57 protein-coding genes and 1 tRNA gene (1 of these 58 running past the window's edge) are annotated in these 57671 nt (G+C 54.6%); 42 read left to right on the plus strand and 16 right to left on the minus strand.

All coding sequences use genetic code 11. The annotated features are described in order from the left end of the window. Window positions 1–287: 287 nt before the first annotated feature. The 9 genes from EVJ30_RS08525 to EVJ30_RS08565 form a co-directional block, all read right to left on the minus strand. Window positions 288–833 carry a DUF998 domain-containing protein gene (locus EVJ30_RS08525; protein ID WP_131468758.1) on the minus strand — a complete coding sequence of 182 codons (546 nt, stop codon included), beginning with the start codon at window positions 831–833 and terminating at the stop codon, window positions 288–290. A 1-nt stretch (window position 834) separates the two neighbouring features. Further along, complete coding sequence (locus EVJ30_RS08530) at window positions 835–1332, minus strand: DUF1572 family protein (RefSeq protein WP_131468760.1); 498 nt, start codon at window positions 1330–1332, stop codon at window positions 835–837. Between the two features lie 281 nt (window positions 1333–1613). Further along, on the minus strand, window positions 1614–2279 hold the full coding sequence (locus tag EVJ30_RS08535) for a DUF2225 domain-containing protein (RefSeq protein ID WP_131468762.1): 666 nt from the start codon (window positions 2277–2279) through the stop codon (window positions 1614–1616). 8 nt (window positions 2280–2287) lie between these two features. Continuing rightward, entirely contained in the window at window positions 2288–2731 is a 444-nt protein-coding gene (locus EVJ30_RS08540) for a YaaR family protein (RefSeq protein WP_016508634.1), read from the minus strand. A gap of 22 nt (window positions 2732–2753) precedes the next feature. Continuing rightward, entirely contained in the window at window positions 2754–3578 is an 825-nt protein-coding gene (locus EVJ30_RS08545; RefSeq protein WP_131468764.1) for a flagellin N-terminal helical domain-containing protein, read from the minus strand. Beyond that, window positions 3562–3942 carry a flagellar protein FliS gene (locus EVJ30_RS08550; RefSeq protein WP_131468766.1) on the minus strand — a complete coding sequence of 127 codons (381 nt, stop codon included), beginning with the start codon at window positions 3940–3942 and terminating at the stop codon, window positions 3562–3564. Before EVJ30_RS08550 ends, EVJ30_RS08545 begins: the two co-directional genes overlap by 17 nt. Next, window positions 3939–4229 (minus strand): EscU/YscU/HrcU family type III secretion system export apparatus switch protein, encoded by a 291-nt coding sequence (locus tag EVJ30_RS08555; RefSeq protein WP_071397988.1) that lies wholly within the window; start codon window positions 4227–4229, stop codon window positions 3939–3941. The genes EVJ30_RS08550 and EVJ30_RS08555 overlap by 4 nt, the downstream gene beginning before the upstream one ends. Window positions 4230–4238: 9 nt before the next feature. Further along, window positions 4239–5954, minus strand: coding sequence for a hypothetical protein (locus EVJ30_RS08560; protein ID WP_236636065.1), 1716 nt, complete (start codon window positions 5952–5954; stop codon window positions 4239–4241). Window positions 5955–6046: 92 nt separating this feature from the next. After that, on the minus strand, window positions 6047–6553 hold the full coding sequence (locus tag EVJ30_RS08565; RefSeq protein ID WP_236633350.1) for a competence protein ComK: 507 nt from the start codon (window positions 6551–6553) through the stop codon (window positions 6047–6049). Between the two features lie 260 nt (window positions 6554–6813). Here EVJ30_RS08565 and cspD point away from each other — a divergent pair, with 260 nt between their 5' ends. The 12 genes from cspD to EVJ30_RS08620 all read left to right on the plus strand — a co-directional run bounded on the left by cspD (window position 6814) and on the right by EVJ30_RS08620 (window position 19246). Then, window positions 6814–7011 (plus strand): cold-shock protein CspD, encoded by a 198-nt coding sequence (gene cspD / locus EVJ30_RS08570; RefSeq protein WP_035386012.1) that lies wholly within the window; start codon window positions 6814–6816, stop codon window positions 7009–7011. Window positions 7012–7336: 325 nt separating this feature from the next. After that, window positions 7337–7897, plus strand: a complete 561-nt coding sequence (gene hpf, locus EVJ30_RS08575) for a ribosome hibernation-promoting factor, HPF/YfiA family (protein WP_016508657.1) — start codon at window positions 7337–7339, stop codon at window positions 7895–7897. 141 nt (window positions 7898–8038) lie between these two features. Next, a complete protein-coding gene (secA, locus tag EVJ30_RS08580) occupies window positions 8039–10561 on the plus strand; it encodes a preprotein translocase subunit SecA (RefSeq protein WP_131455794.1) in 2523 nt (840 codons plus the stop codon). 53 nt (window positions 10562–10614) lie between these two features. Continuing rightward, window positions 10615–11715 carry a peptide chain release factor 2 gene (gene prfB, locus EVJ30_RS08585; protein WP_131468770.1) on the plus strand — a complete coding sequence of 367 codons (1101 nt, stop codon included), beginning with the start codon at window positions 10615–10617 and terminating at the stop codon, window positions 11713–11715. A 61-nt stretch (window positions 11716–11776) separates the two neighbouring features. Continuing rightward, complete coding sequence (locus EVJ30_RS08590; RefSeq protein WP_071397984.1) at window positions 11777–12634, plus strand: YitT family protein; 858 nt, start codon at window positions 11777–11779, stop codon at window positions 12632–12634. 107 nt (window positions 12635–12741) lie between these two features. After that, complete coding sequence (gene cccB / locus EVJ30_RS08595; protein ID WP_131468772.1) at window positions 12742–13077, plus strand: cytochrome c551; 336 nt, start codon at window positions 12742–12744, stop codon at window positions 13075–13077. 22 nt (window positions 13078–13099) lie between these two features. Continuing rightward, a complete protein-coding gene (locus EVJ30_RS15160) occupies window positions 13100–13255 on the plus strand; it encodes a hypothetical protein (RefSeq protein ID WP_161568831.1) in 156 nt (51 codons plus the stop codon). A gap of 337 nt (window positions 13256–13592) precedes the next feature. Further along, on the plus strand, window positions 13593–14279 hold the full coding sequence (gene ftsE / locus EVJ30_RS08600) for a cell division ATP-binding protein FtsE (RefSeq protein WP_131455800.1): 687 nt from the start codon (window positions 13593–13595) through the stop codon (window positions 14277–14279). Beyond that, the gene (ftsX, locus tag EVJ30_RS08605; RefSeq protein WP_131455802.1) at window positions 14269–15171 is read left to right on the plus strand and encodes a permease-like cell division protein FtsX; all 903 of its coding nucleotides are present in this window, start codon (window positions 14269–14271) and stop codon (window positions 15169–15171) included. The genes ftsE and ftsX overlap by 11 nt, the downstream gene beginning before the upstream one ends. A 25-nt stretch (window positions 15172–15196) precedes the next feature. After that, on the plus strand, window positions 15197–16567 hold the full coding sequence (locus EVJ30_RS08610; RefSeq protein ID WP_131468774.1) for a murein hydrolase activator EnvC family protein: 1371 nt from the start codon (window positions 15197–15199) through the stop codon (window positions 16565–16567). A gap of 98 nt (window positions 16568–16665) precedes the next feature. Next, on the plus strand, window positions 16666–18069 hold the full coding sequence (locus EVJ30_RS08615) for a S41 family peptidase (RefSeq protein ID WP_131455806.1): 1404 nt from the start codon (window positions 16666–16668) through the stop codon (window positions 18067–18069). A gap of 40 nt (window positions 18070–18109) precedes the next feature. Continuing rightward, window positions 18110–19246, plus strand: coding sequence for a PDZ domain-containing protein (locus EVJ30_RS08620; RefSeq protein ID WP_131468776.1), 1137 nt, complete (start codon window positions 18110–18112; stop codon window positions 19244–19246). A gap of 37 nt (window positions 19247–19283) precedes the next feature. Here EVJ30_RS08620 and glpK read toward each other — a convergent pair whose 3' ends face one another. The 3 genes from glpK to EVJ30_RS08635 form a co-directional block, all read right to left on the minus strand. After that, the gene (gene glpK, locus EVJ30_RS08625) at window positions 19284–20801 is read right to left on the minus strand and encodes a glycerol kinase GlpK (protein WP_131468778.1); all 1518 of its coding nucleotides are present in this window, start codon (window positions 20799–20801) and stop codon (window positions 19284–19286) included. Between the two features lie 30 nt (window positions 20802–20831). Further along, entirely contained in the window at window positions 20832–21539 is a 708-nt protein-coding gene (locus tag EVJ30_RS08630) for an MIP/aquaporin family protein (RefSeq protein WP_131468780.1), read from the minus strand. A gap of 98 nt (window positions 21540–21637) precedes the next feature. Further along, on the minus strand, window positions 21638–22495 hold the full coding sequence (locus EVJ30_RS08635) for a sulfite exporter TauE/SafE family protein (protein WP_131468782.1): 858 nt from the start codon (window positions 22493–22495) through the stop codon (window positions 21638–21640). A gap of 143 nt (window positions 22496–22638) precedes the next feature. Here EVJ30_RS08635 and uvrB point away from each other — a divergent pair, with 143 nt between their 5' ends. The 3 genes from uvrB to EVJ30_RS08650 all read left to right on the plus strand — a co-directional run bounded on the left by uvrB (window position 22639) and on the right by EVJ30_RS08650 (window position 28732). Continuing rightward, window positions 22639–24615: an excinuclease ABC subunit UvrB gene (gene uvrB / locus EVJ30_RS08640; RefSeq protein WP_304984902.1), complete on the plus strand. Its 1977-nt coding sequence runs from the start codon at window positions 22639–22641 to the stop codon at window positions 24613–24615. Next, on the plus strand, window positions 24616–27489 hold the full coding sequence (uvrA, locus tag EVJ30_RS08645) for an excinuclease ABC subunit UvrA (protein ID WP_131468784.1): 2874 nt from the start codon (window positions 24616–24618) through the stop codon (window positions 27487–27489). Between the two features lie 64 nt (window positions 27490–27553). Further along, complete coding sequence (locus tag EVJ30_RS08650; protein WP_131455819.1) at window positions 27554–28732, plus strand: DUF4097 family beta strand repeat-containing protein; 1179 nt, start codon at window positions 27554–27556, stop codon at window positions 28730–28732. Window positions 28733–28825: 93 nt separating this feature from the next. Here the strand turns inward: EVJ30_RS08650 and EVJ30_RS08655 are convergent, their stop codons facing one another. Further along, entirely contained in the window at window positions 28826–29182 is a 357-nt protein-coding gene (locus EVJ30_RS08655; protein WP_131468786.1) for a hypothetical protein, read from the minus strand. Between the two features lie 154 nt (window positions 29183–29336). On the opposite strand from EVJ30_RS08655, the gene hprK reads away from it, so the two are divergent. The 12 genes from hprK (at window position 29337) to EVJ30_RS08715 (ending at window position 39425) form a co-directional block, all read left to right on the plus strand. Next, window positions 29337–30275, plus strand: coding sequence for an HPr(Ser) kinase/phosphatase (gene hprK, locus EVJ30_RS08660; protein WP_070328687.1), 939 nt, complete (start codon window positions 29337–29339; stop codon window positions 30273–30275). Beyond that, window positions 30272–31093: a prolipoprotein diacylglyceryl transferase gene (lgt, locus tag EVJ30_RS08665; RefSeq protein ID WP_131455825.1), complete on the plus strand. Its 822-nt coding sequence runs from the start codon at window positions 30272–30274 to the stop codon at window positions 31091–31093. Before hprK ends, lgt begins: the two co-directional genes overlap by 4 nt. After that, window positions 31093–31743, plus strand: coding sequence for a pyrophosphatase PpaX (ppaX, locus tag EVJ30_RS08670; RefSeq protein WP_131455827.1), 651 nt, complete (start codon window positions 31093–31095; stop codon window positions 31741–31743). Before lgt ends, ppaX begins: the two co-directional genes overlap by 1 nt. Further along, the gene (locus EVJ30_RS08675; RefSeq protein ID WP_131455829.1) at window positions 31736–32218 is read left to right on the plus strand and encodes an acyltransferase; all 483 of its coding nucleotides are present in this window, start codon (window positions 31736–31738) and stop codon (window positions 32216–32218) included. Before ppaX ends, EVJ30_RS08675 begins: the two co-directional genes overlap by 8 nt. 296 nt (window positions 32219–32514) lie before the next feature. Continuing rightward, window positions 32515–33987: a tetratricopeptide repeat protein gene (locus tag EVJ30_RS08680; RefSeq protein ID WP_236636066.1), complete on the plus strand. Its 1473-nt coding sequence runs from the start codon at window positions 32515–32517 to the stop codon at window positions 33985–33987. Between the two features lie 68 nt (window positions 33988–34055). Then, window positions 34056–35009, plus strand: coding sequence for a thioredoxin-disulfide reductase (gene trxB, locus EVJ30_RS08685; RefSeq protein WP_070328693.1), 954 nt, complete (start codon window positions 34056–34058; stop codon window positions 35007–35009). 124 nt (window positions 35010–35133) lie between these two features. Further along, on the plus strand, window positions 35134–36006 hold the full coding sequence (gene rapZ / locus EVJ30_RS08690; RefSeq protein ID WP_131455831.1) for an RNase adapter RapZ: 873 nt from the start codon (window positions 35134–35136) through the stop codon (window positions 36004–36006). Between the two features lies 1 nt (window position 36007). Then, window positions 36008–37003 carry a gluconeogenesis factor YvcK family protein gene (locus EVJ30_RS08695; RefSeq protein ID WP_131455833.1) on the plus strand — a complete coding sequence of 332 codons (996 nt, stop codon included), beginning with the start codon at window positions 36008–36010 and terminating at the stop codon, window positions 37001–37003. A 25-nt stretch (window positions 37004–37028) separates the two neighbouring features. Then, on the plus strand, window positions 37029–37982 hold the full coding sequence (gene whiA / locus EVJ30_RS08700) for a DNA-binding protein WhiA (RefSeq protein ID WP_131468788.1): 954 nt from the start codon (window positions 37029–37031) through the stop codon (window positions 37980–37982). Window positions 37983–38068: 86 nt separating this feature from the next. Then, on the plus strand, window positions 38069–38305 hold the full coding sequence (locus EVJ30_RS08705; RefSeq protein ID WP_016508644.1) for a hypothetical protein: 237 nt from the start codon (window positions 38069–38071) through the stop codon (window positions 38303–38305). 93 nt (window positions 38306–38398) lie between these two features. Beyond that, a complete protein-coding gene (locus EVJ30_RS08710; protein ID WP_233589578.1) occupies window positions 38399–38923 on the plus strand; it encodes a DUF2179 domain-containing protein in 525 nt (174 codons plus the stop codon). Between the two features lie 61 nt (window positions 38924–38984). Continuing rightward, on the plus strand, window positions 38985–39425 hold the full coding sequence (locus tag EVJ30_RS08715) for a hypothetical protein (RefSeq protein WP_131468790.1): 441 nt from the start codon (window positions 38985–38987) through the stop codon (window positions 39423–39425). 38 nt (window positions 39426–39463) lie between these two features. Here the strand turns inward: EVJ30_RS08715 and clpP are convergent, their stop codons facing one another. The 3 genes from clpP to EVJ30_RS08730 form a co-directional block, all read right to left on the minus strand. Continuing rightward, on the minus strand, window positions 39464–40078 hold the full coding sequence (clpP, locus tag EVJ30_RS08720; RefSeq protein ID WP_255417547.1) for an ATP-dependent Clp endopeptidase proteolytic subunit ClpP: 615 nt from the start codon (window positions 40076–40078) through the stop codon (window positions 39464–39466). Window positions 40079–40164: 86 nt separating this feature from the next. After that, window positions 40165–42060 (minus strand): 3'-5' exonuclease, encoded by a 1896-nt coding sequence (locus EVJ30_RS08725; RefSeq protein ID WP_131468792.1) that lies wholly within the window; start codon window positions 42058–42060, stop codon window positions 40165–40167. 129 nt (window positions 42061–42189) lie between these two features. Further along, window positions 42190–42262, minus strand: a tRNA-Arg gene (locus EVJ30_RS08730). 124 nt (window positions 42263–42386) lie between these two features. Here EVJ30_RS08730 and EVJ30_RS08735 point away from each other — a divergent pair. The 15 genes from EVJ30_RS08735 to rnr all read left to right on the plus strand — a co-directional run. Further along, a complete protein-coding gene (locus EVJ30_RS08735) occupies window positions 42387–43526 on the plus strand; it encodes an RNA polymerase factor sigma-54 (RefSeq protein ID WP_131468794.1) in 1140 nt (379 codons plus the stop codon). Between the two features lies 1 nt (window position 43527). Beyond that, window positions 43528–43785: a glutaredoxin family protein gene (locus EVJ30_RS08740; protein WP_131455847.1), complete on the plus strand. Its 258-nt coding sequence runs from the start codon at window positions 43528–43530 to the stop codon at window positions 43783–43785. Window positions 43786–43897: 112 nt separating this feature from the next. Continuing rightward, window positions 43898–44923 (plus strand): sugar-binding transcriptional regulator, encoded by a 1026-nt coding sequence (locus EVJ30_RS08745; protein ID WP_201738329.1) that lies wholly within the window; start codon window positions 43898–43900, stop codon window positions 44921–44923. 60 nt (window positions 44924–44983) lie between these two features. After that, window positions 44984–45991 carry a type I glyceraldehyde-3-phosphate dehydrogenase gene (gene gap / locus EVJ30_RS08750; protein ID WP_131455851.1) on the plus strand — a complete coding sequence of 336 codons (1008 nt, stop codon included), beginning with the start codon at window positions 44984–44986 and terminating at the stop codon, window positions 45989–45991. 98 nt (window positions 45992–46089) lie between these two features. Further along, complete coding sequence (locus tag EVJ30_RS08755; protein WP_070328702.1) at window positions 46090–47274, plus strand: phosphoglycerate kinase; 1185 nt, start codon at window positions 46090–46092, stop codon at window positions 47272–47274. Between the two features lie 18 nt (window positions 47275–47292). Beyond that, on the plus strand, window positions 47293–48045 hold the full coding sequence (gene tpiA, locus EVJ30_RS08760; protein ID WP_070328703.1) for a triose-phosphate isomerase: 753 nt from the start codon (window positions 47293–47295) through the stop codon (window positions 48043–48045). Next, entirely contained in the window at window positions 48046–49584 is a 1539-nt protein-coding gene (gene gpmI / locus EVJ30_RS08765; protein ID WP_070328704.1) for a 2,3-bisphosphoglycerate-independent phosphoglycerate mutase, read from the plus strand. Between the two features lie 33 nt (window positions 49585–49617). Further along, window positions 49618–50910, plus strand: a complete 1293-nt coding sequence (gene eno, locus EVJ30_RS08770; protein ID WP_131455853.1) for a phosphopyruvate hydratase — start codon at window positions 49618–49620, stop codon at window positions 50908–50910. Between the two features lie 424 nt (window positions 50911–51334). Further along, the gene (galU, locus tag EVJ30_RS08775) at window positions 51335–52216 is read left to right on the plus strand and encodes a UTP--glucose-1-phosphate uridylyltransferase GalU (protein WP_131468796.1); all 882 of its coding nucleotides are present in this window, start codon (window positions 51335–51337) and stop codon (window positions 52214–52216) included. 21 nt (window positions 52217–52237) lie between these two features. Further along, complete coding sequence (locus EVJ30_RS08780) at window positions 52238–53446, plus strand: glycosyltransferase family 4 protein (RefSeq protein ID WP_236636069.1); 1209 nt, start codon at window positions 52238–52240, stop codon at window positions 53444–53446. Continuing rightward, entirely contained in the window at window positions 53443–54780 is a 1338-nt protein-coding gene (locus EVJ30_RS08785; RefSeq protein WP_201739071.1) for a glycosyltransferase, read from the plus strand. The genes EVJ30_RS08780 and EVJ30_RS08785 overlap by 4 nt, the downstream gene beginning before the upstream one ends. Window positions 54781–54835: 55 nt before the next feature. Then, entirely contained in the window at window positions 54836–55723 is an 888-nt protein-coding gene (locus EVJ30_RS08790) for a YitT family protein (protein ID WP_236636067.1), read from the plus strand. Between the two features lie 73 nt (window positions 55724–55796). Next, the gene (secG, locus tag EVJ30_RS08795; protein WP_012726902.1) at window positions 55797–56021 is read left to right on the plus strand and encodes a preprotein translocase subunit SecG; all 225 of its coding nucleotides are present in this window, start codon (window positions 55797–55799) and stop codon (window positions 56019–56021) included. A 102-nt stretch (window positions 56022–56123) separates the two neighbouring features. Further along, the gene (locus EVJ30_RS08800) at window positions 56124–56864 is read left to right on the plus strand and encodes an alpha/beta hydrolase (RefSeq protein ID WP_070328793.1); all 741 of its coding nucleotides are present in this window, start codon (window positions 56124–56126) and stop codon (window positions 56862–56864) included. A gap of 16 nt (window positions 56865–56880) precedes the next feature. Continuing rightward, window positions 56881–57671 carry the 5' end (the start) of a ribonuclease R gene (gene rnr, locus EVJ30_RS08805; RefSeq protein ID WP_131455861.1) on the plus strand. The gene runs 1624 nt beyond the window's last position, so 791 of the gene's 2415 nt are visible here — the first part of the coding sequence; the start codon lies at window positions 56881–56883; the stop codon falls past the right edge of the window.

Genomic DNA, 57671 nt, shown 5'->3' on the forward strand with positions numbered 1-57671 from the left:
CATATCGGATGAGGGAAAAGAAACGGGCCGGCATCCAGCCGACCCGTGTCGATAGTTTCCAAGAGTAACGTGTAAAAAAGGGATTTTTAATCCGTTATTAAGAAGGAATTTTAAACCGCTGTTGACACCTATGCGAAGGAAGATTGTCTTCCTGATGATGACGGTCACTATGTTGGGTTTTTCACACTATTGAAAACCCGCTACAAACGTCGATAGCGACTGCTTGCAGCGAGCGGATTCCTTCTTTTTGGGTTGTTCACCAAACCCGAGCGACGTGAAGCGTAGCCTCATCTCCGGACGTCCGGTTTCATATAAAAGAATAACCACCAAAACGCACTGATGAACATGGTCCGCTGCAGTAGCCCCATATAGTCCGGTGCCAGCCACATGCAAAGTGGGATGATGACGGCGATGGCGGCCAACAGAAAGCCGGCGACGCGTTGCCGACCGTGACTCATGAATCCGTGCCCCGCCGCGAGGAGCGTGAACGTAAAACCGGTCGCATTCGCGAAGACGGAATGCATCTGGTCATGAAACAGATCGACCGGGACGCCGTCCATCAACGGCGCGTGATGAAAGATACCGGTCAACAACAAGCTGGTCCCAAACAACGCCCCGAACACTTGGTGATAGCGGACGCGCGTGGTGAGCGTGACGAGCACCGTCATGACCCCGAGAGCGATGAAGGTGACGTTCATGACCCAAGCATGCGGAGAGGCTTGGGCACCGAGGTGGCTCGTCGTATTGCTGACGAGCGAGTAGCCGTCAAAACTGAACAACGGGAGTACGGTCGATACGACGAGAAAAGCGAGAAAGACGAGTCGCGCCGCCATGTCAGCGCTGATGCGGCAACGGAATTGTCAACACGCTCCAACTCTCTCCGGCGAATATTTTCGCTAAGTAGACGATCTGGCCGACATGATAACTGTAATGCGACACTTGCTTCTCGATCGCCCAGATGACGCTCTTCTCCTCGCCGCGAATGTAGACGGTCTTACCGATGTCGTCCGGCGTCAAGCTCGCCAAGACGTCGTCTAACAGTTGCCAACGCTCGTCCCACGTCGCCATCAGTTCGGTGCGGGACAACTGTTGATCCTTGAACTCGGCGTCGCGGTTCCGGTCCGGTTTCTCCCCGTCCGTCGTCAAGAAGTCGGTCCAACGTGATAACATATTATTCGAGATATGTTGCACGATGACGGCGAGCGAGAGCGTGTCCGGTGCGAGCACGCGATGCAGGTCGTCATCACTTACTTGATTGAGCGCGCTTTCTGCGAGCTGTTTCTGTTCTTGAAAGATGCTTCGTACTTCGGTTAGGTAACGTTGTTCAAACATGTAACTTCCTCCTTTTCATTCATATAAACAATACCCCGAAAAATCTTCGGTGAAAACAATAGTAAAATAACGAAATGCGATTTATAATGGAGTAGAACCGTGCAAGACGCCACCGCGTGATCGGTTCTTGGGTGCCCTGTTTAGGTTTTGTCGCGAGTCAGATCGCGCATATCTCCTTTCGGTTTAGGGGTTCATCCGTTAAGAGGGTCGATCGCGTTTGTCCGTGAGTGGATGAGCGCGGTTTTTTTGTATGCGAAAAGGGAAAGCCGAGGCTTTCCCTTTTAGGCGTGCTCGGCCCGGAAGTCTTCCCAATGATCTTTCGCTTGCGTCCGGATCCGTTCTGACACTTCCTTACTGCCGAGTAAGATCCCGTACCAGCGCCGGGCGTCCTCATACAACCCGAGGGCGGCCGACAAGTCGGCGATCCGCAGCATGAGCTGATCGTACGGCAGGCCGGTCCGGACTTGGTCGGTATACACTTCCTGCACCTCGTTGTACTTGTCGAGCGTCCGTTGCATCCATTCCTTCTCGGCCGCCCCGTTCCCGATCAAGCGGTTCATCCAGACGAGACGCATCCCGAGCATGGCAATGACCGACGGCTTCTGTCCGCTCAGCTGTGCTGTCATGACGGCGAACTTGTACAGTTGGATGACGTGCTCGGGCGTGCGGTCACCTTGGAGCGTCTCCGGGTTGATCCGGGACAAATAGTTCGTCTCGAGCGCCTCGCGGTTGTTTTTCCGGACTTTATCGAACGAGTCGTGGAAGACGAGGTGGCAATGGCTGCAGACGGCTGGCTCATACAAGTACGGGTTCTCGCCGTCATACGTCGTATAGCCGTCCTTCGCGACTTCTTGCGGCCGGATATGGCGCGACAAGATGCGTGGTGTCACACTTTCCTTCAAACAGTACGGGCATTTCACTTTCTTCGAAAACAAATGTTCAGCCATACGTCACCTCACACGTACACGTTGACGAGCAATCCGCGAATCTCACCGACTTGGTCGAGGAGCGACAGACGTGACGCTTCCCCCGAGATGACCTGGTCCGTCAGTGCGAGCAGTTTCTGGTCGACCTGCTCGACGATCTTATAGATCTTGGCTCGGCCCCGGCGGTTGAACCCGCGTTTGTCTTCGAGGCTGAGCGCCGCGTCAACGGCGTCTTTCATAAAGTCTTTGATCAAGCGTTTATATTCGGTGAGCGACTCGACCGTCTGGCTCTCGGCGAGGAGCTCACCTTGATCGTGAATGGCCGCGATCTGGCGCTGGAAGCGCTCGTATTCGCGGTCCTCCCGTTTTTGTCCAATCACGTTCTGGAACGAGACGCCGGGTTCCGCGTCAGGCCGCTTGGCTTTGCCCGCGCCGTGAAGCGACTGGGTCTCCATAATTCGACGAATGTCCATCAGGCCTCGTCCTTTCTGTAAGTTAGTTCAATAATTGTAACACGCCTTGCGGCAACGCGTTCGACTGGGCGATCATCGCCATGCCGGACTGGTTCAAGATGTTGAGGCGGGCGAAGTCCATCATCTCGCGGGCCATGTCGGCGTCGCGGATGCGTGACTCGGACGCGGTCAAGTTCTCTGAACCGATCGTGACGACGCTGATGTTCGCTTCCAACCGGTTTTGAATGGCCCCGAGCTTCGAGCGTTCGAGCGAGACGTCGTTGATCGCTTTATCGAACTTGGCGATGGCGTCGTCAGCACCGATTTGCATCGTGACGTCGATCCCGTCAATCCCGAGCGCTTCCGCGCGCATATCGGCGACGTTCAAGACGACGCCTTCACCGCTGCCGGCCCCGAGTTGGAAGAAGAGTGTCTCGTTCCCCTCGATATAGTCACCGTTCATGATCTTCTTCGAGTTGAACTCGGTCGTCTCGGCGATCCGGGATACTTCTTCTGTCAAGGCACTGATCTCTTCTTGGATCGCTTTCGTATCGTCCGGGCTCAACGTCCCGTTCGCAGCTTGGACCGACAGTTCGCGCATGCGCTGCAGGAGCGAGTGTGTCTCGTTCATGCCGCCTTCGAGCGTCTGCGTGAGCGAGATGCCGTCGAGTGTGTTGCGCTCGGCCATCGACAATGAGTCGAGGCGCATCCGCATCTTCTCAGAGATGGCGAGGCCGGTCGCATCGTCCGACGCCTTGTTGATACGGACGCCGCTCGAGAGGCGGTCCATCGTCTTCTTCATCGTCGTCTGGTTGAGCGACAGCGACGTATAGGCTTTCAAGGCTTGAATGTTATTGGTAATTTTCATAACGGTTTCCTCCTACGTGTGCGGGTTGAAGACGCGCGTTCGTGATGGCCTCGTCCCAAGTCGTCTCTAAGTCGGTCGCGAGCGAATGGAGCTCTTCGATTTTACCTAAGTCTTGTTCGATCAGCGCCTCGAGGCTACCTTTCGCCATATACAAATACACTTCCTCTAGCTGGGCCGAGATGATGCCGCCGCCGTCATGAAGTCCTTGGTACAGTTTGGCGAGCAGTTCGCGCGCTTGGCGCAGATGACGGTTGCGCTCGGCGATCGTCGCGGTCAGCGCGGTCTCGTAATGGTAGGTGAGCGCGTGGAGCATCGCTTGCGTCAACTCCTCCGGGCTCATTTCATATAATCGGTTCGAATTCATGATTGTTCTCCTTTGATCGAGTCAAGTTCTTCTATTAAAAGCAACACTTCGGCCATGACGTCATATAGTTCCGGCGGGATGGCATCCCCGAGGTCAAGGTCGAGCAGGTGGCCGAGGAGCGAATGGTCGTGCTCGATGGCCACACCGCGCGAGCGTGCCTCTTCCAAAATCTTGTCGGCGACGGCACCTGTGCCGCGGGCGACGATGATCGGGGCCCGGTCGGTCGTCTCGTCATAACGGACGACGGCGGCCGTCTTACGTTTCGTCAAATCCATGCGTTGATACATAAGGGCCTCCTAGATTCTAAAGTCATAGCCGGTCGTCTGTGTGCGCTCTGGTTCGACTTCGACTTTCTCGGCTTTCGTCAGCGGGCGGAACTGGGTCGTCACGCTCCGGTAGCCGATCGCTTCGAGCGTCGTCTCGATCTTGCCGAGCAGCGGTCGCGCGATCCGTTCGACCGTCGGGTCATCATGCTCGAGCGTGAGCCGGAGGTTGCGGTCGAGCGCTTCGACTTTCACGCCGATCTCGCCTAAGCGAGGCGTCTCGAGCCGGATGTAGAGGACACTGTTCTCCCAATCGACGACGTCGCCTGCTTCCCGGTTTTGGATGTGGACGTGGATGCCGGTGTCGATCTCCTGGACTTTCGCCGGCAGGGCGAGCAGGAGCTGATGGAGCTGCCCGCCGTCGAGCCGGTTGATCGTCTGTTGGACTTGGAAGAACGAGGCGAGGCGCGCAGCTTCCGGTGACGCCGCCTCCGATCGGACCGATAGTGCCGATGCCTGAACGGCTTGCGACGTTTGTGCTTGCGCCTGTTGCGACGCGGTCTGGACGCGCTGCGCCGTCTCTTGGACGTGGCGGCCTGACAGGTTGGCTTCAAGCCGGAGCGGTGTCACCTGGACCTCACCGGCACGTGTGGCGCCATGCGGGATGTATTCGACGCGGACCTGGTTCGGCACGTAGCGGAACTCGTTCAACGCGGTGCGCACGTCTTTGATGAGGGCGGCACTCTCGGCAGGCTTCGTCGATAACAGTGACAAGGCGACGTCGAGCTTCGCCGTCATCGCGACGAGTGCTTTCTCTTGCCGAGCGTCGGTATGTAACAAGGCGTCCGTCTTTTGGATGAGCTGCGTCAGACGCGTCCCGACCGTCTCGAGGGCGGGGCGGGCCAAATGCGGCTTCGATTCGACGAGCGCCGCGACTTGTCCGAGCTGTTTCGTCACGGTCGCCTGTTCTGCGCGGAACGTGTTCGTCACGGCAGCGAGATGCGTCGTCACTTCCTTGACCACGACTTGACGTCCGCCTACGGGTGGCAAGGCTTCCCTCGGTTCGGGGCGGGCGGGTGGTGCGGCCGGGAGTTCTTTGATCAGCCGGTCGACCGTCTCCGGTGTCGGTGTGACCCGTTCTGTGGCCGGACGCGACAAGTTGACGAGTTCGACGTAACGCTCTTTTTGCGGGTACGGTGCGTCCGGTGCCGGTACCTTCAGTTGACGTTTCGCTTCATCTAATGAAGCGACCGCGATGTCACGGGCGACGTCCGGTTTGACGACGGGGGCGTCCATCGTGCGCAAGAACAAGACGGCATCGCGCATGTCACCTTTGAAGACGGTCTCGAGCAAGCGGACCGTGTCCTCGTTCATAGGCAGGCGTCCCGATTGGATCAAGCGGCTGACGGCGCTCCGTACCTCGGGCGGGAGCGATGCGAGCAGCGCTTGGATTTTCGTATCGACTTTCGTCTCGGGTTTCGTCCCTGGCGCCGGTGCGTCCGCCGTCTCCGTTTCCGGTTTGACGACGACGGTCCCGAGCAACACCCCGTCCTCTTCGACGAGCGTCAGTTGGAACGGGTTCGTCTTCGGTAGCCCGTCCTTGAACGTGACCTCGACTTGTTCGCCGCCGACCTTGACGATGGCCGTGTCAGGACCGGTCTGCTTGACGATTTCAGCTTTATAGACGCGGTTCATCTGGACACCCGCGTTCGCGGCTACGGTTGTAGCGAGTTGCGCTTGGATTTGCATAGTTGTCACCTCGACCAATATATCGACCTCTTTTTCAAAAAGTGAAGCAAAATCCCCATAAAAAAACCTCCCGTCAAACGACGGAAGGCAGGTCAAGATTCGAGCGCAGGGCTCATGTTCAGTTGTTGGAACCGGGCGACCAATTCGCCGGTCGCTTTGATCTGGTTTTTTAAGACGTACGCGGTCGCGTTCGTCTGGATGCGGTGACCGTCTTTCGTGACGATCACGCCGTTCGGGGCACCCTCGACAGTCACGATGTCCCGAATGTGGGACCAGGCGTACCATTCGCAATCTTCACGTTTCGGTGATTTCGTCGGGAAGAAGACGAGTCCCGTCGTCGGTTCGATGACGACCGGCACTTTGCCTTTGACCCCGGCGACGCGTTTGGCGACGAAGATCCGTTCCTCGATCGAGCTGTTGTACTGGCGGCAAGAGAGCTGCAGCAACTGGTACGGCCGGAGCGGGGTCGAGATCTCGCTGCCGTCCTCGAGAATGATCCGCGATTGCTTCATCATGTCAAAGCAAGGCAGGATCGCCACGGTTCGCTTCGTGATGCGATATTTTTCCTCGGAATAGTAGGGGCGCATACGCTGCACCATCCTCCTCGTATTAGATTTTCAGGATCGGCCGATATTCAAAAAAGCACAAACCTAAATCATCTCTTCCATGATATATCACAAAAAATGTAAATTCAATAAGCCAATATGAAAAGTAGGGAAATATAATTCCAATGTAAGCCAAAAGACGATTCATTTACAAAATAGCAGAAAATGGTTGTATAGTGACCGAGAAGGTGGTAATATAGCTACTAGAGGGAAAGCCTCTGTATTCTTCAATGGTGAAAGGAATGGATTTGCACATGGTAGGTAAAGTAAAATGGTTTAACTCAGAAAAAGGTTTTGGTTTCATCGAGGTAGAAGGCGGCAAAGACGTTTTCGTACACTTCTCAGCAATCCAAACTGACGGCTACAAAGCTCTTGACGAAGGTCAAGAAGTTGAGTTTGAAATCGTAGATGGCGAACGCGGCCCACAAGCGGCTAACGTTGTAAAATTATAATTTCAAACCGTGAACCGGCTTCCTCGTGAAGTCGGTTTTTTGTTTTGTCTACATAGTATTTTTCTCTTAAGAAAACGAGTTTAAAAACGGCGATAACGGGTAACTTCTTTTTATACAACCGATTCGATTGCAGGCGTGAGCATCGGAACAAAATTGTCATTATTTTCTGATGATAACGTTTTCAAATAAACTGAATTCGGGGTATACTATATATGAGCCACCCGCTTCCGCTTTCTTTTTAAGATCTTTTTAAGAAATGAGGCAGGAGATTCGGTCCAAAATGACGAATCATTGGTTCAAGCGGTTATTTTAAGGAGGAGTTCAGATGATTTATAACATTCGCGGCGAAAACATTGAAGTCACACCAGCCATCAAAGACTATGTCGAGAAAAAGCTGGAGAAGTTGACTCGGTATTTCACAACTCCTACGGATGCACAGACGGCTTACGTCAACTTGAAAGTGTACAACGAAAAGCAAAAAGTAGAAGTGACGATCCCGATGACGAACTTATTGCTTCGCGCTGAGGAAACCAACCTCGATATGTACGCGGCAATCGACCTCGTCGTCGACAAATTGGAACGTCAAATCCGTAAACACAAAACAAAGCTCAACCGTAAAGGACGCGCCAAAGAAGGCGGGATCGGCGAGTATTTCAAATCACTCGAAGGTTCTGAAGACATTCCTGCGTACGATGAGGACGAGGCAGAACTCGAACTCGTGCGGACGAAGCGGTTCACGCTCAAGCCGATGGACACGGAAGAAGCGATCCTTCAAATGGACATGCTCGGTCACAGTTTCTTCGTCTTCTCAGACGCGGAGACCGGGAACACGAACGTCGTCTATCGTCGGAAAGACGGTAAATACGGCTTGATCGAACCTGAATAATCTAACTTTGAATTCACACGGCCCTCCGACTTGGAGGGCCGTTTCGTTTTGCCTTTCCTTGAAAGCGTGGGTCACTTCGGTTAAACTGTACATTAGGGAAAAAACATGCATTTTTGACTGAGTGCAGAGGAGATAAAACGTATGGCGAACTTTTTGAAAGATTTATTTGCTCCACAGAAACGAGTATTGAAAAAAGCAGAAAAAGCGGCCGACTTAGTCGAGTCATTCGCTGAGCCGACGAAGGCGTTGTCTGACGAAGCACTTCAGGCGAAGTCTGTCGAATTCCGTGAGCGTCTGGATAAAGGGGAAACGCTTGACGATATCCTTCCGGAAGCGTTCGCGGTCTGTCGCGAGGCGTCAGAACGCGTGCTCGGCATGCGTCACTACCGCGTCCAGCTCATCGGGGGCTATGTGCTCCATAACGGCGACATCGCCGAGATGAAGACCGGTGAAGGGAAGACGCTCGTCGCGACGCTCCCGGTTTACTTGAACGCCCTGACTGGCCGTGGCGTACACGTCGTGACGGTCAACGAATATTTGGCGAAACGTGATAAAGAACTCATGGAACCGCTCTACTTCGCGCTCGGCCTCTCGGTCGGACTGAACGTCTCGAACATGGACCGCGTCGAGAAGCAGGCGGCGTACAACTGTGACATCACGTACTCGACGAACAACGAACTCGGGTTCGACTACTTGCGTGACAACATGGTCCTTTATAAGGAAGACCGTGTTCAGCGTGAGCTCTACTACACGATCGTCGATGAAGTCGACTCGATCCTCGTCGATGAGGCGCGGACCCCGCTCATCATCTCAGGGTCGGCCCAAAAATCAACCGAATTGTACACACGTGCCGACGCGTTCGTCCGGACGCTCAAGCTCGAAGACGACTACACGGTCGACGTGAAGACGAAATCGGTGTTACTCACGGACAAAGGGGTCGACCTCGCCGAGAAGTTCTTCGGCATCGACAACTTGTTCGCGATCGAGCACGTCTCGGTCAACCACCACGTCGGGCTCGCATTGCGTGCGAACGCCGTCATGCATCATGACGTCGACTATATGATCCGCGACGGCCAAGTCATGATCATCGACCAGTTCACAGGTCGGGTCATGGACGGACGCCGCTACTCGGAAGGTCTGCACCAGGCGATCGAGGCGAAAGAAGGCGTCGAGATTCAACGGGAATCGATGACGCTCGCGACGATCACGTACCAAAACTACTTCCGGATGTATGAGAAGCTGGCCGGGATGACCGGTACGGCGAAGACGGAGGAAGAAGAGTTCCGTAACATCTACAACATGCAAGTCGTCACGATCCCGACGAACAAGCCGATCGTCCGTGAAGACGGTTCTGACCTCATCTTCAAGTCGATGGAAGGCAAGTTCAAAGCCGTCGTCGAAGAGATCGCTTCGGCGCACGCGACCGGACAACCGGTCCTCGTCGGTACGGTCGCCGTCGAGACGTCTGAGTATTTGAGTAAGCTGCTCACGAAGAAGAAGATCAAACACGAAGTCTTGAACGCGAAAAACCACGCCCGTGAAGCCGAAATCGTCGAGAACGCCGGACAAAAAGGTTCGGTCACGATCGCGACGAACATGGCTGGACGCGGAACCGACATCAAGCTCGGCGAAGGTGTCATCGGGCTCGGCGGTCTTTACATCGTCGGTACCGAGCGCCACGAGTCGCGCCGGATCGACAACCAGCTCCGCGGTCGGGCCGGTCGTCAAGGCGACCCGGGTAAATCGCAGTTCTACTTGTCACTCGAAGATGAGCTCATGCGCCGCTTCGGGACTGACAGCCTCCAGAGCATGATGGAGCGCCTCGGCATGGACGACACGCAACCGATCGAGAGCCGCATGGTCTCGAAAGCGGTCGAGTCGGCTCAAAAACGTGTCGAAGGCAATAACTATGATGCCCGTAAACAGTTGCTCGGTTACGACAACGTCATGGCCGACCAACGGAAAGTCATGTATAAAGACCGGGCCAGCATCCTCGAGAACGAATCGGTCACCGATATCGTCCGCTCGATGATCCGTGAGACGGTCGAGATGGGCGTCGCGCAATACACGCCGCTCGAACTCGTGCCGGAAGAATGGAACATCGACGAGCTGGCGCACTGGGCCAACCAGACGCTCGCCCTCGAGAATGCGGTCGCCGGGAAAGACTTCTACGGCAAAGAACGCGAGGAGATCACTGAGCTGTTGCTTGAGCGGACGAACGCCCAGTACGAGGCGAAACGTCAACTTGCACCGCCGGAACGGTTCAACGAGTTCGAGAAGATCATCGTGCTCCGTGCCGTCGATTCGCACTGGATGGCGCACATCGACCATATGGACCAACTTCGTCAAGGGATCCACTTGCGTGCTTACGGACAGAACGACCCGCTCCGTGAGTATCAGGCGGAAGGCGTCAGCATGTTTGACGCGATGAACGCGGCCATCTCGGAAGAAGTGACCGGCTTCGTGCTCCGTGCCGAGGTCGGCGACAACCTCCGACGCGAGAAAGTCGTCGAGGAGGAAGTGGCGGTGTCTGGCAAGGACGACGCACCGGTGAAGAAAAAACCGGTCCGCCGTTCAGAAGACCAACGCCTCGGGCGCAACGACCCGTGCTGGTGTGGTTCAGGCAAGAAGTTTAAAAACTGTCACGGCAAACAACAAGCTTAATTTTAAAGAGGCGAGCCTGCTCGCCTCTTTCCTACGGAAAGGTGAATCTCACTATGGAAATTTCAGATATTCGGAACGAACTCGAGGCGATGGCAAAACGCCTCGAAAATTACAGACAATCGCTTAACTTATCAGAGAAACAGGCGCGCATCGCCGAGCTCGAGAACGAGATGACGTACCCGGACTTCTGGGACAGCCAAGAGAAGGCACAAAAAGTCATCGACGAGTCGAACGCGCTCAAAGCGATGGTCGACAAGTATCAAGAGCTCGCGGACGGTCACGAGGACGGCGAAGTTACGCTCGAACTCATCAAGGAAGAACCGGACGCCGAGATGCAAGGTGATCTTTCAGAGATGGTCATGGCGCTCAAGGCCGACTTCGACGCGTTCGAACTCGAGATCCTCTTGAACGGAACGTATGACACGAACAACGCCATCCTCGAGCTGCACCCGGGTGCGGGCGGTACCGAGTCGCAAGACTGGGCCTCGATGCTCCTCCGCATGTATCAGCGTTTCGCGGACAAACAAGGTTGGAAAGTCGAGACGGTCGACTACCTCGCGGGCGAGGAGGCCGGCGTCAAGTCGGTCACGCTCCGCATCGTCGGGCATAACGCCTACGGCTACTTGAAAGCGGAGAAAGGGATCCACCGCTTGGTCCGGATCTCGCCATTCGACTCGTCAGGCCGCCGCCACACGTCGTTCGTCTCGTGCGATGTCATGCCGGAATTCGATGACGATATCGAAATCGATATCAGAACCGAAGACCTCCGCATCGACACGTACCGCGCCTCGGGCGCCGGCGGTCAGCACATCAACACGACCGACTCGGCCGTCCGGATCACGCACGTGCCGACGGGTGTCGTCGTCGCATGTCAGGCCGAGCGTTCGCAGATCAAGAACCGTGAAGCGGCGATGAAGATGCTCAAGGCGAAACTGTACCAGCGCGAACTCGATGAGCAGCAACGCAAGCTCGACGAGATCCGCGGTGAGAAGACAGACATCGGCTGGGGTAGCCAGATCCGTTCATACGTCTTCCACCCGTATGCGATGGTCAAAGACCACCGCACGAGTTATGAAGTCGGGAACACGAGCGGCGTCATGGATGGAGACATCATGGGCTTCATCGACGCGTACCTCCGTAAGACAAATATGTGATGCATGTGGCTCAAAGACGTCCGTCTTTGGGCCACGTTGTATGTAGAGGAGAATTTCTTTAATGAAGCAAATCGTCAAAGACTATATTTACTTATTGACCGGTTCCGTGTTCGTCGCCTCGGCGTTCAGTCTGTTCCTGTTCCCGAACAACATCGCCTCGGGCGGCGTCAGCGGGATCTCGATCATCACGTACGAGCTGTTCGGCATCTCGCCGGGGGCGTTCCAACTCGTCTCGAACGTGTTGCTCCTCCTCGTCGGCTGGATGATCCTCGGGCTCGGCTTCGGCGTCAAATCGCTCGTCGGCTCGATCTTCTTACCAGGTGTGATCTTGTTTTATGAAGCGATCGGTGCGGGCGCGGCGGTCGACGATACGCTGCTCGCGGCCGTGTTCGGCGGCGTCGGTGTCGGGATCGGCCTCGGACTCATTTTCCGCGGCCGGGCCTCGACCGGCGGGATGGACTTACTCGCCCAGATCCTACATAAGTTCACCCACATCCCGCTCTATCTCTGTATCGCCATCCTCGACGGGACCGTCGTGGTCGTCGCGGCCGTCACGTTCTCGTTCACGACGGGACTGTACGCGCTGATCGCCTTGTACATCACGATCAAGATGATCGACTTCGTCCAGCTCGGCTTCACGCAAGACAAGATGGCGTATGTCATCTCGGACAAGCGTGACGTCATCACGCGCGCCGTCTTCGACGAGCTCGACCGGGGCGCGACCGAGATCCAGGCGATCGGCGCCTATTCGCGTCTCGACCGGCCGATGCTCCTCGTCGTCGTCCGTCAGAACGAGGTGAGCCGGTTGAGAGACCTGATCCGCCGCATCGACCCCGACGCGTTCCTCATCTTCAGCGAGGCGCACGAGGTGATGGGCCAAGGTTTCACCTCAGATAAACGGTATAGCAACGTCCCGTGAGATGTGGAATCTTTGTGTACTTTTCGTGAGATTAGGTTAAAGGCCTTGTCAAAACGGTTATAATGGATAATGTAGGCAATTTCTACAACTTAGGAGGGGAACCCTATATGAAGAAGTGGATGATGGCCATCGGCCTCGGCGCCATGCTCACGCTCGGTGCGTGCGGCGGCGGCGATGAAGAAGAAACGACAAGCAATGGGGATACGGGCTCGAACACGGCTTCGGTCGACGCGGAAGCGGTATACGCCCAAAACTGTGCAGCCTGTCACGGCGCGAACTTGGAAGGCATGAGCGGTCCGGCATTGACGGACGTCGGTGCACGCCTCTCAGCTGAAGATATCGAGAACATTATTCGAAACGGACAAGGCACGATGCCTGCGAACGTAATCGAGGACGACGAAGAGATCACAGCGGTCGCGGCTTGGCTCGCCGACAAGAAATAAGGATCAAGACCACGGGATAACCGTGGTTTTTTGCATTCCGTGGTTTGGATTGGTCGCCGTTCATCGGTGCGTTCGTCCTGTTGCTGTCGGCGCCATGACGACGAACGTTGGCATGTGGTATTTTGCGATGTTGTTCGACGCGTTGAAAAAACGTCCGACCGATAAACGGAACGATTGAACATAGGCACTCGCCCCGGCGAGTGCCTATTTGAATGTGCGTTTCACCAAATGTGACTGCAACGTGAAACGGACGTTCAATCCAACAATTTCCCACCGAACTCAATCGAACTGAAACAATCCTGTAATGGTTATTTAAAATTCTGGTTGTTATAATTGTAGGCGCTCCTACTACTGAATCTGATGAATCTTGACCTGTTAAGAAACTTGGACGGTGCCTTGACAGAATCACTAGTTATCGTGTAGAACTGAGGCTAGGCGAAAATATTCACTTACTAAACAACTATACACTCGTCATAGATGCATGAAAAATTTATAAAAAGGGTAGGGAATACGTTATGATCTCGATGCAAAAAGTTAGTAAAGTATATCCAAACGGTGTCGTCGCAGTCGACGACCTCGATTTGAAGATCGAAGACGGCGAATTTTTATACGTCGTCGGACCATCCGGCGCCGGGAAATCGACGTTCATGAAAATGATTTATCGGGAGGAGAAGCCGTCGAACGGTCAACTGTTGATCGATGGGATCGACGTCGGGAAATTAAAAAACCGTCACGTCCCGAAACTACGCCGCCAGCTCGGCGTCATCTTCCAAGATTATAAGCTGCTCCCTTCATTGACGGTGTATGAGAACGTCGCGTTCGCCCTCGAAGTCGTTCAGGCCGACACAGGTACGATGCGTAAGCAAGTCATGGACGTCTTAAACTTAGTCGGACTTAAACATAAGGCACGTAACTATCCGGACGAACTGTCGGGTGGCGAACAGCAACGTGTCTCGATCGCCCGCGCCATCGTCAACAAGCCGAAGCTCATCATCGCCGACGAGCCGACCGGTAACTTAGATCCGGATACGGCATGGGGCATCATGGAAGTATTCCAAGAGATCCATCGCCGCGGGGCGACGATCGTCATGGCGACACATAACCGTGACATCGTCGATAAGATCCGTCATCGCGTCATCGCGATCGAAAATGGCAAAGTCGTCCGCGATGAAGAGAAAGGAGCATATGGCTATGATATTTAAAAGTGGGCTACGCCATTTACGCGAAGGGTTCAAAGGGACGCTTCGCAACGGTTGGATGTCGTTTGCGGCCATCAGTGCCGTCACCATCACCTTGTTACTCGTCGGCGTCTTCGCCCTCGTCATGTTCAATGTCAACGAGATCTCAGAGAACGTCGAGAACGACGTCGAGATCCAAGTGTTCGTCACACGGACAGCGGAGGAAGCGAACGTCGAGAAGCTAGGCGAGAACTTAGAACAGATCCCGGGCGTCGCCTCGGTGACGTTCAGCTCGAAAGAGGAGGAACTCGAAAACTTCCGCAACCAGCTCGGGGAAGACGCCAACGCGTACGGAACGGTCGAGAAAGACAACCCGCTCCATGACCGCTACATCGTCAAAGCATCAGACCCGCTTAACACGGAGACGGTCGCCGACGCGGTCCAGTCACTCGAAAACGTCGATAAGGTCACGTACGGTCAGGACTATATCGATAAGATGTTCGCCTTCTTCAACGGAATCCGCATCGGTGGACTCGTGTTGATCGTCGGACTCACGCTCATGGCGATGTTCCTCATCTCGAACACGATCAAGATGACGATCTTCTCACGCCGTCGCGAAATCGAGATCATGCGTCTCGTCGGAGCGAAAAACAGCTTTATCCGCTGGCCATTCTTCATCGAGGGACTTCTGCTCGGTGTGCTCGGCGCGCTCATCCCGATCGCGGTCATTTATTTCGGCTATGACGTCGCATATGGTGCTTTACAACCATCGCTAGATCAACTGAATAGTGATATATTTAAATTGATCGATCCATCGGTACTCACGACGCAAGTCTCGCTCGTCTTGCTTGCGCTCGGTGCGTTCATCGGGATCTGGGGATCGACGACATCGCTCGGTCGATTCTTAAAAGTCTAGTTTAAATATGAGGAGGAATTGGCGGATGAAACGTTCGCTTGCGCTTGGATTAAGTTTGACGCTACTCGCCGCGCCGGTCATGGCGACGGAGAAAGAGACGTTGAAAGAACGACAAGATCGTCTATCCAATCAATTGGAGCAGTCTAAAAAAGCGCAAGTCGAGACGGACGCCGAGCTCGAAGTCACCGAGGCACAGCGCGACGCGGTCTCAACCGAGGTTCGTGCCGTCAATGAACGCCTCGAGGGCTTAAGTGAACAGATCGCCGTCCAGCAAGTCGAAGCGGACGCGGCGCGCTCAGAGCTCGAGGCGACCCGCCAACAACTCGCTGCCCAAGGGCAGTATCTTGAAGGCCAGAAGGCGCTCCTTAGTGAGCGTCTTCGTGTGCTTCAAATACACGAGGACCGGTCTTATCTCCAAGTCGTGTTCGAATCCCGCTCGTTCGGGGATTTCGTGACGCGGCTCATGACCGCACAGACGATCGCGGAGCAAGACCGGGACCTCATACATAGCTATATGCATGAAGTCGAGCGCCTCGAGACGCTCGAGGCGACGCAACGGACACAGCTGTCGTTCGTCAAACAAAAAGAGCGCGAGCTCGTCGTCACGAAACAAGCGCTCGATCAAGCGGCCGCAGAGAAACATGTGCTTCTCTCGGAACTAAACGAGCAGGTCGAACTGCTCGAGCTCGAACGGATGACCCGTGGCGAAGAACAGGCGCTCATGAACGAACAGCGCCGCATCATCGCCAGTCAGCTCGACGCGATCGCGACGGCTGAACGGGAACAAGCGGAAGCCGAGGCTCGCGCGAAACAAGAGGCCGAGGCAAAAGCCGCCGCAGAAGCGCGAGCACGGGCCGAAGCAGCGGCACGAGCCGAAGCCACCGAACGAGCCGAAGCCACCGAACGAGCCGAAGCGAATCAAGAAACCGTGACACCACAGGCACCGCCAGCAGCGGAACCGAAAACCGTCACGGCTCCGGTCAGTACGTTCTTGCGCCCGGTGTCGGGTTACGTGTCGAGCCGATTCGGACCGCGGGAGAACCCGCTGACCGGGGCGCCGGAATCGCACCGCGGCATCGATATCGTCAACGCGACCGGCACACCGATCGTCTCGGCCGCCCCAGGTATCGTCATCAAGGCGGCTGAAGCGACCGGTTACGGCAACGTCGTCTTCGTCTCGCACGTCGTGAGCGGGCAAGTCTGGACGACCGTCTACGGTCATTTAGATTCGATCACGGTAGCGGCCGGCCAGTCGATCGGGGCGGGCCAGACGGTCGGTACGCTCGGCAACACGGGCTGGTCGACGGGACCGCATCTCCACTTCGAGCTCCACCGTGGGGAGTGGGCACCCGGGCAACCAAATGCGGTCGACCCGGGTCCTTATATCGGCTACTGACAGACGGACGCGTCCCAAATATGTGGAACGCGTCCGTTTTTCTGAAGTTTTTGCTATACTGGATGAAAGACCGACAAAAAGAAATGAGGGACTTACCCGTGAAAAACACAACCGCAGGACTACTCGCCGGCGCGACGTTCGTGGCAGGGGCCGGTGCAGGCCTGGCGACGATGGCGTTCACCGATACGAGGTTACCGATCCAACCGAAAGCAGAAGGTTGGGACAAGGTCGAACAAGTCCGCAGCTTGATCGAGACGCACTCGCTAAAGGACATCTCGGAAGAAGACTTGTTGACCGGTGCCCTTGACGGTATGACGGCAGCGCTCGATGACCCGTACTCGGACTTCCTCGACGCGGAAGAAACGTCACAGTTCACCGACTCGATCGAGTCGAGCTTTGAAGGAATCGGCGCGACTTTGGAGAAGAAAGGAGAAGACATCTTGATTGTCGCTCCAATCAAAGGCGCACCAGCCGAGGCGGCAGGTCTTCGCCCAGGGGATATCATCACCGCGGTCGACGGCGAATCGATCGAAGGGATGGCCGTCGAAGAGGCGGTCCAGCTCATCCGTGGCGAAAAAGGAACTGTTGTCACGCTGACGATCCGTCGCGGCGGGCAAGAGGCCGACTACGAGATCACACGGGATACGATCCCGATCGAGACGGTTTACTCGGAAGTGAAAGAGCAGGACGGCAAAAAGATTGGCTATCTCGAAGTGACCCAGTTCTCAGAGCCGACGGCCGATGAGTTTTTAGAGCAGCTCGAGACGCTCGAAGCAGAGAATATCGATAGCTTGATCATCGACGTCCGCGGTAACCCGGGTGGTCTCTTGCCGGCCGTCATCGCGATGACCGAAGGGTTCGTCCCGACGGACAAGCCGGTCGTTCAGATCGAGAACGCCGACGGCGAACGTCAATCCCAAAACGGACGCGCCCGTGAGGCGAAGCCGTACAATTTGTTCGTCTTGACGAACGAAGGCTCGGCCTCGGCGTCCGAGATTTTGGCCGGTGCGCTCAAAGAAGGCGCCGGTGCGACGATTATCGGCAATGCGACGTTCGGGAAAGGCGTCGTCCAGACGGCGTTCGACTTGGAAGACGGCAGCAACTTGAAGCTGACGACGAGCAAATGGCTCACACCGGACGGCAACTGGATCAACGAGACGGGTATCGAGCCTGACGTTGAGGTCGATCAACCGGATTACTTCGGGGTCAACCGCATCCTCGCGGAAGAGGATGCGCTCGAAGTCGGGGACTACGGCGAGACGGTGTCGAACCTGCATACGGTGTTGACCGGGATCGGTTACGCGCCGGGCGGTCAGCCGGGTTACTTTGGTGACACGATGGCACAGGCGGTCTCGGACTTCCAAGCCGACAACAACTTGGCGGAGGACGGGGTCGTCAATGAAGCGACAGCGTCCGCGCTCGAGTCACGGTTGCTTGAAGTCATCCAAGACGAGGCGAACGATGCCCAGTTGAACCGGGCACTTGAAGAAGCCGCAAAATAAGGATTAGGGAAAGGATTGGACAAGTGTGGACGTTCTACGAATGAGTTTTACCGCTTTGTTGACCTTGTTAGGTAGTCCGCTGCTCTGGGCGACGTTCGTCTCCCTCGCTTACATATCTATGACGCGCATTAAACGAGAGCGAAGCATGTTCCGGTCGCGCCGACGCTCGCCAAAGTCAGATTGGCGCCACTTTGTGTGGCCGAGTCTGTTGCTCGCGGTCCTCGGAACGGTAGCGACCGTCTTGCTCGAGACGACGGTCAACTTCGAGTGGGTCATCACGTTCACCGTCCTCTACGCCCTGATCGTCTTGACGATGCATCCGCGCTTCATGAGTCCGGCGTTTCCGTTCCTGATCATGCTCGTGGTCATCAGTCTGCGTGACGTTGTCTCGCTCGCGGGGCTCACGGATTGGGTCGACCGGCTCGCCGACGTCGAGTGGCCGGTGTATGCGCTCGTGTTCGGCATCGTCACGCTCGCCGAAGCGATCCTCCTTCGTTGGAACGGAACCAAAGAGACGTCACCGACGCTCATCTTGTCGAAGCGCGGCCAGTTCATCGGTGGACACGTCGTCAAGCGGATTTGGTTCTTTCCGCTCATCGTCTTTTTACCGCCGTCGTTCGGGCTCGACTTCTCGGTGCCGGTCATCTTGCCGATCCCGATCGGGGTCAGCCTGCTATCGACCGGGGCACTGCCGGGAACGCTGCTCGGCCGCTTGAGCCTGTATCGCGGTTTGCTCGCAGTGGTCGCGCTCGGCCTGTTTGCCGGGTCGTACGTCCTCGACGTCCCGTACGTCGCTTATGTGTTGATCGGTCTGTTCGTCTTGTACGAGTTCGCCTTGCAGCTCATCAAACGCGAGAATCGCGGCACGACACCGGTCTTCCTGAACGGGAACCGCGGGGCGGTCATCATCGATACGCTTCCGGGTTCGCCGGGGGAGACGATGCAGCTCGTTCCAGGTGAGTCGATCTACAAAGTGAACGGTACGGTCATCACCGGAGGGAGCAGCTTTTATGAGGCGCTTCAACTCCATAAGCCGTACATCAAGCTCGAAGTGCTCAACTTGAACGGGGATATCCGCTTCGTGCAACGGGCGATGTATGAGGCCGACCCGCACGAGCTCGGGATCTTGTTCGTCGGGGAACCGATGAGCCCGCGCTTGCGCTTACGGAAATTATAAAAGGGAGCATCCGTCGCGGATGCTCCCTTGCTTGTGTTTAGACTTCAAGTTTTGATGGTTTGAAGCCCATTGTCGCTTCGACGGCGTGTTGCCAGCCTTTGTAGAGCTCTTCACGATGCGTTTCATCCATGTTCGGTTCGAACTGATGGTCGAGTTTCCATTGCTGCTTGATCTCGTTCTGGTCTTTCCAGAACCCGACGGCGAGTCCGGCGAGGTAGGCGGCGCCGAGCGCCGTCGTCTCACTCACTTCCGGACGTTCGACCGGTACGTTCAAGATGTCCGCTTGGAACTGCATGAGGAAGTCGTTGTTGACCGCACCACCGTCGACGCGGAGCGTCTTCAATGCGATGCCGGAATCTTGCTCCATCGCCGTCAAGACGTCGCGTGTCTGATAGGCGAGCGATTCGAGCGTCGCCCGGACGAAGTGTTCTTTTTCCGTACCGCGGGTGAGCCCGAAGATGGCGCCGCGGACGTCCGAGTCCCAATACGGGGCACCGAGTCCGACGAAGGCCGGGACGACGTAGACCCCGTCGGTCGTGTCGACACGGTTCGCATACTGTTCCGTATCTTTCGCCGACTTGAGCATACGCATCCCGTCACGGAGCCACTGGATGGCCGATCCGGCGACAAAGATCGATCCTTCGAGCGCGTACTCGACTTTTCCGTTATAGCCCCAGGCGATCGTCGTCAACAGACCGTGGTCCGACTTGACGGCTTCTTCTCCCGTGTTCATAAGCATGAAGCAACCCGTTCCGTATGTGTTCTTCCCTTCGCCTGACTCGAAGCAGGCTTGGCCGAACAAGGCGGCCTGCTGGTCACCGGCCGCGCCGGCGATCGGGACTTCGAACCCGAAGAAGTGGTACGGGATCGTGTGGGCGTATACTTCACTCGATGGCTTGACTTCAGGCAGCATCGACTTCGGTACGGTGAGGATGTCGAGCAACTCATCGTCCCACTTCTGCTCGTAGATGTTGTACATGAGCGTCCGTGACGCGTTCGAGTAGTCGGTGACGTGCGCGAGACCGCCCGAGAGCTTCCAGATGAGCCACGTGTCGATCGTTCCGAACAACAAGTCTCCCGCTTCCGCTTTCTCACGGGCGCCTTCGACGTTGTCGAGGATCCATTTTACTTTCGTCCCCGAGAAGTAAGCATCGATCAAGAGGCCGGTTTTGTCACGGAACAAGTCCGCATGGCCCGCTGCTTTCAATTCGTCACAGATGCCGGCAGTCTGACGCGATTGCCAGACGACGGCGTTGTAGACAGGTCTGCCGGTCGACTTCTCCCAAACGACCGTCGTCTCCCGTTGGTTCGTGATGCCGATGGCCGCGATCTCTTTCGGGTCGATGTCGGCCGAACCGAACGCCTCGGCCATGACGGCGAGGACCGAACCCCAAATCTCGTTGGCGTTATGCTCGACCCAGCCTGGTTTCGGGAAGTACTGCTTGAACTCGCGTTGAGCGGTCGTGACGATCTTGCCGTCGTGGTCGAAGATGATGACCCGTGAACTGGTCGTACCTTGGTCGATTGCTAAAATATACCGTTTTTCTTTGTCCATATGAATGTGCCTCCTTAGAAGTTAGGGTGATTATGGGACGAGGATACCATAGAGCAACGCGGCGATGACGGCGCCGATGATCGGTCCGACGACCGGGACCCATGCGTAGGGCCAGTCTGACGTCCCTTTGTTTTTAATCGGGAGTATCGCATGCGCGATCCGCGGTCCGAGGTCACGGGCCGGGTTGATCGCATAACCGGTCGTTCCACCGAGTGAGAGACCGATCGAGACGACGAGGAGTGCGACGATGAGCGGGTTCAACCCGTCGGCGAACGTGTTGGCGCCGAACGAGAGTATGGCGAAGACGAGGACGAACGTCCCGATGATCTCTGAGATCAAGTTGAACGGGATGTTCCGGATCGCTGGTATGGTCGAGAACGTCGCAAGTTTCGCACCTTGGTCTTCGGTCACGTCGTAGTGCGGTTTGTAGTGCGCGTAGACGAGACAAGCCCCAATGAACGCCCCGATGAACTGGGCCAGGATGTACAGTGGCACATCAGCCCATGGGAAGGCCCCGCTCGTGGCGAGTCCGATCGTGACGGCCGGGTTGATGTGCGCGCCTCCGTAAATACCTGCAGCGTACACCCCAATCATAACGCCAAAGCCCCAACCGAACGTGATGACGATCCAGCCGCCGTTCTCGGCTTTCGAGTGGCGGAGGACGACGCCGGCGACGACACCGTTACCGAGCAAGACGAGTAGCATCGTACCGATGATTTCGCTGACAAATGCTGACATGTGATACTCCCTTCCTTTCGTATTAGAGTTGACTTACCACTTTTTTATATCCCCTAAATGAAAGCGCTTCGAAACCAAGATATTGAAAAAACCACTTCTCAACGAGAAAAGTGGTTCGGACTGGTAAATCGTTTGGAAAAATCGATGCTGATGCCGACGAGAAATACAGCAAGGGTACTCAAGCTCGCATAAGACAACGGTGTCCACCATGTCGCCCCGAGGTCGAGCACGATCGAGGTGATGACAGCCAAGTAGAGCCAAGCGAGCCGTCTTGAAATCTCGTGGTCCCGATAACGATTCGTGAGCGCTGCACCGAATGGGGCACCGATGAAAGCACCCGTCACCAAGGCGATCGGGGCCACGTAATCGAGCGACAGCGACGGCAGGTAACCGCTGAGCCCGCCGAGCGAGATGAACAGGACGGCGGCGAGACTCGTCCCGACGGCACGGTGCGTCGAAAACCCGAGCCAGCTCACGAGCAGCGGGACGATGATAAAACCGCCGCCGATGCCGAGGAGCGCCGACAAGAGTCCGGCGATCGCACCGATGAAGAAACTTGCGGCAAATCCGGATTTTTTCCGTTTCGACGGCTTCGATGTTTTCTTTAGAAGCGTAACGGCAAAATAAGAAAGGATAAGCAAATAGAACACATTCAGCAACCAATCATACGTCCCGGAGATCGAGAGTACGAGCCGGCTCGACAGCTGCGCAGTGACGGCGCCGGTCAGACCGACCGTGAGACCGGTCGACCACGACACGTTGCCGAGCGACGAGTGCTTCTTCGCGCCGGCCAGGCTCGTCCCGACGACGAACAAAAGTGACGTCGCGACCGCCTCGGCCGCCGAGTATCCGTTGAACAAGAGCACCGGGACGATGATGACACCGCCCCCGATACCGAAGAAACCGGACAAGGCGCCGACGACCGCGCCGAGCGGGATGAAGAGAAGTGACCACATGACGACCCACCCATTTCTGTTTAGATTCCTCCTCACTATAGCGAATCGGGGAGCGGTTTGGGAAGCGTCTCAGAAGCGAATATTTGTTCGTGTATGTGCTATAATCAAGTCAATATGCAAGGAACAGAAAGCGAGGAATATACATGGACAAGATCAATGTTCCGTTCGAATTACATTCGGAATATAGTCCGGCCGGCGACCAGCCGGAGGCGATCCGCCAGCTCATCGAAGGCGTCAATCGCGGCGACCGTTACCAGACGCTGCTCGGTGCGACCGGTACCGGGAAGACGTTCACCGTATCGAACGTCATCCAGGAAGTGAAGAAGCCGACGCTCGTCTTAGCTCACAACAAGACGCTCGCCGGCCAGCTCTATTCCGAGTTCAAAGAGTTTTTCCCGAACAACGCCGTCGAATATTTCGTCAGCTACTATGACTACTATCAACCGGAGGCGTACGTGCCGTCGACCGACACGTTCATCGAGAAAGACGCCTCGATCAACGACGAGATCGACAAGCTCCGTCACTCGGCGACGTCGTCCTTGTTCGAGCGGGACGACGTCATCATCGTCGCATCCGTGTCATGTATATACGGTCTCGGTAACCCGGAAGAATATAACAGTCTCGTCTTAAGTCTCCGCGTCGGCAAAGAGATGGGGCGCGACCAGATGCTCCGCAAACTGATCGACATCCAATATGAACGGAACGACATCGATTTCCAGCGCGGGCGCTTCCGTGTCCGCGGCGACGTCGTCGAGATCTTCCCGGCGTCACGCGACGAGCAGTGCTTGCGCGTCGAATTCTTCGGTGACGAGATCGACCGCATCCGCGAGATGAACCCGCTCACCGGCGAGATCATCGCCGACCGTGAACACGTCTCGATCTTCCCTGCATCCCACTTCGTCACCCGCGACGAGAAGCTGCAAAAGGCGATCGTCAACATCGAGGCCGAGCTCGAGCAACAACTCGAGAAGTTCCGCGAAGAAGGCAAACTGCTTGAAGCACAGCGTCTCGAGCAGCGGACGAACTACGACCTCGAGATGATGCGCGAGATGGGTTACTGTTCAGGCATCGAGAACTATTCGCGCCATCTGAACTTGACGGAGGAAGGGGCGACGCCGTACACGCTCATCGATTACTTCCCGAAAGACTTCTTGCTCATCGCCGACGAGTCGCACGTGACATTGCCGCAAGTCCGCGGGATGTACAACGGCGACCAGGCACGTAAACAAGTGCTCGTCGACCACGGTTTCCGTCTGCCTTCAGCCAAGGACAATCGTCCGCTCAAGTTCGATGAGTTCGAGAAGAAGTTGAGTCAGGCGATCTTCATCTCGGCGACACCGGGCCCGTATGAGCTCGAGCATACACCAAACATGATCGAGCAGATCATCCGGCCGACGGGTCTACTCGACCCGACGATCGAGATCCACCCGATCAAAGGACAGATCGACTACTTGATGGACCAGATCCGTGACCGCATCAAACAGGACGAACGCGTCCTCGTGACGACGCTCACGAAGAAGATGGCCGAAGACTTGTCGGACTATCTCCGTGAAGCGGGCATCAAGGTCAACTATATGCACTCCGAGATCAAGACGCTCGAACGGATCGAGATCATCCGTGACCTGCGGCTCGGTAAATACGACGTCCTCGTCGGGATCAACTTGCTGCGGGAAGGTCTCGATATCCCGGAAGTGAGTCTCGTCACGATCCTCGACGCCGATAAGGAAGGGTTCCTCCGTTCTGACCGGTCACTCATCCAGACGATCGGACGGGCAGCCCGTAACTCGAACGGCCACGTCATCCTGTTCGCCGACAAGATGACCGATTCAATGAAACGGGCGATCGGGGAGACCGACCGCCGTCGCACGATCCAGCAAGAATACAATGAAGAGCACGGCGTCACGCCGCAGACGATCCGTAAAGAAGTGCGCGGCGTCATTCGCGCGACGGTCGCTGCCGAAGAAGACGTGCTCGAGTCGCTCAGCTCGATGAATCAAGACGAGCGCGAGGCGGCGATCGGCAAACTAGAAGAAGAAATGAAACAAGCGGCCCGCGACCTTCAGTTCGAGCGGGCGGCCGAATTGCGTGACTTAATCTTGGAGTTGAAGGTAGGGAATTAAATGGCTGAAAAGAAAAATGCGATCGTCATCAAAGGGGCGCGCGTCAACAACTTGAAAAACATTGATATCGATATCCCTCGTGACCAGCTCGTCGTCTTGACGGGTCTGTCGGGATCAGGGAAGTCATCGCTCGCATTCGATACGATCTACGCCGAAGGGCAGCGCCGTTACGTCGAGAGCCTGTCGGCATACGCCCGTCAGTTCCTCGGACAGATGGACAAGCCGGACGTCGATACGATCGAAGGATTGAGCCCGGCCATCTCGATCGACCAGAAGACGACGAGCCGTAACCCGCGCTCGACCGTCGGGACGGTGACGGAGATCTATGACTACTTACGGCTCCTGTTCGCCCGCATCGGGAAACCCGTCTGTCCGCGCCACGGCATCGAGATCTCAAGCCAGACGATTTCACAGATGGTCGACCAAGTGATGGAGCTCCCGGAGAAGACGCGCCTGCAAATCTTGGCGCCGATCGTGTCGGGACGGAAAGGCACGCACGTCAAAGTGTTCGACTCGCTCAAAAAAGAAGGGTTCGTCCGGGTCCGTGTCAACGGGGAGACGGTCGAACTGACCGATGACATCGAGCTCGACAAGAACAAGAAACATTCGATCGAGGTCGTCGTCGACCGGCTCGTCGTCCGCGCTGACGTCGAAGGCCGCCTCGCCGACTCACTCGAGACGGCACTCCGCCTCGCGGACGGCCGCGCCATCATCGACAAGATGGACGGGACCGAGCTGCTGTTTAGCGAACATCATGCTTGCCCGATCTGTGGCTTCTCGATCGGTGAGCTCGAGCCGCGCATGTTCTCGTTCAACTCACCGTTCGGGGCCTGCCCGACGTGTGACGGTCTCGGTACGAAACTCGACGTCGACCCGGAGCTCGTCATCCCGGACCCGTCGAAGACGCTGAAAGAAGGCGCGGTCGTCGCATGGCAGCCGACGAGCTCGCAATATTATCCGCAGCTGCTCGCCTCGATGTGTCAGCATTTCGACATCGACATGGACGTGCCGTTCGAACGGCTGTCAAAACGTGACCAAGACCTCGTCTTGCACGGGACGGAAGAAGAATCGTTCTTGTTCCGCTACGAGAACGACTTCGGCCAAGTCCGGACGAACACGATCTTTTTTGAAGGAGTGCTCCGCAACATCGAGCGCCGCTATAAAGAGACGACGTCGGATTACATCCGGGAACAGATGGAGACGTATATGGCGACGCACGCCTGCCCGACGTGTAACGGCTATCGGTTGAAAGAAGAGACGCTCGCCGTCAAGATCACCGACCGCCACATCGGGGAAGTGACGACACTCTCGGTCGAGCATGCGCTCGCCTTGTTCGAGTCGCTCATGGACGAACTGAGCGAAAAAGATATCGCCATCGCCCGGCTCATCTTGCAAGAGATCAGAGAGCGGCTCAGCTTCCTGAACAACGTCGGTCTCGACTACTTGACGTTGTCGCGGGCGGCCGGGACGTTATCAGGCGGGGAGGCGCAGCGGATCCGTCTTGCCACGCAGATCGGATCGCGGCTGACCGGCGTCTTGTACGTCTTGGACGAGCCGTCGATCGGCCTGCACCAGCGTGATAACGACCGCTTGATTGCGACGCTCAAACAGATGCGCGACATCGGCAATACGCTCATCGTCGTCGAGCATGACGAGGACACGATGATGGCAGCCGACTACTTGATCGACATCGGACCTGGCGCCGGAGAGCACGGTGGAGAAGTCATTGCCGCCGGGACACCGAAGCAGATTATGAAGAACCGAAAGTCGCTCACCGGGCAATACTTGTCGGGAAAACGGTTCATCCCGCTGCCGGCTGAGCGCAAAGTGCCGGACGAGCGTTTCATCAGGATCGTCAAAGCAGCAGAGAACAACTTGAAAGAGGTCGACGTATCGATTCCGCTCGGTATGTTCATCGCCGTCACCGGTGTCTCCGGCTCCGGGAAGTCGACGCTCATCAACGAGATCCTGTACAAGTCGCTCGCGCACCATATTAACCGCGCCAAAGCGAAGCCAGGGAAGCATAAGACGATCGAAGGGCTGGACCAGATCGATAAAGTCATCGATATCGACCAGTCGCCGATTGGACGGACGCCGCGGTCGAACCCGGCGACGTATACGGGTGTGTTCGATGACATTCGTGACGTGTTCGCGTCGACGAACGAGGCGAAGATGCGCGGTTACAAGAAAGGCCGCTTCAGTTTCAACGTCAAAGGCGGGCGCTGTGAGGCGTGCCGCGGGGACGGGATCATCAAAATCGAGATGCACTTCCTTCCAGACGTTTACGTCCCGTGTGAGATCTGTCACGGCAAACGCTACAATCGGGAGACGCTCGAAGTGAAGTATAAAGGCAAGACGATCGCCGATGTGCTCGACATGACGATCGAGGAAGGACTCGACTTCTTTGACAAGATTCCGAAAATCAAGCGGAAGATCCAGACGATCTATGACGTCGGCCTCGGCTACATGAAGCTCGGACAACCGGCGACCGAACTGTCGGGCGGGGAAGCGCAACGCGTCAAGCTCGCGTCTGAGCTTCACAAACGTTCGACCGGCAAGACGATCTACATCTTGGACGAGCCGACGACCGGTCTTCACGTCGACGATATCGCTCGGTTGTTGGTCGTATTGCAGCGCCTCGTCGAGAACGGGGACACGGTGCTCGTCATCGAGCATAACTTAGACGTCATCAAATCGGCCGACTACTTGATCGACCTCGGACCTGAAGGCGGGGACGGCGGCGGCGCGATCGTCGCGACCGGGACGCCGGAAGAAGTCGCCGAAGTCACGGCGTCGTACACCGGCAAGTATTTGAAACCGGTGCTCGAACGCGATGCGGCCCGGGCCAAACCGAAAGCAGGAAAAAAGAAATAAGTATAGAAATGTTTAGAAACGGGAACATGATTGACGTGTAACCAAATCGAAGGGGGAAACGAACGTGAAACAAGAAATGCGTGAACTGATTCTCCAGCAAGTGAAAGATGGCAAACTGACGATCGAGGAAGGGATGACCCAACTCGAGCGGCTCGAGAAGTTGGAGCCGGAGCGTATGCAAGCGCTTGAAGAACATCAAGAGACGGAGAAGGTCGATGCCTACTCGGTCGAGTCGCTCACGACGAAACTGACGTCAGCGGTCGATGGACTCGTGACGAAACTTCGCGACAGCGACTTCTCGTTCAGCTCGAACTTCGGGCCGGAAGTGACGTACTCGAAATCGTTCCCGTTCACCGGGAAAGACATCCTACTCGACTTGTTCAACGCCTCGGCGACAATCGTCTCGTCGGACCATGACGAGTGTGAACTGATCGTCACCGGTCGTCCGCTCCGGCAGCAAGACGCGGACAAGGCGCTCGAACAGCTCCAGTCGGCCGTCAAACATTCGGTCATCGGCGACCGTCTCGTCATCTCACTTCGTGACAAGCTCGTCCGGGCCCACGTTGAACTGTACGTCCCGCATCATCATTTCGACCACTTGAACGTCCAAACGTTGAACGGTGAAGTCCGTGCCGACGGGATCGACGTCGAGAGCTTCCGCGTCCAGACGGCGAACGGCCGCGTCGTGCTTCACGAGGTGCACGCTTCAGAGATCCTCGTCAACACGGGCAATGGTACGGTCGAGGTCGAAGCGACCGAGTCTGAGCTCGTCCACGTCCGGACCGGTAACGGTTCTGTCATCGTGAACGGGAAGTATGACAAGGCCTCGCTCAAGACCGGCAACGGCAACATCCGCGCCGAACTCGCGACGGCGCGTCCGGCCAAGTTCGAAATCGCTTCGCTCGCCGGGAACATCCGACTCGTCTTGCCTCACGGCGTCGAAGTCGAAGGTGATCTCGAGACGAACTTCGGTGGGCTCCACTGCGACTTAGACGACCTCGAGATCGTCCGCGATCGTAAAGATGTCGCCCAGCGTCGTCTCGAGTTCTTATCAGGCCGTGGTCAGACGCCGCGCATCGAAGTCGAGGCCGGTACGCGTACTGGTACGATCGACCTCGAGCACGGTTCACTCCACACGCCGTCGACGTTCCTCGAAGAAGACAAGCACGAACCGACGGAACCGAATGATCCGGTCGACCCGGTCAATCCGGCCGACTTGAACAACCCGTTCCATCAGCAATGACGATCAACCCCGAAGGCGAGCGCCTTCGGGGTTCTTTTTGTACAGCGTGAATCATAAGAAGCCCGAAGGCAGTTGCCTCCGGGCTTTGTCACGTCATAAATTCATTTCGTTCTCGAACTGTTCCCATTCCATCATCGGGGCGTCATACAACGTGAACGAGCCGATGATAAAGAGGATAAACAGAATCGGTCCAGCGATGAGTAGGAAGATCCCGAGGTTCCGCATTTTTTTCGAGCGGTTCCAGTAGAAGATGATGGCGACGATCATCGAAAGTAACGAGCCAGACAAGAAGACACCGACGATGTTCAGGATGAACAACAAGAGCACCGTCTCGTTCTTCGTCGTCGCATATTCGCGCCACATGTCGATGAGCGACTTGATCAAATAGACGAGCGCCGCGATCCCGACGATAAAAATAAAGGCGATGGCAATCCAAAAGAGTGCGTCCATTTTGTTTCACCTCCTTAATCATCTATACCCGTTCTACGCAATTGCCACAAATTAGTTTCATTCCTTTTGAATTGACAAGTTTTGGCTCAGTTTTCATTAACGCTTCTCATGAGGAGCTATGATACAATAATGAGCGTGAAAGGGGCAGATACTTATGCAAAATATCGTACGCACGGCTCAACTCGTTGAGCGCTTCAAGCTTCAAGTCATTTCCGGGGAAGAAGGGCTTCACCGTCCTGTCGCCACACCGGACCTCAGTCGACCAGGACTTGTCCTCGCCGGCTACTATACACACTATGCGAAGAACCGTCTCCAAGTGCTCGGCAAGACGGAGCTCACGTTTTACGCGAGCCTGTCTGAAGAAAGCCGGCGCGAGCGTGCCAAAATTCTTTGCACGGAGTCGACACCGGGCATTCTCATCACGCGCGGATTCGACATCCCGATCGAGATCGAGGAAGAGGCCGAGGCGGCAAACGTTCCGCTCATGCGCACGAACGCGGTGACGACGTCGATCGAGTCACAGATCACGAACTTCCTCGAGATGGAACTCGCACCGATGACGGCGATGCACGGCGTCCTCGTCGACATTTACGGTGTCGGCGTCCTCATCAAAGGACAGAGCGGCGTCGGTAAATCCGAGACCGCGCTCGAGCTCGTCAAGCGGGGCCACCGTCTCGTCGCCGACGACTCGGTCGAGATCCGGCAGACGGGCGACCAGCTGCTCGTCGGGTCGGCACCAAAACTGATCCGCCACTTGCTCGAGATTCGCGGGATCGGCATCATCGACGTGATGACGCTGTTCGGAGCGGGCGCCGTCCGTTCGCATAAAAAGATCAGCTTGATCATCAACCTCGAGAACTGGGACGCCGGCAAAGTGTATGACCGCGTCGGGCTCGACCATAACACGATGAAGATCATCGACAGTGAAGTGCCGCTACTCACGATCCCGGTCCGTCCGGGACGTAACTTGGCCGTCATCGTCGAAGTCGCGGCGATGAACTATCGCCTGCAAAACATGGGCATCAACACGGCGGAAGAGTTCGCCGAACGACTCGCCAACGCGATCCACGATAACGAAGGGGACATGGAATGATGGTGGAGCCGACGTTTGACCGCGTAGCGTTCGAGATCGGGTCGCTCCCGATCTATTGGTACGGCATGATCATCGCCTTCGGAGCGATGCTCGGTCTCGTCCTCGCCTTGTTCGAGGCGAAGCGACTCAATTATGATTCGGAGCGGGTCGTCGACGTCATCATCTGGGCGATCCCGATCAGTATCGTCTTCGCCCGGATTTACTATGTCGTGTTCCAATGGGATTACTACAGCCAAAACCTCGGGCAGATCATCGATATCCGCCAAGGCGGAATCGCGATTCACGGGGCCATCTTCGGCGCCTTGCTCGTCGTCATCATCTACTCGATGCGTAAATCGATGTCGTTCTGGAAAGTGACCGACATCCTCGCGCCATCGCTCTTGCTCGGTCAAGCGATCGGCCGGTGGGGCAACTTCATGAACCAAGAGGCGCACGGGTCTGAGACGACGAGCCGGTTTTTGAAAGAGACATTGTTGTTACCGGACTGGATCGTCAACCAGATGTATATTGACGGGGCGTACTACTTGCCGACGTTCTTGTTCGAGAGCGTCTGGAACATCATCGGCGTCATCTTGCTCGTCGTTTGGCGCATGGTCGGCAATCCGCCGCGCGGCTACATCTTCTTGTCGTACCTCGTCTGGTACTCGATCGGTCGCTTCTACATCGAGGGACTCCGTACGGACAGCCTCATGGCCGGTGATCTGCGGACGGCACAGCTCGTCTCGATCGCGATGATCGTGTTCGGGATCGTGATGATGGTGTTGCGCCGGAAAGCGAAGCGGTACGATGACCCTTCTGAGAAAGGACTGTTTGATTGATGGATACGATTTTATTTGATTTAGACGGCACGTTGCTCGATACGAACCCGCTCATCCTTGCGAGTTTTCGGCATACGCTCGGGTATTACTTCCCGAACGAGACGTATCGGGACGAAGATATCTTCCCGTTCATCGGGCCGACGCTCGAGAAGTCGTTCAAAGCGCTCAATGAACCGGAATGGAAAGAGATGCAGGCATTCTATCGCAGCTTCAACATCGCCATGCACGACGCGCTCGTCGCCGAATATCCTGGCGTGATCGAAGGACTGCATCGTCTGCACACAAAAGGCTATAAGATGGGCATCGTCACATCGAAAGGCCGGCCGGTCGTCGAACACGGACTTCGCCTGTTCAACATCGACCACTTGTTTGGCGTCGTTGTCACGGCTGACGACGTCGAAAACGAGAAACCGCACGCCGAGCCGGTCGAACAGGCGCTGCGCGCGCTCGGTTCGGCACCGGAACGGGCCGTCATGGTCGGGGACAACGATACGGACATCTTCAGCGGCAAAAACGCCGGCACGAAGACGGTCGCCGTCGGTTGGGCCTTGAAGGGCCGGGCGTTCTTAGAGACGCTCGAGCCTGACGTCATCATCGAGTCGATGGAGCACTTCGAGACGTGGCTCGACGAGGTCACGGTCCATGCGTAAGACGGAACGGTATCATCTGGACGGGCCCAATCCGCTCTGGCAGATGTATCGGACGATCCGCTTCTTGCGAGTCTTCAAAAATACGACGGTCGTCCTCGTCGGGCGTTACTTCCCGTCCGTCAAGGCGAAGCGTTGGCTGTACCGGAACTTCCTCGGGATGAAGATTGGGGAGTATAGCGCCCTCGCCCTCATGGTGACGCCGGACGTCATGTTCCCGGAGCGGATCACGATCGGACGCAACACGGTCATCGGCTTCAACACGACGATCCTTTGTCACGAATATCTCGTCGACGAGTATCGGATCGGTGACGTCCGGATCGGTGACGACGTTTTGATCGGGGCGAACGTGACAATCTTGCCGGGCATCACAATCGGGGACAAGGCGGTCGTCGGAGCCGGAGCCGTCGTGCATCGCGACGTCTTGCCCGGTGAACGTGTCGTCGGCGCCAAACTGCACACTGTCGACACGAAATAGACACAATTTAGCGCGAAATCATTTCATGTTGTTTGATCGGTCTTCGTGTGAAAAATACTTGAGCGGTATCACTTTATTTGAAGGTGATGCCGTTTTTTTGTGTCGTGACGGGAGCTAGGTCATAATGTATATTTTTGTCGAAAAACAATTGTCAGACCTAGTAAAATATATTCATTATAGAAGGAATGTAGTCCCGATTTTTTTAAACTTTTTCGGTTGCCCTCATGGATTGAGTGCGGTATTCTTAATCCTGCAACTAAAAAAAGATACTAGAGACGATGTGGAGGATTTAGAATATGGAAGCGAACTATGAAGCACTAATGACGCTACCCGAACCAGAATCTCCGCTTGCTGCGGAGCTCCACTACTATAGAGGTCGTCGAGCGTTACGAGAAGGTCGCCTAGATGAAGCGACTTTTTTCATGGCTGAAGCAACTGCTGCGGCAGTCCATCGCGTCGATTACCACAAACAGTACGCTGAACTGTTATTCGAAGTAGGGGAGGTCTACCACGCCAACGATGTGTGGAAACGGGTATTAGAACTCGACCAGACGGCGACAGAGGCACTTTATCACCTCGCGAGCAACTGCGCCTATATCTCACAGTACGAAGAAGCGGCCACGTATGCGAGCCGCTATCTTGAACAGGAAGCGCACGGTCGTTACGCGGAATCGGTCCAATCCCTTCTCGAACTGATCGAGCTTGAACAAGAGCTCGAGGACGAAGAAGAGGACGAGTTGATCACGTGGCACACCGAGGCGCAGCAACACATCGACAAAGGTCGGCTCTTCGCCGCCAAGTCGACGCTTGAGCGCTTGATCGATCAATATCCGACGTTTTGGCCGGCGTTCAACAATTTGGCCATCGTCCACTTTTACCTCGGCAACGACGAATCGGCGTTCGAGACGCTCGAGTACGTCCTCGACCAAAATCCGGGCAACTTGCATGCGATCTTGAACACGATTCTTCTATTACATGAGGCCGGACAGTCGGAAGCGGCGCTGCAACTGTCGGTCCCGCTCACACGCGTCCGTCCGATCCAATTTGAATTGCGCTACAAGCTCGCTACGACGCTCGCTCTCGTCGGCCAGTACGACCATGCCTACGAAGAACTGCGTCTATTGAAAGAACGCGGCTTCCGTGGCGACTCACTGTTCGGGCATTGGCTCAGCGTATCCGCCTACAAGACAGGACGTTCTGAAGAAGCGGCTACCTATTTGAACAGTGACGAGCTGAAACAGTTTGAAGAGAAAAATCCGTTCGACATCCGTGACAACCTCGAGTTCCGCTCGGCGCTCGTCCAAGGTCTGCGCCAAGAGGAAGACACGGCCCGCATCGAGATCATTCGGATCATCTCAAAGCTCGCCGATGACGAAGCGTTCGAGGCGCTCGCCTTGACGAACGGATTGACCGACAACGAGACGGTGATCTCGTTCGCCGAAAAGTGTCGCGCTGAAATTTGCGGTTCTTCGTTCACGGGTGACGCCCGGATCGAACGAGGATACGCTGCGCTCGTCCTCGCCGAAACAGAAGTGACGGAAGCAGAACAGATGAGTCTCGACGGCGATTTCTATGAGCGCTTCGCGCGACTGCTGCTAGCGGGAGAAACGTTCGAAGACGTCACGGCATCGGCCGCGGCGCTCGTCTGGATGTTTTATGCGAAACGCGAATCACTCCTGCTCGAGGAATGCGCTGATACGTTCGGCGTCTCGGTCGACACGCTCACCGGGACGATCCGGACGTTCAAGCGGACACTCGAGCAAGCATAAAGATAGACGATACCTCCCTAGGTTTCTTATACTGAAGTCAATCAATTTCATGCAGAGGTGGAATCACTATGACAGAAGAAAAAATCTATGACGTCATTATCATCGGGGCCGGCCCAGCCGGAATGACGGCGGCACTTTACGCGTCGCGTGCCAATTTGTCGACACTTATGATCGAACGAGGCATCCCAGGTGGGCAGATGGCGAACACGGAAGATATCGAAAACTATCCAGGTTACGACAGTATTCTCGGTCCAGACCTATCTCAAAAAATGTTTGACCACTCGAAAGCGTTCGGTGCGGAGTACGCGTATGGCGATGTCCAAAGCATCTCGGACGAAACCGAATATAAAGTCGTCCACGCCCATAACCGTGACTACAAGGCACGCGCCATCATCCTTGCTTCAGGGGCGCAGTATAAAAAAATCGGCGTACCGGGCGAAGAAGAGCTCGGCGGTCGCGGTGTATCCTACTGTGCGGTCTGTGACGGTGCGTTCTTCAAAGGGAAAAACTTGTTCGTCATCGGCGGCGGCGACTCTGCTGTCGAAGAAGGCGTGTTCTTGACGCGCTTCGCGGACAAAGTGACGATCGTCCACCGTCGCGATGAGCTACGGGCGCAGAAGATCCTGCAAAAACGTGCGTTCGACAACCCGAAAGTCGACTTCATCTGGAACCATACGTTGAAAGAGATCGTAGAAGCAGACGGGAAAGTCGGCGGGGCCCGTCTCGTCAGCACGATTGACGGCACGGAGTCGGAGCATGAGATTGATGGCGTATTCATCTACATCGGGATGAACCCGATCACTGGATTCGTCAAAGACCTCGGCATTTTGAACGAGCAAGGCTATATCGTCACGAACGAAGCGATGGAGACGACGATTCCTGGGATCTTCGCCGCCGGAGACGTTCGCGACAAGACGCTCCGTCAAGTCGTCACAGCGACGAACGACGGGTCGATTGCCGCTCAAAACGCGCAACATTTCATCGAGGGTCTCCTCGAGAAATTACAAGAACAAAACGCGTGACCAAGGCAGAAGGGATTGCGGGCAACCGCAATCCCTTCTCTTTTTTTCGGGCGTTCGTTATACTGAGGATAAAAGAGAGCCGAACACACGGCTCGGTTGTCAAATTTAAGGGGGCGTCAGCGACATGGAAGACTTTAAAGGATTAGAAGAATTGATCATCATCAGCGGGATGAGCGGGGCCGGGAAATCGGTCGCGATGAATAGCTTTGAGGACCTCGGCTATTTTTGCGTCGATAACTTGCCACCGGTACTGTTGCCGCAGCTGATCGATGTCATCAGTTCGGTCCGTCCGAAGATCGCGGTCGCGATCGACACGCGCACGCCGGACTTCATCGATAGCCTGTTCATCGTCATCGATGATCTCGAACAAAAGAACGTGCACCCGCATCTGCTCTATCTCGACACACGGGACGAAGTGCTCGTCCGTCGTTATAAAGAGACGCGCCGGTCGCATCCGCTCGCCCCGGAAGACGCACCGCTCGTCGGCATCAAGATGGAGCGTTCGCTGCTCGAAGGGTTCCGTGACCGGGCCCACACGCTCTACGATACGAGCGACTTGAAGCCACAAATGCTCAAAGACCGGATCTTGCTCCAGTTCAACGAGGAGCGGATCCCGTTCACCGTCAACTTCATGTCGTTCGGCTTTAAGCACGGCGTACCGCTCGACATCGATTTATTGTTCGACGTCCGCTTCATCACGAACCCGTTCTACATCCCGGAGCTAAGGCCGCTCACCGGTCAGACGGAAGCAGTCCAGACCTACGTCATGTCGCATCCTGAGGCGCGGGCGTTCTATAAAAAAGTGATCGATATGCTCGAGTTCCTGTTGCCGCAATACAAGCGGGAAGGGAAAGCGCAAGTCGTCGTCGCTTTCGGTTGTACGGGCGGGAAACACCGCTCGATCACGTTCGCTGAAAAAGTATCGGCCCATTTCGCCGAGCGCTACAACGTCAAGACCGTCCATCGTGACCTCGTCCACGCGACGAAGGAGAAGTAAGATGAGACGCGAGAGAAAAGTTGTCGCCATCGGTGGCGGGACGGGTCTATCGACGCTCGTCCGTGGTCTCAAGCATTATCCGCTCGCGATCACGGCGATCGTCACGGTCGGGGATGACGGTGGCAGCTCGGGACGGCTCCGCGACGAGTTCCACATGCTACCGCCCGGGGATATCCGTAACGTCATCTTGGCGTTATCGGAAGTCGAGCCGCTCATGGACCGCATCTTACAGTATCGGTTCGACAGCGGCTACGGGCTCGAAGGTCATTCACTCGGCAACTTGATGTTGACGGCGGCGACACATATTTGTGAAGGGTCGTTCGTCAAGGCGATCGACGTGTTGTCGCAGCTGTTGAACGCCCAAGGGAAGGTCTTGCCCGTCACGGAGACGCTCATGACGCTCGCCGCTGAATTTGAGGACGGGACGATCGTCAAAGGCGAATCAAAGATCCCGCTCGTCGGAAAAGCGATCAAGCGTCTGTTCTTGCTTGAAGAAGGCATCAAAGCAGCACCGGGCGTCGTCGAGGCGATTGAACAGGCGGATGTGATCGTCCTTGGTCCGGGAAGCCTGTATACGAGCATCATTCCGAACTTGTTGATCCCGGAAGTGCGCGATGCCATCGTCCGGGCCGGCGTCCCGATCGTCTATATTTGTAACGTCATGACGCAGCCGGGTGAGACGCAAGGTTACGACGCGATGCGGCATTTGAAGTCGGTCGAGGCGTACCTCGGGAAGTCGACGGTCGATACGATCGTCGTCAACAATGAACCGATTGAAGATATTTATTTAGAGCGCTACCTCGAAGACGGATCGGAAGAAGTCCGGTTCGATCGGAAGAAGCTCCGCAACTATGGCACGAACGTGCTCGCCGGGGACATCGTCGACTATAACCGGGACTATATCCGTCACGATTCGGACGCGATTGCCGGACTCGTCATGCAACGCGTGCTGCGGATCAAGAAACCACGCTCGTACCAGGAGCTTGAACTGAAATAGCAGGAATGGAAAGGAGGGGACCGAGATGAGCTTTGCCTCAGAAGTGAAAAAAGAACTGACGCAACTCGACGTCACCGATGCCGAGGCGAAAGCGGAATTGTCCGCGCTCGTCCGCATGAACGGTGTCATCTCGCTCGCTTTAGGACGGGGGATGACGCTTGACGTCTCGACCGAGAACGCCGCGATCGCGCGCCGCATCTACTCCCTCATGAAACGTCTGTACGACCATCACTTGGATCTGTTCGTCCGGAAGAAAATGCGGTTGAAGAAGAACAATGTCTACATCGTCCGTGTCTCGCAACGCGCCGAGACGATGCTCCGTGACCTCGAGATCCTCGGGGAGAACTATGAGATGATCCGGACACTCAACTCGGATATGACGCGCAACCAGAACCTGGCCCGCGCTTACTTGCGTGGTGCGTTCCTCGCCGGGGGATCGATCAACCATCCGAAGACGTCGTCTTACCATCTAGAGGTGTACAGTCTGTATGAGAACCATAACCAGGCGCTCCGTGACCTCGCCAACCGTTTCGGCTTGAACGCGAAGACGCTCGAGCGAAAAAAAGGGCATATCCTCTACATCAAAGAGAGCGAGAAGATCTCCGACTTCCTTAAACTGATCGGGGCGACGCGCGGCATGCTCGATTTCGAGGACGCCCGCATCATCAAAGACATGCGCAACTCGGTCAACCGGCTCGTCAACTGTGAGACGGCAAACTTGAACAAGACGGTCGGGGCGGCGCTCCGGCAAGTCGAGAATATCAAGTATCTCGAACGGACGGTCGGGCTTGAAATTTTACCGGTCAAGCTCCGCGAGATCGCCGAGCTTCGGGTCACCCATCAAGACGTGTCGCTCCAAGAACTCGGGGAAATGCTCGAGACGGGACCGATCTCGAAGTCGGGCATCAACCACCGGCTTCGCAAAATCGACCAGATTGCGGAGAAAGTTCGCAGAGGCGAAGAAATCGGGTCATCCTGACACCGGTTGCGCCAAAAGCATTCTTCCTATATAATTAGCAATTGTGTATAGGAATTTGAAATGTAAACTAAAGGAGCTTCAACATTATGTCGAATGCAAAGAAAAGACTCTCGCTCACGATTGACGCTGAGCTAGACCGGGTCATCACGGACCGGGCCAAAGAAATCGGGATTCCGAAAAGTGCGCTCGTGACATTCGCGACAAGCCTCTTCCTCAACCAGTTGCGTGCTGAAGAGATGTTGTCAGGCGATACGAACGCGATTTACCAAGTCATCCGTAAAGACTATGAACTGCTCACGAGCGTTGATAATTTAAGCAAATGAGAAAAGGGCTGACCGCGGTCAGCCTTTTTTGGTTGCATCCGTCACGGAAATTTGGAATAGTGGAGTTACTGAATTGGAATGGAGGTCGATCCTATGGGACAAGCGAGCCAACTCTTGCTCATTTTATTATTACAATTACTATTTGTACCGGTGCTCACGCTTCGGACGATCATGCTCGTCAAAGGGAAAACGGTGATTGCGGCCATGTTCGGGACGCTCGAGACGCTCATCTACATCTTCGCGCTCGGTATCGTCTTTCAAGATTTGACGACGCTCGGGATGATCGTGTATGCGGTCGGGTTCGGGCTCGGTATTCTTCTCGGCGGTTTCGTCGAGCGGAAACTTGCGATCGGCTACAACATGATCCAAGTCCACACGCAAGAGTTTCCGGCTGAGCTCATTCAAAAGATGCGCGACAGCGGTTACGGTGTGACGCACTATCAAGGCCAAGGCCGTGATGGAACGCGTTATCGTCTTGATGTCTTGGCGGCTCGGACACGGATGAAAGAATTGCGCCAACTGGTCGAGGAGTATGAACCGAAGGCGTTCCTCGTCGCGTTCGACCCGGTCGATTTCAAAGGTGGATATATGTTGAAAGGGCTCCGACGCCCGAAATGAACGGAAGACTCACGAAAGTGGGTCTTTTTTTTATGGAGTGGGGAATAGACAGGGAAAGGAGATGAGCGTGTTGAAGCGAAAAGGGCGATGGGTGTGGGTGATCGGGTTACTGTTAGTCGGGGGAGGATTGCTCGCGATGTCCTTTTGGAAAGCAGAATCGTCGCTGCGCCCGCCACTGCCGACGGTCCGGGTCGGTTCAGTGACCGCCGAAGTGAGACAGTCGACGTTCTGTTGGTCCGATCAGGGACAAGGGGTATGTGAAGACCATGGGTTACCGGGAGCGGACGACCTGCAGCTCGTCCCGGTCAAACCGGGTGCTGAGATCGACGTGACGTTCCACGCCGAGCCGTCGAACTTTTCATTCAATCAGATTGTCGACGGGGAACTCGTCCCGTCCGAGCAAGTCGTTCCCGATGAACCGGGCGTCTATTTGTTTGAGACGGGCGGGGACTGGGCACAAGGCGACAGCCGTTACGTGTTCGGCGTCAAGGTCGAAGAGTAAATAAAAAACCCATTCTCCGCTGAGAATGGGTTTACGTGTTAACGTGTCATGACTTTATCGATGAGACCGTAGTTGCTCGCCTCATCAGCTGACATGAAGTAGTCGCGCTCTGTGTCGCGCTCGATGACTTCAAGCGGCTGTCCTGTGTTGTCGGACATGATTTGGTTCAACTTCTCACGCATCTTGATGATCCGTTCAGCGTGGATTTTAATGTCCGACGCTTGACCTTGTGTTCCGCCGAGCGGTTGGTGAATCATGATCTCCGCGTTTGGAAGCGCGAAGCGTTTACCTTTTTCACCGGCTTGGAGCAAGAAGGCACCCATCGATGCGGCCATTCCGATACAGATTGTCGATACGTTCGGCTTGATGAAGTTCATCGTGTCGTAGATCGCCATTCCGGAAGTGATCGAGCCACCCGGGCTGTTGATGTAGAGTGAGATGTCCTTATCTGGGTCCTCAGCTGCAAGGAAAAGAAGCTGGGCGACGATCGAGTTGGCGACGTTGTCGTCGATCGCGCTTCCGAGAAGGATGATCCGGTCTTTAAGCAAGCGTGAGTAAATGTCGTACGCGCGTTCCCCGCGACCTGTTTGTTCGATAACTGTTGGAATTAACATTGAATTTGCCTCCTTGTATGTATCGTGTAAACCTATCATAACCGCTATAGTCAATGTTGGTCAAACGGTTAAGCTTTCTAGCCTATATTCCACGATTAAACAGCAATAAAACTTTTAAGTACGACTTAGCTATCTTTCCTCAGTAACCTAGACTTCACTTCAGTTTTGAGAGACTCGAGGTATTGCGTAAAAGCGGATTGCCCAGAGTAAGACAAGAATAAAAATTCTTTGGCGCGAGTCATTCCGATGTAAAGCAATGCCACTTCTCGTTCGACATCACTTTCATATTTGAAAGGCATATTGTCAACATTTACAATGAACACGGCTTGAAAATCTAACCCTTTACTACTATCGATCGTGCTAATTTTTACTAGTTGATCATCTTTTGAGAAGTTTCGTTTAGATTCACTGTTTTCAGTTATCCAGTAATACCCGACTTGTTGTTTATTTAAAGCCCTGCTCAGCACATCCACATAATACATGGTCGATAGTTTCTGAACTCGATATAAGATTATCATTTCCGAGTAAGGGATTTGTTTTTCAACGTGTAACTTTTTAATTTGACGGGCAACAATATCTGCTTCTATGAAAAAATTATCGCATTTAACGATGGCAGGCTCTACTCCACGTCGTCTTGTGCTCTGAGGTGCGATTATTTCACCGTCTAATTCTTTAGAAACTACTTTATTTTTTAATTTTGATTGCGATTGGTAAAAATCCCAAGCGAACTTTACGATTTGGGCCGTATTGCGGTAATTGATACTTAATATTTTAGATCGTCCTCGGAAATCCAGACCTGTGTCTTGTGCATAGCTTCGTTTACGTTTGTAAATGGATTGCGCGCGATCTTCGACAAGGAGGAGTGATTTTGTTTCTGGATTAAGAAGCTCACTCGCGAGCTCTAGCCATTCGGGTTCGAAATCCTGACCTTCATCAATCAAAATTGCGTCGTACATTGGCAAAATCGTTTCATTTTTTCGAAGTTTTTCAATCACGTGTGGTAACGACTGCTCTGAAAACTTTAAATCATGTTTGAGCCATGCGTGGAAGTTACGTATTTGAACATGGTGATCTCTTCTTTTTTCAGGATCGAAGTCGAATAGATCGTCCGGTTCGAGCATCATTTGATTGACCATCTGTTCAATGAAACGTGCAAGTGAAATATTGTAACAAAGGATTAAGATGTTCCAGTCGGGATGTTGTCTCGATAGTAACTTAGCACGACTCGCCAGAATCAACGTCTTCCCACTTCCGGCAACACCACGAATTAGCCTATTTTGATCCCCCAACTGTTTCGCCAAGTTTTCTTGATGTAAATCCATGGCACGAATATTGTGAAGGGAAAGTAGCAACTGGTCTTGATATTGTGCGGTTTTTTTGAACTCGGCACTAATTCTTACTTCGGGGAACAAGTGATATCGAATAGCGTCAATATCATCATGGGTGAGAGGGGTCCGCAGTCGATAGGGGACGGTAAACATATTTAATATTTTTTCGATCAGCACAGTCTCTGAAAAATCATCGTCATCAGGATTTATTTCGTCACGTGTAAAAGAGAATGAAGGGTCAATGACATTATAAAGTCCATGACGTATACATTCATCTTGATTTAGCCTGGTGAACACTACCCCAGAACCGTAAGGGAATTTTAAAGATGATGTGTATTTCCCTTCTGCTTGTATCAAATTTTGATCACGTTTAAGAACATCAACGATATGAAACATATTTTCTCGTGCTTGAACGAAAGGACTTTTTATTTTTTGCTGTTTGCCGTCTGTAGGTGTGATGATCCATTCATCGTTTGTTAATTGAAATAATGTATTACGAGTGTAGTCTTTCACTTCTAGCACTAATAGCCCTAAGTCCGGTCCAATGATTACGAAGTCAGGTCGTCGGCCAAGAATGCTAGGCTCGAAATAGACAATATAGTCATCAGGAAGATAGTGCTTTAACGTACGAAACACTAAGCGCTCTCCTGACGTTGCAGAAGTACGAATTGTTTCAGGAACAGATAAAGCCATCATGTACACCTCAATCACATTTATTTCTTTAAATATACTACATATAGTAATTAATGATATACGATGGATTTTTATTGGTAATAAAACAAAAAAAGACGAAGGCAATTTGCCTTCGTCTTAATAAGTAGATACACCCGGAGAGATTTGAACTCCCGACACCTGGCACCGGAAACCAGTGCTCTATCCCCTGAGCTACGGGTGCATGTTCTCTGACACGATTTATTATACAATTGTTTTTTTGAAAAAGCAATCCTGTTGTTATGTCTTTTTTTGCAAGCGCGTTCGGCGACCATTCGTTACAATTAGAAGTGAGAGGGGTGTGACCGATGCAACGGCAAGAACAGCGTCAACTGCAGAAGCTTCAGCTGACACAAGACATGGTCCGGCGTCTGCCGGTTCTTGAGGCGGACCGGGTCGCGCTCGAGTGGCAGCTCGTCCGGTTGGCTAAACGAAACACGCACGTCACAACGGGCGGTACGGTCGAATGGATTGCGGAGGCGGCGGGCGGTTTTGAAGCACGGCTATTTGAACAGATTGACGAAGTAAGCGGGACCGAGGCCCAAAAGCAGCTTCAAAAACAACTCGTCATGGCGCTCGACCATCGCGGTCTACTTCCGGAGACCGATGCCGTCCTCGCGAAGCGATTCGGTGTTGAGATGGCGGACGTCGATTTGGCCCGGCGCGCACTGTTATTTTTAGAGCCGACCGGGATCGGTGCGGCTTCAGAACATGACTGCCAATACCGTCACGCGATCGAGCATGACGATCCACACGTGCTCGACGTGTTCGAGGCGCTTGACGCAAAGGTCGAGCATGTAGCGGACAGGCTCGGGATGACGACCGACGAATACGAGCGAATCAGCCGAATCGTCGCCACGCTCCCGAGGACACCCATATTATATGAAGAAACCGAGCATATTCTACCCGAACTCGAGGTCGTCGTTCAAGACGGGGAACTCATCACGACGTGGTTCAGTCCGATGATTGACTTGGACGTCGGTTCGGACCGGGAGGCGAAGTGGTGGCAAGAGACGCTCGCGATGCGCGCAGAGACGCTCCGCTCTGTGTGGGCCGTCATCGAGCGACGCCAGGCGGACTGGCTCCGCGGTCAACTCGTCCTGCATCCGCTCACACGAAAAGAAGTCGCCATCGAGATCGGCAAGCATGAGTCGACGGTTGGCCGCGCGATTCAAGGCAAGTACGCCAAGACCGCGGGCGGCGTGATGGAGTGGCGTCACTTCTTCGTCCGCGCCACGTACCACGGCCAAGCCCCGTTCATGATTAAACGGGCGCTCGCCGAGCTGATCCAACAAGAGACGGCGCCTTTGAGCGACCAGGCGCTCACCGATGAGCTGGCCCGGATCGGCTACACCGTGACGCGGCGGACGGTCGCGAATTATCGCGAGGCGCTAGGTTTTGGCAACTCGCGGGAGCGGGAACGACAGTTATGGAAAGGGGAGACGTGACATGGTACTGACGTTATATCGCCGGGAGAACTGCTCGCTCTGTGAGGAGGCGCTCGTCATGCTCGAATGGCTACAGGAAGATTATCCGTTCGAGCTCGAGCAAATCGACATCACGGGCGACGCGTTGCTTGAAGAAAAATATTTATTTGAGATTCCCGTCGTTCTACATGAAGGAACCCTTATTAGTCAAGGGCGATACGATGACGAGAAAGTTGAAGAATTTGTTAAGTATACGCTTACATCGAAAAAAAACGTTTGAAGGGGTTGCCAGACGGTAAGGTGATTGGTAAGATGAACTCGTAGCGGTGGGACGTAAAAATAAAAGTGGGACAATTTTTGTCCACACTTTAAGTCGAGGGGGAATGAGCATGATCCAGCAACTGATTCAAGTTCAGAAGCAAATCGTCCCTGACCTGCTCGACACGCTCCGACATCGTTATGACATCTTACATTATGTCCGGCTCATGCAGCCAATCGGCCGCCGGACGTTGGCCACTAGCCTCGGGCTGACGGAACGAATCTTAAGACGAGAAGTCGACTTTTTGAAAGACCAAGGTCTTCTCACAGTCGCGACCCAAGGGATCTCACTTACAGAATCGGGCCGAAACGTTCTCAGAGACTTGCACGAGGTCATGGGAGAAATCCTAGGGATTTCACAAATCGCACGAGTTCTCGAGCAAAAACTAGGCGTTCGCCAAGTCGTCATCGTACCGGGAGATTCGGACGAGACGTTCTGGGTCCAGCGAGATATCGGTCGGGCCGCCGTCACGCAACTAAAAGCGCGACTGGCACCTGACGACAATATCATCGCGGTCACAGGCGGGACGACGATGGCATCGGTTGCGGCAATGATGTCGCCCGATAAAAAAGAACGACCGATGCATTTCGTGCCGGCACGCGGCGGACTCGGCGAAACGCTCGAGTTACAGGCGAACACCGTCTGTTCTCGAATGGCGGACCGGGCCCATGCCGACTATCATTTACTCCACATTCCGGATGAGGTTTCACAAAAGACGTTTGAACGGATGGTGGAGGAACCAAGCATAAAAAATGTGCTGGAAATGATTAGAGCGGCTCGAATAGTGGTACATGGAATTGGTGAGGCCGAAACGATGGCAAAACGTCGTCACGCCACACCGGAGCATTTGCGGATGATCGAACGGCACGAAGCCGTCGCCGAAGCGTTCGGATATTATTTCAACGCAGAAGGCGAAATCGTTCATCGGGTCAAGACGGTCGGCATCCAATTAGAGGAGCTCGACGACATGGACACCGTCATCGCCGTCGCCGGAGGAAAGTCAAAGGCACAAGCGATTGCCGCATATGCGAAACATAGGCCGAACATCATCCTCGTCACAGACGAAGGTGCGGCCACAGAATTATTAACTCGTTATTAAAGAGTTGACCCCCGTTGGCTCTTCTAATAAATAGCTTCTACCCTAAGGAGGAAATTAACTATGACAGTAAAAGTTGGTATTAACGGTTTTGGACGTATTGGTCGCTTGGCATTCCGCGAGATCTTGAAGAGTGAAGGCGTCGAGGTTGTTGCAATCAACGACTTGACTGACACGAAGATGCTTGCTCACCTTCTCAAATATGACACGACACAAGGTCGTTTCGACGGAGAAGTTGAAGTACACGACGGTCACTTCCTCGTAAACGGCGAGAAAGTCGTTACACTTGCTAACCGCAACCCAGAAGAACTTCCATGGGGCGAGCTCGGTGTTGACATCGTTCTCGAATGTACTGGATTCTTCACAGACAAAGAAAAAGCGGAGCTTCACTTAAAAGCTGGCGCGAAAAAAGTTGTCATCTCGGCACCAGGTACAGGCGACATGAAGACAGTCGTTTACAACGTTAACCACGACATTCTTGACGGTTCAGAAACAGTCGTATCGTGTGCTTCATGTACAACGAACTGCTTGGCGCCAATGGCACAAGTTCTTAACGACAAATACGGTATCGTTGAAGGCCTCATGACGACGATCCACGCTTACACTGGCGACCAAAACACGCTCGACGCTCCACACCCTAAAGGCGACTTCCGTCGTGCACGTGCGGCAGCAGTGAACATCGTACCGAACACAACTGGTGCGGCTAAAGCGATCGGTCTTGTTCTTCCAGCACTCAAAGGTAAACTTGACGGTTCAGCACAACGTGTACCAGTCGCAACTGGTTCATTGACTGAGCTCGTAACAGTTCTCGAGAAAAAAGTTTCTGTTGACGAAATCAACGCAGCAATGAAACAAGCTTCGAACGAGTCATTCGGTTACACTGAAGACGAAATCGTATCTTCTGACATCGTCGGAATCACTTACGGTTCACTCTTCGATGCGACACAAACGAAAGTCATGACAGTCGGCGACAAGCAACTCGTTAAAACAGTTTCTTGGTACGACAACGAAATGTCATACACTGCACAATTGGTTCGCACACTCAAGCACTTTGCTGAAATCGCGAAGTAAGTTCGTGAACTAAATAGAACCAAATAGGAGCGGAAACAAGAGATTGTTCTCCGCTCTATTTATGAAATTTAAACGCACGACATATGGAGGCGAAGTTTATGAACAAAAAGTCTATTCGTGACATCGATGTAAAAGGGAAGCGCGTCTTTTGCCGCGTTGACTTCAACGTTCCAACTAAAGATGGCGTCATTCAAGACGAGACGCGGATCCAAGCAGCTATTCCGACGATCAAGCATTTGATCGACGGCGGCGCGAAAGTCATTTTGGCGAGCCACCTCGGCCGTCCAGGTGGCGAGAAGAACGAAAAATACTCGCTCGCACCGGTTGCAAAACGTCTAGGTGAACTACTCGGCAAAGACGTCCCGCTCGCTGAAGAAGCGTACGGTCCAGTTGCAGAAGAAGCCGTTTCAAAACTTGGTGAAGGTGACGTCGTCGTTCTCGAAAACGTCCGTTTCTACCCTGGTGAAACGAAAAATGATCCAGAACTCGCTAAAGGCTTTGCGGCGCTCGCTGACGTCTTCGTCAACGACGCGTTCGGTGCGGCTCACCGTGCCCATGCCTCGACGGAAGGGATCGCGCAAAACGTCGACACGGCGGTTGCTGGTTTATTGATGGAGAAAGAACTTGAAGTGCTCGGCAAAGCGCTCTCGAACCCGGATCGCCCGTTCACGGCTATCATCGGCGGTTCGAAAGTTGCTGACAAGATCGGGGTCATCGACCACCTTCTCGACATCGTTGACACGCTCATTATCGGTGGCGGACTCTCGTACACGTTCTCGAAAGCACTCGGGAACGAAGTCGGAACGTCACTCCTTGAAGAAGACAAGCTCGACCTCGCTCGTGAGTTCATGAAAAAAGCAGAAGATAAAGGCGTGAAGTTCTTGTTGCCGGTCGACGCTGTGATTGCGAAAGAATTCGGCGAAGAAACATACGTCGGACCAGTCGATATCGACTCGATCCCTGCGGATCACATGGGTCTCGACATCGGACCGAAGACGGTCGAAATTTACGCGGAAGCGATTCGCGAATCGAAACTTGTCGTTTGGAACGGACCGATGGGCGTATTCGAACTCGATAAATACGCTAACGGAACGAAAGGTGTCGCTCAAGCACTCGCAGACAGCGACGCGTATTCAATCATCGGTGGTGGCGACTCAGCCGCGGCAGCAGCCAAGTTCGGCCTTGCTGACAAGATGAGTCACATCTCAACTGGTGGCGGCGCTTCACTCGAATTCATGGAAGGCAAGAAACTTCCAGGCGTCGAAGCGTTGAACGACAAGTAAAACTGAGGAGGATTATCGATGCGTAAACCGATTATTGCAGGTAACTGGAAAATGAATAAAACTCTCTCGGAAGCGGTCGCTTTCGTAGAGGAAGTTAAAAACAATATCCCGTCAACGGACAAAGTTGACGCGGCGATTGGTGCACCAGCAGTATTCTTAGCCCCAATGGTAGAAGCGGCTAAAGGATCGAACTTAAAGCTTAGTGCGCAAAACATGTACGACAAAGACAGCGGGGCATACACAGGTGAAACGAGCCCGGCGATGATCGCCAACCTCGGCGTCACTTACGTCATCCTTGGACACTCGGAGCGCCGTGAATACTTCGGCGAGTCAGATGCGTTCATCAACAGCAAAACGAAAAAAGCGTTCGAACACGGTCTTACGCCAATCGTTTGTGTCGGTGAAACACTTGACGAGCGCGAAGGCGGCAAGTTCGAAGAAGTCATCAAGACGCAAGTCGAAGGTGGCCTCGCCGATCTTTCAGCTGACCAAGTCAAACAACTCGTCATCGCGTACGAGCCAGTTTGGGCAATCGGTACTGGCAAATCAGCGGACGAAGCAGACGCGCAAAGCTCATGCAAATACGTTCGCGACGTTGTAAAAGGCCTTTACGGTGAAGACGTGGCGGCTGCGGTTCGCATCCAATACGGCGGTTCAGTCAAACCTGAGAACATCAAGGAGTATATGGCTCAAGAAGACATCGACGGCGCACTCGTCGGCGGTGCCTCACTCGAAGCTGCTTCGTTCCTCAAGTTGTTGGAGGCGATTTAAATGGCAAGACCTGTCGCCCTTATCATCTTAGATGGTTTCGGTATGCGGAACGAAACGTTCGGTAACGCGGTCGCTGCGGCGAACAAACCGAACTTCGACCGTTACTGGGAGACGTATCCACACACGCTGTTAAATGCGCAAGGTGAGTACGTCGGTCTCCCGGAAGGTCAGATGGGCAACTCGGAAGTCGGTCACTTGAACATCGGTGCCGGCCGGGTCGTCTATCAGTCACTTTCACGCGTCAACAACGCCATCAAAGACCGGTCGCTCTTCGACCGTCAAGCGATGAACCATTTGGCGGGACATGTGAAGAAGTATGATTCAAGCCTCCACATCATGGGGCTCGTCTCAGACGGTGGGATCCATTCCCACATCCAGCACATGTTCGCCATCGTCGAGTTCGCGAAACTCCACGGCATTGAAAAAGTATTCATTCACGCTTTCACGGACGGCCGTGACTGTGATCCGAAATCAGGTGCAAGCTTCCTCGAACAGACGGAAGCGAAGCTCGCTGAACTCGGTGTCGGTCAAGTCGCTAGCGTGTCTGGACGTTACTATGCCATGGACCGCGACAACCGTTGGGAACGCGTCGTAAAAGTTTACGACGTCCTCGTCAACGCGAAAGGCGAAGTCGGAACGAATGCGGTCGACGTGCTCAACAAGTCGTACGCAGACGGTTTGACAGATGAGTTCGTCTTGCCGACGGTCATCGAGAAAGACGGTCAACCGGTCGCGACGATCAAAGACAACGACGCGATCATGTTCTTCAACTTCCGTCCGGACCGGGCGATCGAACTCGCGAAAGTGTTCAAAGAGAAGACAGGCTTCAAAGGGTTCGAGCTCTCGAGCGCGCATCCGGAGAACGTCTTGCTCGTCTCGATGACGAAATTCTCGGATGAGATCGATACGGATATCGTCTTCCCGCCGGAAGATTTGAAAAACACGCTCGGCGAAACGCTCGCCGCGCAAGGGTACAAACAGCTCCGCGCCGCGGAAACTGAGAAATACCCGCACGTCACGTTCTTCTTGAACGGACAACAAGAAACACCGTTCGAAGGTGAAGATCGCTTCCTCGTCCCGTCGCCGAAAGTAGCGACGTACGACTTGAAACCGGAAATGAGCGCATACGAGCTCACAGAAGGTCTTCTCGAGCGCATCGAATCAGACACGTACGACGCGTATATCATCAACTACGCGAACCCGGACATGGTCGGCCATTCCGGTATGCTTGAACCGACGAAAAAAGCGGTCGAAGTCGTCGACGAATGCCTCGGTAAAGTAGTGGACGCACTACTCGCCAAAGGCGGCGCGGCGATCATCACGGCGGACCACGGGAACGCTGACCTCGTCACGAACCCGGACGGCTCACCGATGACGGCCCATACGACAGAACCTGTACCGTGTATCGTCACGAAGCCAGGCGTTGAACTGAAACCAGTTATGAAAGGTTCGCTTTGCGACCTCGCGCCGACGCTCTTACACCTCCTCGGAGGAGAGCAACCGGCTGAAATGACCGGTACGTCAATCGTTAAGAAGTAAACTACATTTTCCAAACAAAAAGGAGCGATTTTTATGTCAATGATCACAGAAATTTACGCACGCGAAATTTTGGATTCACGCGGTAACCCAACAATCGAAGTAGAAGTATTCACAGAAGACGGCGGCTTCGGTCGTGCCCTCGTCCCATCAGGCGCATCAACTGGTGAGCACGAAGCAGTAGAGCTTCGCGATGGCGACAAGTCACGTTACCTTGGTAAAGGCGTACTCAAAGCCGTTGCTAACGTAAACGACACAATCGCACCTGAACTCATCGGCTACGATGTCTTCGACCAAAACGCACTCGATGCGAAAATGATCGAGCTCGACGGTACGAAAAACAAAGGTAAACTCGGCGCAAACGCGATCCTCGGTGTCTCAATGGCAGCAGCACACGCAGCAGCAGACGAGCTCGGCCTTCCACTTTACACGTACCTCGGTGGATTCAACGCGAAGACGCTTCCAACTCCAATGATGAACATCATCAACGGTGGTTCGCACGCTGACAACAACGTTGACTTCCAAGAGTTCATGATCATGCCTGTAGGCGCGCCAACGTTCCGCGAAGCGCTCCGCATGGGTGCAGAAGTATTCCACGCCCTCAAATCAGTTCTTTCTGGTATGGGTCTTAACACAGCTGTCGGTGACGAAGGTGGTTTCGCACCAAACCTTAAGTCGAACGAAGAAGCGATCACAGTTATCCTTGAAGCGATCGAAAAAGCTGGTTACAAAGCTGGCGAAGACATCTACCTCGCAATGGACGTTGCATCGTCTGAGTTCTACGACAAGTCGACTGGCAAGTACGAACTCGCTGGCGAAGGCAAGTCAATGACAACTGCTGAGCTCGTAGACTTCTACGCTGAGCTCGTTGACAAGTACCCAATCATCTCAATCGAAGACGGTTGCGACGAAAACGACTGGGACGGCTTCAAATTGCTTACTGACAAAATCGGTCACAAAGTTCAGCTCGTTGGGGATGACCTCTTCGTAACGAACACTGAGAAACTTGCTGAAGGTATCGAAAAAGGCATCTCGAACTCGATCCTCATCAAAGTTAACCAAATCGGTACGCTCACAGAAACATTCGACGCGATCGAAATGGCTAAAAAAGCTGGCTACACAGCAGTTATCTCGCACCGTTCTGGTGAAACAGAAGATGCGACAATCGCTGATATCGCAGTTGCGACAAACGCTGGCCAAATCAAAACTGGTTCACTCTCGCGTACAGACCGTATCGCGAAGTACAACCAACTTCTCCGCATCGAAGACATGCTCGGCGATGTAGCGAAATACGACGGCATCAAGTCGTTCTACAACCTCAAAAAATAATTGATTGATTGTTTCAGGTCCGCCTTATGGCGGGCCTGTTTTTTGTTGTCGACACTTCATCCGACGGTGGGACGCTTTCCTGGGGTGATGCGGATGCCTCCGCAGCGCCTTCGCGCTTTACGGGGTCATCCTTGCATCACTCTCCCCAAGGAGTCGCCCACCGTCTGATTCCGTTGACGTCAACTCGGACCGGTTATTTAAGCGTTGGATGCGAGTAACAACGAGACGAATTTATGTTCCAAGTGACACCGTCCGAGCGGCACTGCTAGATTGCCTGCAGACAACAGCGGCGGCGCCGGGTGGCTTGTACACACGTATGGACGATTGAAAATGGTCGTGACATGTGTCACGGCCGTTTTGAGCGTGCGTGAAAGTCGGATTTTTGGGTATAATCATCTACATAATGATAAAAGGGGATAGGTCCATGAAACGTGTACGCAAAGCCATCATCCCAGCCGCTGGTCTCGGCACGCGCTTCTTGCCGGCGACGAAGGCGATGCCAAAAGAGATGCTCCCGATCGTCAACAAGCCGACGATCCAGTTCATCGTCGAGGAGGCGGTCGCCTCAGGGATCGAGGACATCATCATCGTGACCGGGAAGAACAAACGTGCCATCGAGGACCATTTTGACCGGGCCATCGAGCTCGAACAAAACCTCGAGTCGAAAGGGAAGACCGAGCTGCTCGAGTCGGTCCGCCACTCGTCAAACCTCGCCAACATCCACTACATACGCCAACAGGAGCCGAAAGGACTCGGCCACGCGATTTGGTGTGCCCGCAAGTTCATTGGCGACGAACCGTTCGCCGTCCTTTTGGGCGATGATATCATCGAGGCGGAAGTGCCGGCGACACGCCAGCTCATCGAGCAGTACGAGATACATGAACGCTCAATCATCGGGGTCCAACGTGTCCCGTATGAAATGACGAATCGATATGGTATAATTGACCCGCTTGCCGTCGAAGGGAAGCTGATCCCGGTGCGGACGTTCGTTGAGAAACCGCCCGCCGGGGAAGCACCCTCGAACCTCGCCATCCTCGGTCGCTACATTTTGACGCCTGACGTCTTTGAGGCGTTATCGGCCCAAGAAATCGGTACCGGGGGCGAGATTCAATTGACGGACGCCATCGCGCGCTTGAACGAGGCGCAGACGGTGTTCGCCTATGAATTTGACGGCCGTCGCTATGACGTCGGGGAACCGATCGGCTTCATCGAAGCGACGATTGCCTACGCGCTTCGCGACCCAGATTTAAAAGCCAACGTCCATGAGCTGTTAAAACGGTTCGTGGACGAACTCGAACAACAGTAAGGTGTGTTATTTTTGAAAACAATGTTAATGGTGTGTCAAAACTATTATCCGGAGATCGGCAGCGCCGGCAACCGGATGCAAAATATTACGCATCTCATGAAAGAACGCGGCTACGAAGTCGAGGTCATCACGGCCGCGCCGTCGTATCCGAACTTCAACTTGTATAAAGACGACCGGTTCTGGAACGACGTGGAGCTGAACAACCAACCGTTCATCAAGCGGTTGATCACGAAACAGCGCAAGCATACGTCGAACATGTTGAGCCGGCTCGCCTTGTTCCTCGAACAGATGATCAAAGGTGTCGCCGCCGTCAGAGCACTCGATACGAAACCGGATGTCGTCTTCGCGACGACCCCGTCTTTTTTTATGGCGTTCGTCGGGGTGTATGCGAAGCGAAAACATGTCGTCCCGTTCGTACTCGACGTCCGTGACCTGTGGCCGGAGTCGGTCAAAGGTGTCGGTGTGTTCAAGTACGACTGGATGCTCACGCCCGCGTTTTGGTTCGAGAAGCGGCTCTACAAGTCGGCCGATGCGATCATCATCAACTCGGAAGGCTTCCGCAGCTATTTGCGCCAACGCGGTGTCGATAACGGCATGATCCACTATATGCCGAACTCGATCCGTGTGAGCGAGCGCAACTTGGAGCGGACCGTTCCCGAAGACGACCGGATGGAGATTTTATACGCCGGCAACATGGGGCTCGCCCAGGACGTGTCGCTGTTGCTTGAACTCGCGGAGCGGTTCCGCGACGAGCCACGCGTCCACTTCAAGCTGATCGGTTACGGTTATCGGAAGAACGAATTGAAAAAAACGATTAAAGCCCGCGGGTTCAAGAACTTCCTCTTCCTCGAGGCGATGCCACGGACGGAGGCGTTCCAAGCGATCAAAAATGCCGACGTCGCGTTCGTCAGCCTGATCGACCAAGACGTGTTCGACACGGTCATCCCGGGTAAACTGATTGATTATATGGCGGTCGGCAAACCGATCGTCGCGGCGGTGTCAGGCCATGCGGCGAATGTCATCGAAGCGGCGGAAGTCGGCTACGTGTCACGGAAGCGTGATATCGATGAGATTGAACAGTCACTCCGGACATTGCTCGATCGCCCGGACCTGCGCGACAAGTTCGGGGCGAACGGCATCCGTTACGTGAAAGACAACCTGTGCTGGGAAAATAATATACACGTCCTCGACGACGTGATCGAAAAGTTATTGATGGAGGAACAACGATGAAGGTATGTATGTTTGTTTGGAACCACTTTACGAATGACGCCCGTGTCCTTCGCGAATGCTCGGCGCTCGCCGAGGCGGGGTACGAGGTCGACTTGATCGCCTTGCAAGACCCTAAAAATAAAGCACTCCCGGCCGAAGAGATGCGCCCAGAAGGTTTCCGCGTCATCCGTGTGAAACGTCAACCGTCGATTCTCGTCAACGGGATGAAGGCGTTGAAATCAGTCCGGACGTGGGTGTCGGAGAAGAAGACGCGCCAACTCGGGGCCGGTCTCGTCGGGGCGGGATTAGTCATCCTCGCGCCACTGACGATGCTCGGTCTCGGCGCGGCAGCGGGTGCGATTTTGCTCCCGCCGGTCCGTAAAAACATCGTCAACGCGAGCGCGATGCTCGAGATGGTGTTCGCCTCGACGAAGAAGTCGTACGACTTCTATCACGCGAACGACTTGAACACATTGCCGCAGGCGTTGATCGCCGGCAAACTCGTCAATAAAGGCAAGATCGTCTACGACTCGCATGAGGTCCAGACCGACCGGACCGGTTACGGCTACATCCAAAGTAACCTCGAAGGCTGGTTGTTGCCATACGTCGATTCGATGATGGTCGAGAACCATACGCGTGCGGCGCACAACGAAGAGTTGTACGGTTTCTATCCGTACGTGCTCCATAACTATCCGTTCTACCGTCCGCTCGACTTCTTGCTCCGGAAAGACTTGCACGCCTTGCTCGATTTGCCAAAAGACGAGAAGATCTTGCTCTATCAAGGCGGCGTCCAAGCGGGACGCGGTCTCGAACAACTCGTCTTGGCGGCGAAAGACTTTAAAGAAGGCACGCTCGTCATGATCGGCGACGGGAAACTGAAGCCGGTCATCAAACAGATGATCGAGGACGAAGGCGTCAGTGACCGCGTCAAGATGATTGATAAAGTACCGGTCGAGGCGTTACCGTACTACACGATGAACGCATATCTCGGTTTCCAGGTCTTGAACAACGTCTGCTTCAACCACTACTCGGCGTCATCGAACAAGCTGTTCGAATACTTGATGGCCGAAGTGCCGGTCGTGTCGTGTGACTTCCCTGAGATCGAACGTGTCGTCGCCGGCAACGACGTCGGTGTCGTCGTCGACTCACACGATCCACAATCGATTGCGGAGGGCGTCAACCGCCTGCTCGAAGATCAAGAACTTTACGCCCGTGTCAAAGAGAACACGAAGACGGCGCGTGAGAAATATAACTGGGATTTGGAAAAAGAGGCACTCTTGAACGTCTACGAAAACGTCGCAGACCGCAAGTTGCCGATTATGAAAGACGGTGCGCCAAAGCCAGTACAACGTTAAGACTGCGGCTTTTGCCGCGGTCTTTTTTATATGCAAAATGGAAAGGGGATTTTTTATGAAACGTCAGCAACAACATCTTTTGCGTCAACAAGTTTGGCAAAAACTCCAATCGATCTCATTGAAGGACATCGCCTGGATCATCGCCGGGTCGTTCATCCTCGCCTTCGGGGTCAACTACTTCACCGTCCCGAACGCCTTCTCGGAAGGCGGCCTGCTCGGGGTCACGATCATCTTGTACTACTTGTTCGGTTGGGACCTCGGCTTCACGTCGATCGTCGGGAACGGCCTGTTGTTCATCGTCGGCTATAAGTTGCTCGACCGCCGGACGATGGTCTATTCGGTCGTCGCCGTCGTCGCGACGTCGTTCTTCCTCAGCTTGACCCATAACTGGGGCAGCCCGGCCGAGGATAAACTGCTCGCGGCGATTTATGCCGGGATCTTGATCGGTGTCGGCATCGGCATGGTGCTCCGCGTCGGCGGGACGACCGGGGGCGGGGTCATCATCGCCCGGCTCATGGAGCGCTATCTCCACATGAGCGTCGCCGTCTCGATGTTCATCATCGACGTCATCGTCGTCGGGGCGTCGGGCTTTTTCCTCGGGGAACAAGTCGTGCTCTATACGCTCATCGCCATCATCATCGGCTCGTGGGTCATCGACCTCGTCGCCGAAGGGTTGAACATCCGGAAAGCCGTCACGATCATCAGCGACAAGCACGAAGAGCTCGCCGCCGTCTTGACGGAGACGCTCGGCCGCTCGGCGACGATCATCCACGGTCACGGCCATTATTCGAAGCAAGATAAGAACATGTTGTACATGATCGTCGACAAGCGCCAAGTCGGTCCGCTCAAGAAAATCGTCGAAGTGACCGACCCGCGTGCGTTCGTCGTCATCCACCAAGTGAAAGAAGTGATTGGGGAAGGGTTCAGCTACCCATCCCGTTAATTTGAAAGCTGGCGTTTTTATCACAACTTCTATATAATAAGAAGCGTGTAAAAAGAAGGAGGAACTGACTATTATGCAAACGATCGCTACAATCAGCCTGCTCGTCGTGGCTGTTTTATTGATTGTCGTCGTACTGCTCATGTCAGGTCGGTCGCAAGGTCTTGGGGCGATTGCAGGTGGCGCGGAGCAGTTGTTCGGCCGCCAGAAAGCACGCGGCTTTGACGCTGTTTTGAACCGAACTGCAGCTGTACTAGGCACATTGTTTTTCATTTTAGGATTACTAGTCGCATCACTATGATGAAAGGCTGATCGTTCTCGGTTTTTACGTGAGGCGGTCAGCTTTTGTTTTTTTGCATTATTTTTTGGGAATAATGGAAGGTATGAGGAGTTGACTTGGACGATGAAAGTGAGTGCACCGAAACCGTTCTTCTTCGAAGGCGGACCACGTGCCGTGTTAATGTTGCATGGCTTTACAGGATCGAGCGCGGACGTCCGCATGCTCGGTCGTTTCCTACAAAAAGAAGGCTACACGTGCATGGGACCCCAGTACCGGGGACATGGCGTCCCACCAGAAGAGTTGCTCGAATTTGGACCGAACGACTGGTGGCAGGACGTCCAAGACGCCTACCAGGCGTTGAAAGACAAAGGCTACGACGAAATCGTCGTCTGTGGCCTATCGCTCGGCGGCGTCATGTCGCTCCGTCTCGCTTCAGAAGCGAGTGTCAAAGGTGTCGTGCCGATGTGCGCACCGACTGAAATCGATGCCGAGGACCGATTGTATAAAGGAGTCCAGGCGTACGCCCGAGAATATAAATCAAGGGAAGACAAATCGACCGAACAAATCGAACGGGAGATGGCGGACTTCAAACCGATGCCGACACTCACCGATTTACGTGCGTTCGTCGAGGAGACGACGTCTCGGCTCGAAGATATCTTCGTACCGGCGCTCGTCATCCAAGGAGCGAAAGACCGCATGGTCGATCCTCAATCTGCACACGAGATCTACGAGGCGATCAACGCGTTCCAAAAAGAACTGCTCATGTACGAGCATTCGGGACACGTGATCACCCTCGACAAAGAAAAAGAGAAACTGCACCAGGACGTGCTCGATTTTCTCGAAACGTTAGACTGGTCAGTGTGAAAAAGGAGGTGTCACGTTGAATTTACGTGACCAACTACTAGAAATCATCCAGGCAAGCGACAAAGCGCTGACTGTAGACCAATTGACCGAGCGTCTCGCGCTCGAGTCGACGGATGCCTTTAAAGAGCTCATCCGCACCTTGAACGAACTTGAAGCGGAAGGCTTGATCGGCCGGACGCGGACGAACCGTTACGGCACGCTCGCCGTGCTCGGCCAAGCGGCCGGGATCATCTCGATCCACCAACGCGGCTTCGGCTTCTTGTCGGTCGAAGGCGAGACAGAAGACGTGTTCTTGCCACCGGACCAATTGAAAGACGTCTATCACGGCGATACGATCCTCGTCAAAAAACGCGAGGACAACCGCGGCAAGACGGAAGGCGTGTTGCTCAAAGTATTGAAGCGCGGCCTATCTGAATTTGTCGGGACGTACACGCTCCCGAGCGGTCGCCTCGACCAGTTCGCCTTCATTGAACCGGACGACAAACGCATCAACTTCTGGCCGATCGTCAACACAGACAAATCGCTCGGTGCCGTCGAAGGACACAAAGTCGTCGTCCGCATCACGAAGTATCCGGATGGACGTTTCGCCGGAGCGTGTGACGTCGTCCGTATCATCGGACATAAGAACGACCCTGGCGTCGACATCTTGTCGATCGTCTACAAGCACGGCATCCCGACGGAGTTCCCGGAAGACGTCATCGACCAGGCGAACGCCGTGCCGGAAGAGGCGGACGAGAAAGACTTCATCGGCCGTGTCGACCTGCGTAACGAGACGATCTTCACGATCGACGGCGAAGACGCGAAAGA

Origin of the sequence: Exiguobacterium sp. SH5S13 (assembly GCF_004337085.1) — a bacterium.
GTDB lineage: Bacteria > Bacillota > Bacilli > Exiguobacteriales > Exiguobacteriaceae > Exiguobacterium > Exiguobacterium aurantiacum_A.

What these genes read in the sequence shown, in the direction of transcription:
- galU (WP_131468796.1), top strand. Translation starts at nt 51,335, where the DNA reads ATGAAACGTGTACGCAAAGCCATCATCCCAGCCGCTGGTCTCGGCACG.
- clpP (WP_255417547.1), bottom strand. Translation starts at nt 40,078, where the DNA reads ATGATAGGTTTACACGATACATACAAGGAGGCAAATTCAATGTTAATT.
- prfB (WP_131468770.1), top strand. Translation starts at nt 10,615, where the DNA reads ATGGAAATTTCAGATATTCGGAACGAACTCGAGGCGATGGCAAAACGC.
- EVJ30_RS08800 (WP_070328793.1), top strand. Translation starts at nt 56,124, where the DNA reads ATGAAAGTGAGTGCACCGAAACCGTTCTTCTTCGAAGGCGGACCACGT.
- gpmI (WP_070328704.1), top strand. Translation starts at nt 48,046, where the DNA reads ATGGCAAGACCTGTCGCCCTTATCATCTTAGATGGTTTCGGTATGCGG.
- EVJ30_RS08675 (WP_131455829.1), top strand. Translation starts at nt 31,736, where the DNA reads ATGCGTAAGACGGAACGGTATCATCTGGACGGGCCCAATCCGCTCTGG.
- EVJ30_RS08680 (WP_236636066.1), top strand. Translation starts at nt 32,515, where the DNA reads ATGGAAGCGAACTATGAAGCACTAATGACGCTACCCGAACCAGAATCT.
- glpK (WP_131468778.1), bottom strand. Translation starts at nt 20,801, where the DNA reads ATGGACAAAGAAAAACGGTATATTTTAGCAATCGACCAAGGTACGACC.
- hpf (WP_016508657.1), top strand. Translation starts at nt 7,337, where the DNA reads ATGATTTATAACATTCGCGGCGAAAACATTGAAGTCACACCAGCCATC.
- lgt (WP_131455825.1), top strand. Translation starts at nt 30,272, where the DNA reads ATGATGGTGGAGCCGACGTTTGACCGCGTAGCGTTCGAGATCGGGTCG.
- EVJ30_RS08545 (WP_131468764.1), bottom strand. Translation starts at nt 3,578, where the DNA reads ATGAAAATTACCAATAACATTCAAGCCTTGAAAGCCTATACGTCGCTG.
- EVJ30_RS08725 (WP_131468792.1), bottom strand. Translation starts at nt 42,060, where the DNA reads ATGGCTTTATCTGTTCCTGAAACAATTCGTACTTCTGCAACGTCAGGA.
- EVJ30_RS08790 (WP_236636067.1), top strand. Translation starts at nt 54,836, where the DNA reads ATGAAACGTCAGCAACAACATCTTTTGCGTCAACAAGTTTGGCAAAAA.
- cspD (WP_035386012.1), top strand. Translation starts at nt 6,814, where the DNA reads ATGGTAGGTAAAGTAAAATGGTTTAACTCAGAAAAAGGTTTTGGTTTC.
- EVJ30_RS08565 (WP_236633350.1), bottom strand. Translation starts at nt 6,553, where the DNA reads ATGGTGCAGCGTATGCGCCCCTACTATTCCGAGGAAAAATATCGCATC.
- EVJ30_RS08715 (WP_131468790.1), top strand. Translation starts at nt 38,985, where the DNA reads ATGAGCGTGTTGAAGCGAAAAGGGCGATGGGTGTGGGTGATCGGGTTA.
- EVJ30_RS08620 (WP_131468776.1), top strand. Translation starts at nt 18,110, where the DNA reads ATGAGTTTTACCGCTTTGTTGACCTTGTTAGGTAGTCCGCTGCTCTGG.
- EVJ30_RS08735 (WP_131468794.1), top strand. Translation starts at nt 42,387, where the DNA reads ATGCAACGGCAAGAACAGCGTCAACTGCAGAAGCTTCAGCTGACACAA.
- EVJ30_RS08705 (WP_016508644.1), top strand. Translation starts at nt 38,069, where the DNA reads ATGTCGAATGCAAAGAAAAGACTCTCGCTCACGATTGACGCTGAGCTA.
- whiA (WP_131468788.1), top strand. Translation starts at nt 37,029, where the DNA reads ATGAGCTTTGCCTCAGAAGTGAAAAAAGAACTGACGCAACTCGACGTC.
- trxB (WP_070328693.1), top strand. Translation starts at nt 34,056, where the DNA reads ATGACAGAAGAAAAAATCTATGACGTCATTATCATCGGGGCCGGCCCA.
- EVJ30_RS08550 (WP_131468766.1), bottom strand. Translation starts at nt 3,942, where the DNA reads ATGAATTCGAACCGATTATATGAAATGAGCCCGGAGGAGTTGACGCAA.
- EVJ30_RS08635 (WP_131468782.1), bottom strand. Translation starts at nt 22,495, where the DNA reads ATGTGGTCACTTCTCTTCATCCCGCTCGGCGCGGTCGTCGGCGCCTTG.
- EVJ30_RS08780 (WP_236636069.1), top strand. Translation starts at nt 52,238, where the DNA reads ATGTTAATGGTGTGTCAAAACTATTATCCGGAGATCGGCAGCGCCGGC.
- EVJ30_RS08590 (WP_071397984.1), top strand. Translation starts at nt 11,777, where the DNA reads ATGAAGCAAATCGTCAAAGACTATATTTACTTATTGACCGGTTCCGTG.
- EVJ30_RS08740 (WP_131455847.1), top strand. Translation starts at nt 43,528, where the DNA reads ATGGTACTGACGTTATATCGCCGGGAGAACTGCTCGCTCTGTGAGGAG.
- EVJ30_RS08560 (WP_236636065.1), bottom strand. Translation starts at nt 5,954, where the DNA reads ATGCAAATCCAAGCGCAACTCGCTACAACCGTAGCCGCGAACGCGGGT.
- tpiA (WP_070328703.1), top strand. Translation starts at nt 47,293, where the DNA reads ATGCGTAAACCGATTATTGCAGGTAACTGGAAAATGAATAAAACTCTC.
- secA (WP_131455794.1), top strand. Translation starts at nt 8,039, where the DNA reads ATGGCGAACTTTTTGAAAGATTTATTTGCTCCACAGAAACGAGTATTG.
- EVJ30_RS08655 (WP_131468786.1), bottom strand. Translation starts at nt 29,182, where the DNA reads ATGGACGCACTCTTTTGGATTGCCATCGCCTTTATTTTTATCGTCGGG.
- EVJ30_RS08630 (WP_131468780.1), bottom strand. Translation starts at nt 21,539, where the DNA reads ATGTCAGCATTTGTCAGCGAAATCATCGGTACGATGCTACTCGTCTTG.
- EVJ30_RS08535 (WP_131468762.1), bottom strand. Translation starts at nt 2,279, where the DNA reads ATGGCTGAACATTTGTTTTCGAAGAAAGTGAAATGCCCGTACTGTTTG.
- EVJ30_RS08695 (WP_131455833.1), top strand. Translation starts at nt 36,008, where the DNA reads ATGAGACGCGAGAGAAAAGTTGTCGCCATCGGTGGCGGGACGGGTCTA.
- EVJ30_RS08755 (WP_070328702.1), top strand. Translation starts at nt 46,090, where the DNA reads ATGAACAAAAAGTCTATTCGTGACATCGATGTAAAAGGGAAGCGCGTC.
- EVJ30_RS08530 (WP_131468760.1), bottom strand. Translation starts at nt 1,332, where the DNA reads ATGTTTGAACAACGTTACCTAACCGAAGTACGAAGCATCTTTCAAGAA.
- EVJ30_RS08710 (WP_233589578.1), top strand. Translation starts at nt 38,399, where the DNA reads ATGGGACAAGCGAGCCAACTCTTGCTCATTTTATTATTACAATTACTA.
- eno (WP_131455853.1), top strand. Translation starts at nt 49,618, where the DNA reads ATGTCAATGATCACAGAAATTTACGCACGCGAAATTTTGGATTCACGC.
- gap (WP_131455851.1), top strand. Translation starts at nt 44,984, where the DNA reads ATGACAGTAAAAGTTGGTATTAACGGTTTTGGACGTATTGGTCGCTTG.
- EVJ30_RS08555 (WP_071397988.1), bottom strand. Translation starts at nt 4,229, where the DNA reads ATGTATCAACGCATGGATTTGACGAAACGTAAGACGGCCGCCGTCGTC.
- secG (WP_012726902.1), top strand. Translation starts at nt 55,797, where the DNA reads ATGCAAACGATCGCTACAATCAGCCTGCTCGTCGTGGCTGTTTTATTG.
- rapZ (WP_131455831.1), top strand. Translation starts at nt 35,134, where the DNA reads ATGGAAGACTTTAAAGGATTAGAAGAATTGATCATCATCAGCGGGATG.
- EVJ30_RS08785 (WP_201739071.1), top strand. Translation starts at nt 53,443, where the DNA reads ATGAAGGTATGTATGTTTGTTTGGAACCACTTTACGAATGACGCCCGT.
- hprK (WP_070328687.1), top strand. Translation starts at nt 29,337, where the DNA reads ATGCAAAATATCGTACGCACGGCTCAACTCGTTGAGCGCTTCAAGCTT.
- ppaX (WP_131455827.1), top strand. Translation starts at nt 31,093, where the DNA reads ATGGATACGATTTTATTTGATTTAGACGGCACGTTGCTCGATACGAAC.
- EVJ30_RS08610 (WP_131468774.1), top strand. Translation starts at nt 15,197, where the DNA reads ATGAAACGTTCGCTTGCGCTTGGATTAAGTTTGACGCTACTCGCCGCG.
- EVJ30_RS08540 (WP_016508634.1), bottom strand. Translation starts at nt 2,731, where the DNA reads ATGGACATTCGTCGAATTATGGAGACCCAGTCGCTTCACGGCGCGGGC.
- EVJ30_RS08525 (WP_131468758.1), bottom strand. Translation starts at nt 833, where the DNA reads ATGGCGGCGCGACTCGTCTTTCTCGCTTTTCTCGTCGTATCGACCGTA.
- cccB (WP_131468772.1), top strand. Translation starts at nt 12,742, where the DNA reads ATGAAGAAGTGGATGATGGCCATCGGCCTCGGCGCCATGCTCACGCTC.
- ftsX (WP_131455802.1), top strand. Translation starts at nt 14,269, where the DNA reads ATGATATTTAAAAGTGGGCTACGCCATTTACGCGAAGGGTTCAAAGGG.
- ftsE (WP_131455800.1), top strand. Translation starts at nt 13,593, where the DNA reads ATGATCTCGATGCAAAAAGTTAGTAAAGTATATCCAAACGGTGTCGTC.
- uvrB (WP_304984902.1), top strand. Translation starts at nt 22,639, where the DNA reads ATGGACAAGATCAATGTTCCGTTCGAATTACATTCGGAATATAGTCCG.
- uvrA (WP_131468784.1), top strand. Translation starts at nt 24,616, where the DNA reads ATGGCTGAAAAGAAAAATGCGATCGTCATCAAAGGGGCGCGCGTCAAC.